52 protein-coding genes and 2 pseudogenes are annotated in these 47,607 nt (G+C 52.5%); 9 read left to right on the top strand and 45 right to left on the bottom strand.

What is annotated here, in order from left to right; genetic code table 11:
* Positions 1-356: 356 nt before the first annotated feature.
* From rfbC to G485_RS0111180, 5 genes are read right to left on the bottom strand one after another with little or no spacing between them, the layout of a single operon-like run.
* Positions 357-893 carry a dTDP-4-dehydrorhamnose 3,5-epimerase gene (gene rfbC, locus G485_RS0111160; protein ID WP_027092627.1) on the bottom strand — a complete coding sequence of 179 codons (537 nt, stop codon included), beginning with the start codon at positions 891-893 and terminating at the stop codon, positions 357-359.
* Between the two features lie 9 nt (positions 894-902).
* Positions 903-1,976, bottom strand: coding sequence for a CDP-glucose 4,6-dehydratase (gene rfbG, locus G485_RS0111165; protein WP_035155782.1), 1,074 nt, complete (start codon positions 1,974-1,976; stop codon positions 903-905).
* Entirely contained in the window at positions 1,969-2,757 is a 789-nt protein-coding gene (gene rfbF / locus G485_RS0111170; RefSeq protein ID WP_027092629.1) for a glucose-1-phosphate cytidylyltransferase, read from the bottom strand. Before rfbF ends, rfbG begins: the two co-directional genes overlap by 8 nt.
* The gene (locus G485_RS28340; RefSeq protein ID WP_051318188.1) at positions 2,754-4,022 is read right to left on the bottom strand and encodes a DUF707 domain-containing protein; all 1,269 of its coding nucleotides are present in this window, start codon (positions 4,020-4,022) and stop codon (positions 2,754-2,756) included. The genes rfbF and G485_RS28340 overlap by 4 nt, the downstream gene beginning before the upstream one ends.
* Before the next feature lie 37 nt (positions 4,023-4,059).
* Entirely contained in the window at positions 4,060-6,591 is a 2,532-nt protein-coding gene (locus tag G485_RS0111180) for a CDP-glycerol glycerophosphotransferase family protein (protein WP_156922277.1), read from the bottom strand.
* Positions 6,592-6,818: 227 nt separating this feature from the next.
* Here G485_RS0111180 and G485_RS28345 point away from each other — a divergent pair, with 227 nt between their 5' ends.
* Genes G485_RS28345 through G485_RS28355 form a run of 6 tightly spaced genes read left to right on the top strand, consistent with a single transcriptional unit; the run spans position 6,819 to position 13,772 of the window.
* Positions 6,819-8,312 (top strand): glycosyltransferase, encoded by a 1,494-nt coding sequence (locus G485_RS28345; RefSeq protein ID WP_169732309.1) that lies wholly within the window; start codon positions 6,819-6,821, stop codon positions 8,310-8,312.
* A 5-nt stretch (positions 8,313-8,317) separates the two neighbouring features.
* Positions 8,318-9,031, top strand: coding sequence for a phosphocholine cytidylyltransferase family protein (locus G485_RS0111190; RefSeq protein ID WP_035155785.1), 714 nt, complete (start codon positions 8,318-8,320; stop codon positions 9,029-9,031).
* Positions 9,022-10,068, top strand: a complete 1,047-nt coding sequence (locus G485_RS0111195; protein ID WP_027092632.1) for a glycosyltransferase family 2 protein — start codon at positions 9,022-9,024, stop codon at positions 10,066-10,068. The genes G485_RS0111190 and G485_RS0111195 overlap by 10 nt, the downstream gene beginning before the upstream one ends.
* Positions 10,065-11,123 carry a glycosyltransferase family 2 protein gene (locus G485_RS28350; RefSeq protein WP_051318190.1) on the top strand — a complete coding sequence of 353 codons (1,059 nt, stop codon included), beginning with the start codon at positions 10,065-10,067 and terminating at the stop codon, positions 11,121-11,123. Before G485_RS0111195 ends, G485_RS28350 begins: the two co-directional genes overlap by 4 nt.
* Positions 11,124-11,125: 2 nt before the next feature.
* Positions 11,126-11,848 (top strand): SDR family NAD(P)-dependent oxidoreductase, encoded by a 723-nt coding sequence (locus tag G485_RS0111205; protein ID WP_027092633.1) that lies wholly within the window; start codon positions 11,126-11,128, stop codon positions 11,846-11,848.
* Between the two features lie 13 nt (positions 11,849-11,861).
* Positions 11,862-13,772, top strand: a complete 1,911-nt coding sequence (locus tag G485_RS28355; RefSeq protein ID WP_169732310.1) for a glycosyltransferase family 2 protein — start codon at positions 11,862-11,864, stop codon at positions 13,770-13,772.
* A 46-nt stretch (positions 13,773-13,818) separates the two neighbouring features.
* Here G485_RS28355 and G485_RS0111215 read toward each other — a convergent pair whose 3' ends face one another.
* The 16 genes from G485_RS0111215 to G485_RS0111290 form a co-directional block, all read right to left on the bottom strand.
* Positions 13,819-16,725, bottom strand: a complete 2,907-nt coding sequence (locus G485_RS0111215; RefSeq protein ID WP_051318194.1) for an IPT/TIG domain-containing protein — start codon at positions 16,723-16,725, stop codon at positions 13,819-13,821.
* A 178-nt stretch (positions 16,726-16,903) separates the two neighbouring features.
* Positions 16,904-17,287 carry a hypothetical protein gene (locus tag G485_RS30410; RefSeq protein WP_027092635.1) on the bottom strand — a complete coding sequence of 128 codons (384 nt, stop codon included), beginning with the start codon at positions 17,285-17,287 and terminating at the stop codon, positions 16,904-16,906.
* Positions 17,284-17,667: a flagellar export chaperone FliS gene (gene fliS, locus G485_RS0111225; protein WP_027092636.1), complete on the bottom strand. Its 384-nt coding sequence runs from the start codon at positions 17,665-17,667 to the stop codon at positions 17,284-17,286. Before fliS ends, G485_RS30410 begins: the two co-directional genes overlap by 4 nt.
* Before the next feature lie 6 nt (positions 17,668-17,673).
* The gene (locus G485_RS0111230; RefSeq protein ID WP_240489127.1) at positions 17,674-18,048 is read right to left on the bottom strand and encodes a flagellar protein FlaG; all 375 of its coding nucleotides are present in this window, start codon (positions 18,046-18,048) and stop codon (positions 17,674-17,676) included.
* 96 nt (positions 18,049-18,144) lie between these two features.
* A complete protein-coding gene (fliD, locus tag G485_RS0111235) occupies positions 18,145-19,977 on the bottom strand; it encodes a flagellar filament capping protein FliD (RefSeq protein ID WP_027092638.1) in 1,833 nt (610 codons plus the stop codon).
* Positions 19,978-20,048: 71 nt separating this feature from the next.
* On the bottom strand, positions 20,049-21,107 hold the full coding sequence (locus G485_RS0111240) for a glycosyltransferase (protein WP_027092639.1): 1,059 nt from the start codon (positions 21,105-21,107) through the stop codon (positions 20,049-20,051).
* 77 nt (positions 21,108-21,184) lie between these two features.
* Positions 21,185-21,997, bottom strand: a complete 813-nt coding sequence (locus tag G485_RS0111245) for a flagellin N-terminal helical domain-containing protein (RefSeq protein ID WP_027092640.1) — start codon at positions 21,995-21,997, stop codon at positions 21,185-21,187.
* A 152-nt stretch (positions 21,998-22,149) separates the two neighbouring features.
* On the bottom strand, positions 22,150-22,392 hold the full coding sequence (locus G485_RS0111250) for a carbon storage regulator (RefSeq protein WP_027092641.1): 243 nt from the start codon (positions 22,390-22,392) through the stop codon (positions 22,150-22,152).
* Positions 22,393-22,396: 4 nt separating this feature from the next.
* On the bottom strand, positions 22,397-22,810 hold the full coding sequence (fliW, locus tag G485_RS0111255) for a flagellar assembly protein FliW (protein ID WP_051318192.1): 414 nt from the start codon (positions 22,808-22,810) through the stop codon (positions 22,397-22,399).
* 53 nt (positions 22,811-22,863) lie between these two features.
* Positions 22,864-23,433 carry a DUF6470 family protein gene (locus G485_RS0111260; RefSeq protein WP_027092643.1) on the bottom strand — a complete coding sequence of 190 codons (570 nt, stop codon included), beginning with the start codon at positions 23,431-23,433 and terminating at the stop codon, positions 22,864-22,866.
* 30 nt (positions 23,434-23,463) lie between these two features.
* On the bottom strand, positions 23,464-24,363 hold the full coding sequence (flgL, locus tag G485_RS0111265) for a flagellar hook-associated protein FlgL (protein ID WP_027092644.1): 900 nt from the start codon (positions 24,361-24,363) through the stop codon (positions 23,464-23,466).
* 42 nt (positions 24,364-24,405) lie between these two features.
* On the bottom strand, positions 24,406-25,926 hold the full coding sequence (gene flgK, locus G485_RS0111270; RefSeq protein ID WP_027092645.1) for a flagellar hook-associated protein FlgK: 1,521 nt from the start codon (positions 25,924-25,926) through the stop codon (positions 24,406-24,408).
* Positions 25,927-25,939: 13 nt separating this feature from the next.
* The gene (locus tag G485_RS0111275; protein ID WP_027092646.1) at positions 25,940-26,440 is read right to left on the bottom strand and encodes a flagellar protein FlgN; all 501 of its coding nucleotides are present in this window, start codon (positions 26,438-26,440) and stop codon (positions 25,940-25,942) included.
* A 55-nt stretch (positions 26,441-26,495) separates the two neighbouring features.
* Positions 26,496-26,750, bottom strand: coding sequence for a flagellar biosynthesis anti-sigma factor FlgM (gene flgM, locus G485_RS0111280; RefSeq protein ID WP_027092647.1), 255 nt, complete (start codon positions 26,748-26,750; stop codon positions 26,496-26,498).
* Between the two features lie 116 nt (positions 26,751-26,866).
* A complete protein-coding gene (locus G485_RS0111285; protein ID WP_027092648.1) occupies positions 26,867-27,274 on the bottom strand; it encodes a TIGR03826 family flagellar region protein in 408 nt (135 codons plus the stop codon).
* Positions 27,275-27,553: 279 nt separating this feature from the next.
* A complete protein-coding gene (locus G485_RS0111290) occupies positions 27,554-28,168 on the bottom strand; it encodes a hypothetical protein (RefSeq protein WP_027092649.1) in 615 nt (204 codons plus the stop codon).
* 269 nt (positions 28,169-28,437) lie between these two features.
* Between G485_RS0111290 and G485_RS0111295 the strand changes: the two genes are divergently transcribed.
* Positions 28,438-28,632: a hypothetical protein gene (locus G485_RS0111295; RefSeq protein WP_156922281.1), complete on the top strand. Its 195-nt coding sequence runs from the start codon at positions 28,438-28,440 to the stop codon at positions 28,630-28,632.
* Between the two features lie 11 nt (positions 28,633-28,643).
* On the opposite strand, the gene G485_RS0111300 is transcribed toward G485_RS0111295, so the two are convergent.
* The 8 genes from G485_RS0111300 to G485_RS26085 form a co-directional block, all read right to left on the bottom strand.
* Positions 28,644-29,117 (bottom strand): YhjD family protein, encoded by a 474-nt coding sequence (locus G485_RS0111300; RefSeq protein WP_027092651.1) that lies wholly within the window; start codon positions 29,115-29,117, stop codon positions 28,644-28,646.
* The gene (locus G485_RS0111305) at positions 29,114-30,376 is read right to left on the bottom strand and encodes a DNA polymerase IV (protein ID WP_027092652.1); all 1,263 of its coding nucleotides are present in this window, start codon (positions 30,374-30,376) and stop codon (positions 29,114-29,116) included. The genes G485_RS0111300 and G485_RS0111305 overlap by 4 nt, the downstream gene beginning before the upstream one ends.
* Positions 30,366-30,563 carry a hypothetical protein gene (locus G485_RS29875; RefSeq protein WP_035155812.1) on the bottom strand — a complete coding sequence of 66 codons (198 nt, stop codon included), beginning with the start codon at positions 30,561-30,563 and terminating at the stop codon, positions 30,366-30,368. Before G485_RS29875 ends, G485_RS0111305 begins: the two co-directional genes overlap by 11 nt.
* Before the next feature lie 336 nt (positions 30,564-30,899).
* Positions 30,900-31,067, bottom strand: coding sequence for a group II intron maturase-specific domain-containing protein (locus G485_RS29020; protein WP_240489128.1), 168 nt, complete (start codon positions 31,065-31,067; stop codon positions 30,900-30,902).
* A gap of 140 nt (positions 31,068-31,207) precedes the next feature.
* On the bottom strand, positions 31,208-31,465 hold the full coding sequence (locus tag G485_RS0111315) for a hypothetical protein (RefSeq protein ID WP_027092654.1): 258 nt from the start codon (positions 31,463-31,465) through the stop codon (positions 31,208-31,210).
* Between the two features lie 28 nt (positions 31,466-31,493).
* A complete protein-coding gene (locus G485_RS31475; protein WP_027092655.1) occupies positions 31,494-31,721 on the bottom strand; it encodes a DUF5348 domain-containing protein in 228 nt (75 codons plus the stop codon).
* Positions 31,714-32,529: an IS21-like element helper ATPase IstB gene (gene istB / locus G485_RS26080; protein ID WP_035155789.1), complete on the bottom strand. Its 816-nt coding sequence runs from the start codon at positions 32,527-32,529 to the stop codon at positions 31,714-31,716. The genes G485_RS31475 and istB overlap by 8 nt, the downstream gene beginning before the upstream one ends.
* Complete coding sequence (locus G485_RS26085) at positions 32,523-33,254, bottom strand: IS21 family transposase (RefSeq protein WP_051318193.1); 732 nt, start codon at positions 33,252-33,254, stop codon at positions 32,523-32,525. The genes istB and G485_RS26085 overlap by 7 nt, the downstream gene beginning before the upstream one ends.
* Positions 33,255-33,322: 68 nt before the next feature.
* Here G485_RS26085 and G485_RS31480 point away from each other — a divergent pair, with 68 nt between their 5' ends.
* Positions 33,323-33,625, top strand: a complete 303-nt coding sequence (locus G485_RS31480) for a transposase (protein WP_027092656.1) — start codon at positions 33,323-33,325, stop codon at positions 33,623-33,625.
* Positions 33,626-33,641: 16 nt separating this feature from the next.
* Positions 33,642-34,481 (top strand): IS3 family transposase, encoded by an 840-nt coding sequence (locus G485_RS0111340; RefSeq protein ID WP_027092657.1) that lies wholly within the window; start codon positions 33,642-33,644, stop codon positions 34,479-34,481.
* A 148-nt stretch (positions 34,482-34,629) separates the two neighbouring features.
* Here G485_RS0111340 and G485_RS26090 read toward each other — a convergent pair whose 3' ends face one another.
* From G485_RS26090 to G485_RS31485, 16 genes and pseudogenes are all read right to left on the bottom strand, one after another.
* On the bottom strand, positions 34,630-35,241 hold the full coding sequence (locus G485_RS26090; protein ID WP_156922285.1) for a phospholipase D-like domain-containing protein: 612 nt from the start codon (positions 35,239-35,241) through the stop codon (positions 34,630-34,632).
* A 226-nt stretch (positions 35,242-35,467) separates the two neighbouring features.
* Positions 35,468-36,556: a hypothetical protein gene (locus G485_RS30920; protein ID WP_240489129.1), complete on the bottom strand. Its 1,089-nt coding sequence runs from the start codon at positions 36,554-36,556 to the stop codon at positions 35,468-35,470.
* Positions 36,557-36,609: 53 nt separating this feature from the next.
* Positions 36,610-37,968, bottom strand: coding sequence for a vWA domain-containing protein (locus G485_RS0111355; protein WP_027092659.1), 1,359 nt, complete (start codon positions 37,966-37,968; stop codon positions 36,610-36,612).
* A gap of 3 nt (positions 37,969-37,971) precedes the next feature.
* Positions 37,972-39,063, bottom strand: a complete 1,092-nt coding sequence (locus G485_RS26100) for an AAA family ATPase (protein WP_035155793.1) — start codon at positions 39,061-39,063, stop codon at positions 37,972-37,974.
* The gene (locus G485_RS29880; RefSeq protein ID WP_156922287.1) at positions 39,032-39,268 is read right to left on the bottom strand and encodes a hypothetical protein; all 237 of its coding nucleotides are present in this window, start codon (positions 39,266-39,268) and stop codon (positions 39,032-39,034) included. Before G485_RS29880 ends, G485_RS26100 begins: the two co-directional genes overlap by 32 nt.
* A gap of 445 nt (positions 39,269-39,713) precedes the next feature.
* The gene (locus G485_RS0111370) at positions 39,714-40,157 is read right to left on the bottom strand and encodes a hypothetical protein (protein WP_027092661.1); all 444 of its coding nucleotides are present in this window, start codon (positions 40,155-40,157) and stop codon (positions 39,714-39,716) included.
* A gap of 61 nt (positions 40,158-40,218) precedes the next feature.
* The gene (locus G485_RS0111375; protein WP_027092662.1) at positions 40,219-40,560 is read right to left on the bottom strand and encodes a DUF4258 domain-containing protein; all 342 of its coding nucleotides are present in this window, start codon (positions 40,558-40,560) and stop codon (positions 40,219-40,221) included.
* 25 nt (positions 40,561-40,585) lie between these two features.
* Entirely contained in the window at positions 40,586-41,485 is a 900-nt protein-coding gene (locus G485_RS0111380; protein WP_027092663.1) for a DUF6744 family protein, read from the bottom strand.
* Between the two features lie 150 nt (positions 41,486-41,635).
* Positions 41,636-41,983 (bottom strand): type II toxin-antitoxin system PemK/MazF family toxin, encoded by a 348-nt coding sequence (locus G485_RS0111385; RefSeq protein ID WP_027092664.1) that lies wholly within the window; start codon positions 41,981-41,983, stop codon positions 41,636-41,638.
* Positions 41,952-42,173 (bottom strand): hypothetical protein, encoded by a 222-nt coding sequence (locus G485_RS0111390; protein WP_027092665.1) that lies wholly within the window; start codon positions 42,171-42,173, stop codon positions 41,952-41,954. The genes G485_RS0111385 and G485_RS0111390 overlap by 32 nt, the downstream gene beginning before the upstream one ends.
* A gap of 533 nt (positions 42,174-42,706) precedes the next feature.
* On the bottom strand, positions 42,707-43,624 hold the full coding sequence (locus G485_RS0111395; protein ID WP_156922289.1) for a hypothetical protein: 918 nt from the start codon (positions 43,622-43,624) through the stop codon (positions 42,707-42,709).
* 123 nt (positions 43,625-43,747) lie between these two features.
* The gene (locus tag G485_RS30925) at positions 43,748-43,975 is read right to left on the bottom strand and encodes a DUF5348 domain-containing protein (protein WP_027092667.1); all 228 of its coding nucleotides are present in this window, start codon (positions 43,973-43,975) and stop codon (positions 43,748-43,750) included.
* Positions 43,972-44,770, bottom strand: a pseudogene (locus tag G485_RS0111405) (ExeA family protein). The gene G485_RS30925 and the pseudogene G485_RS0111405 overlap by 4 nt, the downstream one beginning before the upstream one ends.
* Complete coding sequence (locus G485_RS0111410; protein WP_027092669.1) at positions 44,763-46,118, bottom strand: DDE-type integrase/transposase/recombinase; 1,356 nt, start codon at positions 46,116-46,118, stop codon at positions 44,763-44,765. Before G485_RS0111410 ends, G485_RS0111405 begins: the two are co-directional and overlap by 8 nt.
* Before the next feature lie 36 nt (positions 46,119-46,154).
* Positions 46,155-46,691, bottom strand: coding sequence for a DUF6431 domain-containing protein (locus G485_RS30930; RefSeq protein ID WP_240489130.1), 537 nt, complete (start codon positions 46,689-46,691; stop codon positions 46,155-46,157).
* Between the two features lie 773 nt (positions 46,692-47,464).
* A pseudogene (locus G485_RS31485) lies at positions 47,465-47,607 on the bottom strand (ISAs1 family transposase); the annotation flags it as partial.

Here is a 47,607-nt window from a genome sequence, read left to right on the forward strand (position 1 = left end):
CACGACACTGTATTTGCGAAGTACTTCAGTCTCAAAGCGGCGGAACCGGCCAAGTATGCCGAAAAACGTGCCCTTGCGCTTACAGCTCGTAAATTGGTGCGGTTGGTCGATTATCTGCTGCGAACCAACCGACTTTACGAACCCAGAGAGGTGATCCGACAAAACGCATGACATAGGCCCTTTCATCTAACCGCCTATTTCCTTGATATTTAGGAAATATCTGAAAAATCTAGGTAGGGCGGGTTTAGTTTGGGTTTGCCTTTTTCCGGGTCACCCCCTGAAAAGAGTGCGGTTCATTCAAAATCATTGAATTTAAGGACTTGACATCGTACCGCTGCTCTAATTGTCGCACAGCCTTAGAATGGACTCACGAATTGGTTGAATGCCGGCAAATGCCGGTCTCTCTCCGACACGATTGGATCGGCCAAGGGCCAAGGAATGTCCAAAGAATCCCAGTGGATGCCGCTGTCGTGTTCAGGCGAATGTACGGATGTGACGTTGTAAACCAGCGTCGCCGTATCGCTGAGTACCTGGAAGCCGTGCGCAATGCCGGATGGAAGATAAATCATATTGGCTTCATCCGAGGATAAGCGAAGCATCTGATACCGCCCATACGTCGGCGATTGCCGGCGCAGATCGACGAACACGTCGGCAACTTCGCCGTGCAGGCAATAGACGAGCTTTGCATGATCACAAGGAGGGATCTGAAAATGCAGCCCTCTCAATACGTTCTTGCTCGAACAGGAGTAATACTGTTCTTTGTAATCGACTGCAAGACCGTAATGTTCGAACAGGTCTTTGTGGAACGTTTTGACGAATATTCCCCTGCAGTCCGAGAATCGCTTGGGCACAAGCTCGAAGCATCCCGGCAAGTCAAGCTCGCGAATATCCAATGCCGCACCTCACGAATCTGCTCTGAATCGTTCAATCTGCTGGATGCACAGTTCCCGCGCAGGACGCTTCTCTTCAAACCCTTTGTACCATTCCACGATTCGATCCAGAGCCTGTCCCAGCTGCCAACGGGGACGCCAGCCCAATTCCGCCTTGGCCTTACTGCAATCCAGCTTCAAATAATGAGCTTCGTGCGGATGATCGCCTTCGTCGATCCGATAAGCGGCGTGCCCTCCCCACTTCTCGATCAGCCTGCGCGCGATCCATTCGACCGGCCGGGCATCCCGGTCGTCAGGACCGAAGTTCCAGGCACCGCCGAACGCGGTTCCGCTTTTATACAAGCGCCGCGCCAGCAGAAGATAGCCGCTCAGGGGCTCCAGTACATGCTGCCACGGCCGAATGGCATGAGGGTTGCGAATGCGAATGACGCGATCGTTCATTAACGCTTCGATGCAGTCGGGAACGAGGCGGTCCTTGGCCCAATCGCCGCCCCCGATCACGTTGCCCGCTCTCGCCGTGGCAATCGCCACGCCATGACTCGAGAACCGGTCCGGATGGAAGAAGGAGCTTCGATATGCATTCGTGACGAGCTCCGAACAGGCCTTGCTGCTGGAATACGGATCGTATCCGCCCAAGGTGTCGTTCTCCCGGTAGCCGTAATGCCACTCCCTGTTGTCGTAGCATTTGTCCGTCGTTACATTGACGACCGCCCGGCATCGCGAGCACCCTCTTACGGCTTCAAACAAATTGACCGTTCCCATGACGTTGATCGAATACGTGCCCGCCGGATCGAGATACGATTCTCGAACGAGCGGCTGCGCGGCCATGTGGATGACAATATCGGGGTTGAAGGCCGTCATCGCCTCCTTTAGACGCTCTCCGTCCCTAACGTCGCCGAGCACGGTATCCGTGACTTGGTCCAGCCCGGCCAAATCGAACAAACTTGGAGAGGTTGGCGGCTTCAACGAATAGCCTCTAACTTCAGCTCCCGCCATGTGCAGCCACAGCGTGAGCCAGCTACCTTTAAAGCCTGTATGGCCGGTCAGGAATACGCGCTTCCCTGTCCAGAAATCCGCGTCAATCATGCGAATCGCCCCACGTCTTCCAGGGTGCTTTGCCTTCCGCCCACAGCTGTTCGAGGTAGTTCTTGTCCCGCAACGTATCCATCGGCTGCCAAAACCCGTTATGCTTGAACGCGACGAGTTCTCCGTCCCGCGCCAATCTTTCCAACGGCTCACGCTCCAGCATCGTATGGTCGCCATCGATATAATCGAGAACTTCGGGCTGCATGACGAAAAATCCAGCATTGATCCATGCGCCGTCGCCTTTCGGCTTCTCCTGGAATCCCCGAACGACATTGCTGTCTTCAAAGTCTAACGCTCCGAATCGTCCCGTCGGCTGAATCGCGGTGACCGTAGCCAGCTTGCGGTGCCGCTTGTGATAGTCGATCAATTCCCGAATATTAACGTTGGACACGCCGTCGCCATAGGTCAGCATGAAAGGTTCGTCCCCGATATATGACCGAACTCTCTTCACCCTTCCACCGGTCATCGTGTCCAAACCGGTATTAACGAGCGTAACCTTCCACGGCTCGACCCTATGATTGTGAATGATCTTCTGATTGTGATTGCTAAAATCGTAAGTGACGTCCGATTCGTGAAGGAAATAGTGGTCGAAGTATTCTTTAATATAGTAGCCTTTGTACCCCAAGCAAATAATAAAGTCGTTAAACCCGTATTGAGAGTAAATCTTCATGATGTGCCAGAGAATCGGCCTACCGCCGATCTCGATCATCGGTTTAGGTCTTAAGTGTGACTCTTCACTAATTCGCGTGCCGTATCCGCCGGCCAGGATGATGACCTTCATACGTTAGCTCCTTCGGCCTCAATATCACGCAGAACCTCTTCCGTCAAAGCGGCAACGTGCTCGCTCTTGTTCGCAATTCGCTCCAAGTATTGCAGACTGAGCCGGGATTCCCCGAATTGTCGAAGGACATAGCCCAGGTTGTATAGCGTGTCCTCATGCTTGTCGTCTAGTCGGAATGCGGCCATTAGGTAAGGAAGAACGCGATCGAACGCTTCATTGTAATAGAAGCCCGCAGCGATGCTATTTAACAATTCGACTTGATTGCCGTCGTAGAATTCGACGGCTTGCATGATCTCCTCGTCAGTCAGCGACAAGATACGCCCCGTTAGACTCTGGACATTGTCCGGCGTCAGATCGGCGAAAATCGCCAGCGTCTCAGCCAGCTGCTCATAGTCAGGCAGGCTACAGTCCGCAACGGCAATCCGACTATGATCGCCTTGTTCATAATCCAGAAGATTTTGCAGCGTCGGATAGTAGTATTCCAGAATGCTTCTGCGATCCCGAGGATGGCGGTTGCCCTTCAGAACGAGAGAAGCGACGCTCTCCGCGGTTAGCGGCTCGCTCGACTCTTTGGGGACAAACTTATAGGCCGCGATGCTCCCTCTAGTCACCTGAAACAATTGAAGCAGTCTGGAAGATTCGTTGTGAGCCGTCTGCATTCCCTGCGAATAAATCTCCCCGCCCCCTACGGGTCGAGTATGCTTAACGGGCGTAGCGTCCAGCACCGCAATGCCTTCGCTCGGATACCCAAGCACTTTCGGCCAGATGAAGTCAAGGCCCCATCCGGTCCGTCCAAGGTTGAAGGTGGCGTGGCACTTCATCAAGGCCTCTCGCGAGAAGATCGGCGCCATGACCTCGACGAAATCGACATATCGCAGCGTCGCGTAACGGTTCTGAAGCGTCACATGATGAGAGACATAGGAATCTTCCGTCAACGCCGGCTGCGCCAACATTAAACGGCAACTAGAGAACAGCTCGAACATGTCGTGGATCGTACGGGTGTCCGCCAGAAGGTCGTCGTCCGGGAACCACACCGCCCGATAATGTTCGAACAGTTGCGGATGGTCCCTGATCAATCTGTACATGACGGGCCATTTGTAGCTCTTATGCTGGAAATAGAAGTCGGCATCCTCTCGATACTTGCCTTCTTCATCGCCGTAATAATCGATCAGCAAGTCGAAGTTCTTGAATTCCTTGTCCCGGATCCATTCTCTGTGCAGCGAGGAATCCCCAGCCCTGCAGACTACCAAGTAGAGATTGGCCATGTCTACCCTCCTTTGTCCTGTGCGAAGTCGATGAAGCCTAGTTCAAATGTCCGGCAACATATTCCCATATTTTCCGCCCGCTGGTGCCGTCCGCGTGTACGAAGCATGCGCGCGCTTGTTCGCGCTGACGCTCTGCCCATGCGCCGAGGTCCCCCTTACACACCATGTCGACGAACTGGCTCAACGGAAGAGCCGGATGGCTGAAGGTGCTTCTTAAATCCACGCTGTCTTCGGGCGGATTGGGGAAGCAGTCCGACAGAATCGTCTTCTCGTCCTCAATTCTGGAGATTCGAACCGGCACACGCCGAACCTCCCCGCTTCGGCGGTGGATTCCCAGCAAGTCCGGAGCGGTGACAGGACAGAACCATATCCACTCTCCGTCAAGGATTGCTGCCGAGAACAAGGCATGATCCGCTTCGAGCCCGCGATTGCGCTCCAACGTATCAAATCGATAGCGGTCGTTAATCATCGCCCACTCGGACTTCTCCAGTCTCGTGCAGACGGCCGACACTTCTCCGGTCTCCACGGCAATCTTCACAATCATGTTCGCGTCATGCGGCACCAGCCATACGTATTCGCCGTCGAATGCGGCTCCGCAGAACGGCTGATCTCCCCCCGCGAATCCTTCCGGCCAATCGCAATGCATCCGTGTCTCCTTCGTATACGGATTCCATTGCGCAATGGCGGTATCCAGCACGAGCCATAGCGCCGCGCCATCGGTCACGATGGCCCGAATCGGCTCTCGGAGGAAGTTCGGCTTGTGCGCCTTCATGTCCCCGGTGGCGAGGTTCATCTGAACGATCGTCTGCCTCTCCGGCAAGGCGATCCACAGTTCGTTATGGAAGACGACTCCGTCCGCGCACATCGAATGTCCGCCTTGGCTGAAGTTGGCCAGCTTGAACTTATACGCCTTCATCTCCCCGGTCTCCAAGTCGAGTCGAACGATTCGATCGTATTGGGCGGGAAGCAGCCATGCGTGCCGGCCGTGCTGCACGGCAACGGCAAAGCGCCTCTCCACCTGACTGCGGTTCGAAGGGAGGGGATGCTCGCTTATCTCGCCCGTTTGACGATTGTACTTCATCACAGCGGCAGCCCGGTCGGGAATGAGCCATACGTTGTCGCCATAGACGCACGACAGTGCGAAGAGTCGGGCATATACGTACCGGTCGGCGGGGAATCCGGGCGCTTCCGTTATTTGTTCCGTGCCGAGATCCAGTGCGAATAAGCGTCCCCGGTTCAGAGCCGGGAACAGCAATACGCCGTCATGTATCGTCCCCGGACCTACGGCGAGCGGAATGTACGGCTCGTCACGGTAATCCAGCCATGCTGGACCGGCTCCTAGGTCATTCAGGCAAGCCATGACGTTAGGATATAGCTTCAGTATCGGCTTCCCCGTCACGACGTACGGAATGAGAACCGAACTGTAGTCCCCGATGTAGGCGTCGGAGTGAAGGATCGCCCCGTGCATTTCTTCAGATTCGTCGTAGACCGCATTGGGGATACGCTTAAACTCTTCTACGAGCGACAGATAGGATTCGAGCAGGTGAGGCCGCGTCGACTTCAGCGTCTGGACGCTAAGCGGATGCGGACGCCAGATGACGGCGAGATCCGGCCGTCCGGCAAAGAAGCGGAACACCTCCTGCATATCCTTAACGACATCATCGTCCCCCAGTAAGCGACTTAGCGTCGAATTGTAGAAAAAGACGGTTCTCCCTTGCAACGCTTCTTCCCATTCCGGCGGCATCGAGGCTCCCGCTTGCATCTTGGCGTGCAAGTAATCCAGCTTGGGCGACCCTAGCGCGACGACGCGATTCGGATCCAGCTCCTCGTTCGCCAAATATTCCCGGCGGATAAATTCGGATTCGACAAAGATCCTCCAAGAATTGGAGGCTGAGGGCAGCCGCGGCAGCGAAGGATTGAGTCTGCCCAGCGACATGAAATAAGGGATGTAAACCAACTTGTCCGTATATTGAATCAAGTTGGAACTGAAATAGCGCGGGTGAACCCTCGTCACCCGGTTATAGGCGTCATATGGATTATGGATGAAGATGACATCGGGACGGTGCAGCCCAAGGTCATAGTCGTTATAATGGGTAATCTCAACATAGGACGGGAACCGATCCCCATCGTACTCGTCCGTCAAAGACTCCAGTTGAGGACCGAGGCTTTGATAGGGAATCGGGACCGTTCGGACGACGCATCTGGGGTCGGCCTTGGCAGCCCGCCACACGCTGTCCAATGCGTCCCACATCTCCGCCTTGTAGGGCATAAACACAATCTCGTATTGCACTTGCACATGCTCTTGAATCCACTTGGACAGCAAATCGGCCGTTCGGCAAGCGGCTTCGAATTGTCCGCTTCTGATGTCGTCTTCGCAAGCCTCGCACAATAATTCGGCATAGTGTCTGTTCTCCTCGTCTTTCAACGCCGAAGCGATCTGCGATACGCAAACTAGGCAGTCGTCTTGCAGAAAATTCGCCCCTGCTGCCGCCGGCGTGCCGAGAAATTGAAGGGCTTCCTTTAATGTGTCCGTTAATTCTAATAGTTGCAGCTTTCGTTGAAGTCGCAAAGAAATGCCCCCTTCCCTCTAATCAATGGGTCACTAATTATTTCGACAAATCCCCCGATTTTTTGCATAGCAAATTATGACAAATCTTATTTAAACTAATGATTTGTACAAGCGATTTCGATATAAGAAGTAGAGTGTCGACTTGTGTCAAGTTTGATCAAGGAGGGCTGCGCTTGAACCTGCTACGGCTACATGACTGTGCGCGCTCTGAAGAAGATCAAGCAATAGTGGCCCGATTGCAATCCATGTTCGGTCAATGGAACAGCTTCGCTTTCCCGGAAGTCCTTCAAGCCTATCGCGATTTCGACTTTCTGCTGAAGCGCAGCTTTCTGACGTTTTGCCGGACGATGCCGGCGGAGCAGGCTTACCGCAGTCTCCACGAGATATGGATTGGCGCGACCCAAGACCTGCTTGGCTTCTATGCCGAACGCCGTCTCCTGAACATGGCGCGCGATTTCGAAAGGCTAAGAGACCTGATAGAGCTTAGCTTTTTCTTCGAGAGCCGATTGCTGAATAGAAGTGCCTCGTCCGCTTCCCCTGCTCCGGCCATCAGCGTCATCTTGCCTGTCTATCGCGCGCAACAATTTCTGTGGGAAGCGCTACGCTCCCTCTACGAGCAGACGTTCCAGGACTTTGAGATCATCCTCGTCAACGAATGCGGGAATGACGACCCCTTGGAGGAGATTCTCGCCATCTTCGGCGACACGCGAACCCGGATCGTGCAGAAGACTGCGCGCGCCCGTCTGGGCATGTCTCTGAATCTCGGAATCCGACACGCCCGGGGTGAATTCATCGCGCGCATGGACGCCGACGACATCGCCCTTCCGGGGCGGTTCGCAGCACAAGCGGATTTCCTTCGCGCGCATCCCGACATCACCTTGTGCGGCACGCAATATCGTTCGTTCGGAACGGCCAACAACTGGAGCGATAAGCCGTATCCGTTGACGCATCCGGAAATTCAATGCCGGTCGTTGAAGTATTGCTGTTTTCTCCACCCTACCGTCATGTGGCGTAGAAGAGAACTGATCGAACACGGGCTCTGGTACAACGAAGAAGTATTGGCAGAGGATACCGACCTGTTCGCGCGAACTGTCTATACGCTGCAGACAGCCAACCTGCCGGAGACGTTGCTGCTCTACCGCAGAGAGGGGCATAACCTCTCCATTGCGAATCTCAAACACAAAGACGGCAAGCAACGAAGTCTGGCCGTCGTCCAGAGCATGGAGCTGGAACGAAACAACCTTAAGCGGCTTTATCGAACGCTCAGCGAGGAAGAATTGGACTTGGTTGCGCGCAAAGCCGAAGACGATTTCGCCTACGGAGACGCGCTGCGCATCTATCGGCATCGTCTGGGACGTGAAGATCTGTCCGACTTGCTGCCGCCGGACACCAGCGAAGCCATGGGCGCACTGTCCGTGAACCTGAACGGGCGCATCCCCGTCATTTGGGGATATGGCTGGAACGGACAAGTGTTGGAATACCTGCTGCAGGAGCAAGGCTACCGCGAGTATCGCATCGTCGATCAGCGCCTGCAAGCCCTGAACGGCGCCTTGGATTCCCCTCACGCCATGAAACTGGAACAGTTGGACGGCCGTTCGGACGCCTACTATGTCTTGATCTCCATGGACAAGCACTTCCCGGACGTGACCGAACGGCTGGAAAGCTTCGGTTATCGGGAACATAAAGACTATCTCGAATTTTTCCTTAGAAGGGGGAAGTGACGCCCATGACGAAAGCGATCCTCATGGCGGCGGGACGCGGTACCCGAATCAGCCGGCACATTGACGGCAATTGCAAGTGCACGCTAGATATCGGCGGAACAACCTTGATTCGCCACACCGTGCAAATGTTGCTCAAACACGGAATTGAAGTCCACATCGTGGTAGGATATCAGAAAGAGCGGATTAAGGACGATTTGCAAGGCCTGCCCGTCCATTTCTACGAAAATATGTTCTACTCCGTCACAAACAGCTTATCTTCCCTTTGGTTCGCCCGAGACCAACTGTGCGGCGGCTCCATTATATTGGGCAACGCCGATGTGTTCTGGGAAGAGAACCTGTTGCCGATCTTGCTGGAGGACGAGCGGGATTGCGTTATGCTCTGCGATTCCAGCCGGGTGGAGCAGGGAGATTATTTATTTCGGGTCGAAAACGGCGCCGTGCTAGAATACGGCAAAGGCCTCGACAAGAACAAGGCGAATTGCGAATATGTCGGGCTCGCCAAAATTCAAGGCCCCTTCATTCAGGAGTGCAAAGCGGAGCTGGTTCATATGATCGAGGCTCAGCGTCATAACGCTTGGTGGGAGCAAATTCTGTACAACATGATCCCTGGCCGCAGCATCTGGACAAGCGATATTGCTGGCCGCTTCTGGGCGGAGATCGACTTCATCGAAGACTACCGTCGCATATTGGAATACAGGGAGAGTAAAGCATGCCGATAAGCGATCCCAAGATCAGCATCATCGTTCCGGCCTGGAACGCGGAACCGTATTTGCGGCGCTGCTTGGACTCCATTGCCGCGCAGACGTTCTCCGACTTCGAAGCGATTGTCGTCGACGGCGGATCGACCGATTGCACCGCGGCGATCGTGCAAGCTTATGCCAGGGAAGATGCCCGGTTTCATTACTGCAAGCACGTGTTTGCTCCCCCCGGCGAACAGCGGAACTTCGGAATGGACAGGGCTCGTTCTCCTTATATCGCATTTGCCGACTCGGATGACGTTCTGGAGCCGGAGATGCTGGAGATGATGGCAAACGCGGCCCTGTCGGAGGACGCGGACATCGTCGTCTGTGACTTCAACATGGTTTATCCCGATCGCGTCATCCCCTCCTTCTCCCGGTTGGAAGCGGGAAACTTCGCACTCTCCGACGATCGACTTGCCGAATACTATTACCGGTTCAGCGCAGCTCCTAAACCGAACAACTATGTATGGTCCCGGTTGTACCGCAGAGAGTTTATTCGGCAGTCCGGAGTACGCTTCACGAACACGATGTACAGCGAAGACCACCTGTTCAATCTAATGCTACATTGCGCTATGCCCCGCATTACGCACGTCGGACAGGCGTTGTACAATTATATCCAGAGGGACAATTCCGTCGTCCGTCAAAGCGGCAAACGCCACAATCACGGACAAATCTACTACTCCGTCTTCGACAAGGCCAGACAATATTTGGAGGGCACGGGCGGCAGCTTCGTCACTCCGATTCTGGGCATCTATGCGTTCACCCGGATTCGGAGCATTCTGTTCTACGGACAATTGGCGGGTCTCCCGGACGACAAGCTGCAGAACTCCGTGATGAGCTTCCTCATGGGTGACAAAGTCGAGCATTACTTGACGATGTGCGAGAGACACGGCTACCTGGAGGAGTATGGCTGCCTTCATGCCATTCCCGACGAACAGACGCGGCTCTTCCGGCAGCTTCTGGCCTTGTGTCTTCAGAAGGAACAAATCGCCGTTGGGAAAGGATGGTTTGCATGAACCCGGACGTAAGCGTGATCGTGCCCATTTACAATGCGGAAGACTACATGCCCAGATGCCTCGATTCCCTCAGCCGGCAGACGCTTCGCCGGATGGAGATTCTGCTCGTCGTCGACGGGAAGTCCAGCACGAAGAGCCGCGACATCGCGGCCGAATACTGTCGGGCTAACGATCGGATGCGGCTGCTTGACGAGGGCGCATGCGGAGCGAGCGCCGTCCGGAATGTCGGTCTGCGCCATGCCCGAGGCGAGTACGTCGGATTCGTCGATTCGGACGATTACGTCAGGCCGGAGATGTTCGCGGATCTGTACGCATTCGCTTCCGGGCACGGGCTTGATATTGCCGTCAGCGGCATCTGGAGAGACCATGCCGAGTCCCAGCCGCTGCAATCCTTCCTGATGTATGCGGAAGAAGTCACTCGCCTGCCGGATCTGTCACGGTGCGAGTTCATGTACAAGTGGGTTTTGTCCACGCAGGCGAACCCTGTCTGGAACAAGCTGTACCGCAGGGAGCTTCTGCTTCGGAACGAGATCCGGTTCGACGAGTCGGTCCGGATGGCCGAAGACGCCGTGTTCAACGCACGCTGCTTCTCGGAGGCCGCATCCGCAGGTTCCGTAAACCGTGCGTACTACGTCTACTTTAACCGTCCAGGTTCGCAAATGTATTCGATCGATACGCAGAATACCTTATGCGACTTTCAACAGCGATGGGATGTGTTCCGCAATTGCGCCGGCCGCATTCCCGAAGGAGATCGCTTGCTCGCCGTGACTTCGCTTCGCCTGATCGCCAATGCGGTGTTCTTCTTCAAAGTTCGCAATCGTCCTTTGGATGAAGCCTGCGCATTCGCCGAACAATTAATCGACGCTTTGGGCATGCAGTCTTATCTGGATATCGCGCTGCTTCCCGGCGTCCTGGACGCTTTCGCCGTGGCGTCGCATATGGACGAGACCGCTCTAGCGAACTTCCGTAAATTCGCCGAAGCGGCCGCCGCGGGAAGATCGAAGCTGCTCGAATGGCAGACGTACTATCAATACGTAATCGAAAAGAAGGGCTGACCGTGAAATATGCGCTAGTGACCGGATCGACCGCCGGTATCGGACTCGCCATCGCCAAGAAATTGCTGGAGGAAGGCTGCTTCGTCTTTGCCAACTTCGCCCATAATGAGCAGAATGCGCGGATGGCGGCGGAGTTCTTCGCTTCCGCCAGCGACAACTATCGCATCATCCGGGCTGACATGTCCGCCTTGGAAGGCGTGAACGCGCTGTGCGACAGTGTGATCGCGCAATGCCCGAGATTGGACTTTCTTGTCCTTAATAGCTATGCTACGGACAAAACGGACTTCCGCTTCGTGACGCCCGAGAAGTGGCAGCACGTCATGGACTGCAACGTCAACATGCCTTTTTTCACAATGCAACGCTTGTACGACCATATGAGCGAGGACGGTTCCGTCGCATGCATCGGCGCCATGATGGGCATTCATCCGCATGCCATCTCCATTAGCTACGGCGTGTCCAAAGCCGCGCTGCATATGCTGTGCCAAAGCATGGTCAAGGTGTATGCGCAGAAGCGCGTGAGGATCAACGCGATCTGCCCGGGTTTCGTCGAGACGCCGGCGCAGCTAGACAAAGCTCCCGATCACCGCAAGCGAATCGAAAACAGAATCGCGCTGCGGCGATTCGCGCAACCGGAAGAGATCGCTAATTTCTGTTATAGTGTGTTAACGAACACCTACATGAACGGGGCTGTTATTCCGGTCAGCGGTGGATATGACATGGCCTAATCTGGAGGACGACATGACGAAATTGCTCTCCCTTTGTATGATAGTCAAGAACGAGGAAAAAGTGCTCGACCGATGCCTCACCAGCGTTCAGGGACTGGTGGACGAGATCGTTATCGTCGATACCGGTTCGACCGACCGTACGAGAGAGATTGCGAGGAAGTATACCGATCAGGTGATTGATTATGCATGGAAAAACGATTTTGCAGACGCCCGCAACGTCTCTCTTCGCCACGCCTCCGGCCGCTGGATACTGGTACTGGATGCGGACGAATACGTGCAGCCGCACGGACACGAGGAGCTTCGCCGGTTGCTGAGCGAACGTTCCGCGTCAAGCAATATCTGCTATCTGCTGAAGATCATGAACATGATGGGCAAGGAGTCCAGCGGGCAAGTCCACTTCATGGAGTCGCAGGGCGCGCGCCTGTTCATCAATTCGCTCGGTATCCACTACGAGGAGCCGATTCACGAGCAGCTTCGTTCCAGAGACGGCCCCATCGCCTTCGAAGCGCTGTCGTTCTCCATCTTCCATTCCGGCTACACGAACGAAGTCGTCTCCGAGAAGCAGAAGACCAAGCGCAATCTGGACATCCTGGAGAAACTTAAGACCCCTCAGCGATTGAAGCAGCCCTATTACTGCTATGTCTTGGGCAACGAGTATGCGAACGGCCAGAACGATGCCGAAGCATTGCGCTATTATCGCATGTCCTATGCCCGATCGAAGCCGGGCGACGCTTGGTATGTCCACCTTCTCGACCGGTTTCTGACGGTGTTGATCAAGCTGAACATGCACGGGGAAGCTTATCGGCTCGCTACCGAAGCCCGCAGCCGGCGGCCTGACGTCGTTGATTACCATTGCCTTAGCGGCATTATTCTGGAGCATTACGGATTGTTCCGCGAGGCTGCCGCTTGCTTCGAAGAATGCCTGAACATCGCCGACCGATGCGAAACCGCCAACAAACCCTACTGGCTCGTTCAGACCAATTACGGACGCATCATCCCTCACCAGATGCTGGCCGAGATCGCACGCAAACGGGGAGATCTCCACCAGATGGTGCATCATCTGACCAAGACGATACAAGTTCAGCGCAACCATTACGGTGTCCTCCGCCAGCTCATGCTCTATCTGACCTTGTTCGACAGTCCGCAATCGGTAAGTGCGTTCGTCGAGAAATTATTCCCGCTGAACGAACCGATCCATGCGCTGCTCCTTCTAAAAGTCTCGATGTCCGTGGGCAATCGGGAGTTGGCAATTCGCTACCGCGCAAAATGCGAAGAAGCAGCCGTGCCCTTGTCGAATACGGACCGGTTGATCTACGATCTGTTGCTCCATCAACCGTCCCAAGTCATGCCTTCGGAGGAAGACGGCTTTCCAGCCGATCTGGCCCTTATGGCTACCGTCGTCTATCAAGACGACCGGTACCTTCAATCGTTATCGGCCGAAGCCGAACTTCTGGCTCTCGGCCGCGAGTTGATGCGAATCGTTCGGGACAACGACGATTCGGAAGTCGCCCAGGCTCCGCCACCGGCGCTTCAAGATTTGCTGCTCCGCCTGCTGATGAACGGGTATGACGAACTGTACGATCGAATTCTGCAACGGTGGCTTCAGCCAGACTTCCTCAATTCGTTCGCTGTCAAGCTTGCGGACTCCGGCCGCGGCGATCTGGCGATGAATTATTTCAGCCTGGCGCTCGACAATCAAGTGCTGTCCGGTGAAGGGTATAAGTTTGTCGGCCACTACCTGCTGTTGCAGAACGAGCTGGAGCAAGGAATGCAATTTTTGCGAACAGCGCTCGAACTGGCACCGACCGAGGATTTGATCGGGATCGCCAAGACTTCAACCGGCGTGCTGCTGCCATCTTATCGCGAGTTTCTGGCGGAATATTTGAAGCGCTTCCCCGAGGCCAAATCCCTTCCGTTGTCCTGAACAAAGAAGGTCCCGTAACGATGACGGGACCTTCTTTATCGTCTTCTTATTGGTAAGTAAAGCTCATCGTATTGCTCTCTTGGCCGTTGGGATTGACAATCTTGATGGTCACCGTCGATCCCTTCGTCCCTGCGGGAGTTTGAATGAGAATTCTCTTGTTGCTGTAGAATTTATAGAGCCTGCCTTCGACGTCGCCGAAATAAATTTTCAGACCGTTGACAAAGTTGGCACCGTCGATATAGATGAAATCTCCTCCCGCAGCATTGCCGGAAGTGGCGCTCATCTTCGTTATAACCGGTGCGAGCACGGGGGGCGGAGCATCGTACGTGTACGTTCCGGTCGCGGCATTACCATTGGGTAAAGTGATCACGAACGGAACCGCTCCCGAAGTTGACGATGAAGGCGTCGTGATCAATATTCTCGTAGTCCCGTAATACGTCATAATCGGCACATTCTGCCCGTTAAAGGTGACGGTCATGTCCGGATCGAAGTTAGCGCCGCTCACATATACTTGGGTTCCTCCCGACATCGGACCGTGATCCGGCGACAAACCAGTGATGACGGGCGTAAGAGCGTTATACGTATACCCGCCAACCAGCAAGCCCTCCTGTGCGTCCGGATTGACGATTCTCACGTCTACCGTTCCGGCCTGATTGTTGGCAGGAGCGATGACCAGCAATCTGGAACTCGAATAATAGGTATTCACGACAGCTTCCTGAGTGCCGAAATAGACCTTCAAGCCTCTCATAAATCCGGTTCCGTTAATGTACACTTGCGTTCCGCCGGAAGTCGGTCCGTTATTCGGCGATAACGACGTGACCGTCGGCGCCGGCGGAGGAGGCGGCGTCGTATACGTGAATGCGCCTGTCTTCGTTCCTTCCTTGCCGTCCGGGTTCACAACCCGAACATCAACAACTCCTGGAGAAGCTACCGCCGGACTGACAACAAGCATCCGGCTCGCAGAATAGACCTTCAAGACTTGCGCTTCAGCGGTTCCGAAGTAGAGCTTCAAGCCCGCTTGAAAGCCCGTCCCGTCAATGTAGATCTGGTCACCGCCGGCAATGAGCCCCGACGTAAGGCTTAACTTCGTAATGGTCGGATCGGGCAACACCGGAGGAGCCGAATAGATGAAGGCATCCTGCTTCGTCACCGTCTCACCGTCCGGATTCGTCAGCCTCAAACTTACGGGGCCGGATTGCGACGAGGGCGGAGACATGACGAGAATCCGTGTCTCGTTATAATAGGTGGTGACCGGAACGCTCGTGTTGCCGAAGGTTACTTGTACGTTGCTGTCAATCTTGTCCCCGCTAATGTATACCGCGGTTCCGCCTTGCATCGGCCCTTCCGCAGGGCTTACCGAAGTGATGGTCAGAACTTTCTCGGGCGGCTTGTTGTAAGTGTAGCCTCCCGTGACGGTAGTCGACGTTCCATCCGGATTCGTCAAGACAACGTCTACCGGGCCCGCTTGCGCTCCGGTAGGCACGATTACCGTCGCATAAGTGGCGCCGTTGTTGGTTTTAACCGTCGCGGGCTGATTGCCGATCGTAACCGTCATGCCCTTCATGAAATATTGGCCCCAGAGTTCGACGACATTCCCTCCGGCGAGATCACCGTTGTTAGGCGTAATGGAGGTTACGATCGGATCCGTCATGTACTGGTATTGTCCCGTGGCGAACTGTCCGTCCGGATTCCTCACCGTGACGGTTGCCATACCTTGCGAACCTTTGGGGACTGTTGCCGTTATTTGCGTATCGCTCACGACTTGAATGTTCGTGGCCGGAACATTGATGAATTCAACCGTCGCGTTCGGCCGGAAGTATTGGCCGGTAATGGTCACCGTATTGCCGCCGTTCGGATGCCCGCTCGGTTCGACGATCGACGTGATGACGGGAGCGGGGAACACCACGGACAGGTTTACACTGGGGATCGCCTTCGTGCGGTTCGCTCCGGCATAATCCTTGTAGCTGATGGAAGAATCCACGGTCGACACCGGAAGCGCCCCCGTCTTGTTCTTGTCCTTCGGGCGAATTTTGTAGGTGAACGTCAACGTCTTGTCCTTCAGTTCGTTAAAGGTCCAGGTGAGCGTATTCCCTGTGACCGTCGGCTTCGGAATGTTGTCGTCATAAGAACCCGGCACAATCTCGAAATCCGGCGACACGATATCGTTCACTTGTACGTCGAAAGCGCTCGCCAGTCCGATCTCCTTCACGATAGCCGCATAAATGTCGCTCAAACCTGTTGATCCGAGCACGAAATGGTGGTGGTCGGCCGTCGTCGCCATTTCTTTCAGCAAGATATTAGGTCCGCTAGTATTGGGATCGTCGGTTTGCTTCAAAAGTGCGATTGTGTAAAAGATGATGCCTGCATCCTTCGCTTCCATCGCTTTGGACTTGGCATAGCCGTAAGGGTCGTTCGTCGGATAGGTAGCATCACCATCCGTCAGCAGAATAATGACCGGTTGCGCCTCCGGCCGGTGGTTTGCCAACAGATCCATCGCCTTCTGAATGGCATCCCCTGTCGAAGTCGATCCATTAGCTTGAATGGTGTCAATGTAGTTTTTGGCGGCAGTCTTGTCCGTCGTCAGATCGAAGCTGCCGATTTGGTTGATGCTGGAAAAGTCGACAATGCCGACGCGGTGTTTTGTCATGTCCATCAAATCAATGAAACCCTTGGCCGCTTCTTTCGCGTTGGTCATTTTGTCTTCGCCATTGTTATAGGCCGGGGCCATACTGCCGGACTTATCGATGACCAATATAACGTCATTCGGCACGATTACGTTAACCGGAGGCGTGCCCTTAATAGAGAGAGAGACCGTCGCCTCTTGTTCGGTCGTGATTTTCGTCGGATTAACCGATTTCGTAACACTTACATAATCGCTAGTTGCAGCGGATGCATTCCTCCCCGGGGAGAATAGGCCACTCGCCGCGATGATGAACGCCAAGAAAAACATCATCCAAGACTTGTTCTTTCTCACATATACCCCTCCTGCGACATTATCATAAAAAAAGCAATAGTACGAATGCACTATTGCCTTGTTGCCACAAATGGGCAACCTGGCGATCTTTCTCATACCGCGGTACAATAAAGATTCATGCCTTTTGCAATTCTGTATTTCTAATCTTCTGCCTTTTTTATCTCTGATTGTCGATGAAAAAGCCGGATGGAGAGGATATTTCCCCTGAATATGACGAATGAATCCGACGCGAAACTGCAAACTTCTGAAGTTGGCTGCGAAGTTCGCCGGCTACTCGTTGAAGCTTGCTCTGAATGAGGTTCTCTAGTTCACGGCACTCCGAGCAAAGATCATGAAATTCCTGTGGAAGAGGATTTAAATCATGAACGGATAACGTTCGATCGATAGCTTCACTAAGCTTCAATTTAACTTCTTGCAAACGATGCAACGTTTGATCGACTTCTGTACTCCCTTCACCTTCCAAAGGCAGCGCTATGATGGACAGGCTCGCTTCTTTGAACTCCTTTATGAACTCTAGAGCTTTTACATGGTACTCATTCATGAAGTGGCCTGCCCGCTCTTCACCTGCTTGACCGCTTGTGCCCAAGTATCTCGCAATTCGGTCATCAAACCTATGCATGTACGAATCGACTCCGCGTCCATATGGAGGTTTGCATGAATAAGCTGACTCCGTATGAAATCATATAGACTGAACAAGTTGGCCGATATTTCATAATTCATATTAAGAGTCGATTGAAGTTCTTCCAAAATGTTCTGAGCCTTTATGATGTTCAGATGCTTGTTTGCCGCATCCTTCGCTTCGATGCCTGCAAGAGCCAGCTTTAAAAAGCGGATGCAGCCGTTATACAGCATTAATGTCAATTCGCCCGGTGACGCTGTCTGAACCTGCATCATCAAGTATTGATCTTGAGGAGTAATCATGCTGCCTCACCTCTTCTCGTCAATAAGCGCTCCTGCTGCCAACTGTTGTAATTTCTCAACCAGATCTATGATCTTCTCTGAAGGAATTTCGGTAATAACCTCGTTTGTATCTTTATTAACGACTTGAACGATGATTTGACTGGAGTTTTCATGTTGCTTGTAATGAAATTCTGTAGGGGTACCTTGCACCGATTTGTTCGCCTTCTCGATGGCTTCCAACACAGCCTTCTCCGATACCGTCAGAATGTCATACTTTTCGCGATCTTTCAACTCAAAGAAGGTCCCGGCAACCTTAATGAGGTCATCCGCTTTCGACGAATCGGCCGGAGACGACATAGGCGCGCTAACATTCGACATGGTTCTTACTGTTTGCAATTCCATTGATCCTCAGCTCCCTTCCCCAGATGAGATCTAACCATGTCATGTTGAAGCGACCCTAGTTGCGCTTGGTTGTCTCCTGGGCCTATTAAATTTGGGTTATCCGAATTGGCTAGATAGCCACGATAAGGTGGAGTTGCTCTTGCTGATAGCTTCTTCCATGGCAGAGAACCGCTTATAGTAGTAATCCTCCTTAGCGCTGAGCTTATCGTTCATATCCAGAATGCTCGCCGATAAATCGTAAATTTGCTTGCCGAGCGTTGTTGTCGTGTCTGACTCTGACCCATTCACGCGTCCGGCTTCCTTCACCAAGGATGACAAAATACTGTTAGCCTTATTGTACATTCCTACAAATATGCCTTCCTGGCTGTCGATCCCGGTATTGCTGGTAAACAATTTGTTTACCGCATTCGGGTCAGCGGCTATGGCACTGCGCAGTTTATCCTCATCAAGCTCAATTTTTCCTTGATCTTCAGCGACATACACACCCGTAAAGGCTTTCGTCGTAATGCCGACGCTCATCAAAGAATTAAATTGACTGGATACGCCATCAACCGTTTTATTTAACAGCGAACGCAACGAGTTCTTCGCATCGCGAAGTATAGATGAATTATGAAGCAACCCGATCTTTACCTTCGCTTCCCACAACTTGATGTCATCGTCACTCATTGCCGCTTTTTGATCGTCTGTCAGCGGGCTATAACCTTGTGTTCTCGTTTCGCTTAACCTTTTGTTGATAAGGTCGATGAGATCGTTATACGCGGTTATGAACTTCTTGACATTGTCGACGATGCTGTCCGGATCGCTCGCGACCGTGACTGTAATCGTATCTGTAGCCGACGCTTTGTTCAGGGTGTAAGTGATGCCATCCTTGGCGTAGACATTCGTAGAACTAGAGAATGCTACCAAGTCCAATTCCCCTTGTGCGTCCATGCCATAGACGTTCGTTCCTGAAGCGATTTGAAGCGCGTTCAGCAACCCGCCGCTATCATCAAGCTGCACTTGCTGGCTCGCTCCGGTCTGCTTACTTGTAAAGGTGAACTTATCGTTCACGGAATCGTATGACATCGTAACACCGGCTGCGGAAGCATTGACTTTGCTCATAATGGTCTGAAGCGAATCCGTTCCCGAATAATCGATCGTTACAGAATTTCCGCCATTCGTGACCGTTAGTATTCCGCCAGTGGAAGACAGGCCGGCTGCGAATTTATTCTGTTGTTGCAAGTCGTCCAGACTCAACGTCAGATTCAACCGGTACGATTGTCCGTCTGAAAATCCGAGATTAGCCAATGCTCCGGTCGCAATCTCGTAAGTAGACACTTGAGGTTTAAAGCCGTTAGTACCTGCTTGCGGATCAAACGTCAACTGTCCTTGTCCGTTCAACCCGACGTTCAATTGACCGGTTCCGAAGGCTTTGTCCACTTGCTTCTGAAGCTCGGCTTGCAGGTCGGATGCCGTGTAATTGTCGCCGGGTGTCAGCGTGATGACCTTCACCGTATTATCCAGTTTGATAGCAATTTTGTCGTTTACACCTTGCGTAATCGTTGTTCCTTCTACGTTCTTGGTTCCTGTCAATCCGAAATTGGTAATGCCGCTTGCACTGGAAGCCTTGGCGTAATCAGCCAATTGTGTTACCTTAAGCGTGTGTGTAGAAGGGCTCGTCACCTGCGTCGGTGCCACCGTTACATTGGTAGATGATGATGTAGCCTTCATCCCGGTCATTCGGCTACTATAACGAAGGTCGCTCATGACGTCGCGGAATGCCGATACCTTCGTATTGATTTCCCGATACAACTCCATCTGATAGGAAATCAAGTCCTTCTTCTGTTTCAGCTTGTCGACCGGAATCCTCTCGGCTTTCATCAAGTCGCTTACGAGCTTGTCGATGTCCATGCCCGAGCTTAGTCCGGTAATTCTCATGACCACGGCCATTCTACCTCCTCGTTGCGAAATATGCTCTATCTTTTATATCGTAAAAGTTGCGGAAATTTTTTAATTTATTTTCACTCATGCAGCATTTTTTTTAATCGTTCAGTAGCCGGAGCATAGCTATATTGATTCGCCCGTTCGTAATAATGGATTGCTTTGTCCCGGTCTCCGACAATCTCGTAATAGACACCCATGTTGTAAGCCGCCTTATAGCTCCCTACGCCTTCAACCGTCGAGTAAATTTCCGTCTCCCCGATGTTGAGAGCGCGCTCATAATTCGGAACGATGCCGGACAGATCTCCAATGTCCATCGCCAGAATGGCCAGCAGGAACGGCAAGTCGGGAAAATTCGAATAATATTCGGCAAATGGTTGCAAAAAGGCATATGCCTGCTTACTGCAGCCTAGTTCTTTCAACGTATATCCATATTGAACAAGCATAGGGGGGTAATAATAGTAGGAAAACTGTTCGAGGCGAATTCCCTCTTCAAACGCTTCTTGCGCTTTCGCATACTCCTTTTGGGAGTAATGGAGCTTACCTAGTTGGTACCACATATATCCGTTATCCGGGTTCTCTTTCAAACTCTTCTTATATAGCGATTGATATCGCTCGTATTTGCGAGCAGTTTGGTATATTTCTTTATCGTAACCGTAATGTTGAATGACAACACCGCTATGCAAGATGTCCGCTGGCAGCCCATTTTCATAGACTTGTTCGTGAACGGCTCCAAAGAACCGGAACTCCGGCCGATTGGGCAAAAGTCTTATCATCCGGTGCTGCGTCCAATCGCCGTCCGACCAATTCCGGATTCGCGCAGTGCCCGCTCGGCCCGGATGTTCGAGGTCGAACTTGCGAATTTGATCTTCGGCCCCGTCCTCCAATTTCTCATCAGCGTCGAGAATGAGGATGTAATCCCCCGTCGCATACTTCATCGACTCATTTCTAGCCTCAGCGAAGTCATCGTTCCAAGAGGCAAAGAATACCTTGGCTCCATGCTGACGAGCTTCCTCGACAGTTCGGTCTTCCGAACCGGTATCGACGACTACTTTTTCAAAATGCGCAGGGATGCTGCTCAAAGCTTGTCCGATTCGGCCTTCCTCGTTGCGGGCAATCATACAGACGCTAATTCGCATTCTACGTCCTCGCTTTAAACAAGAAGGAAGCCCACACAAGACTGTGGGCTTCTTCTGAAGAATAATGGAATGTTTTATTAACGAAGCAATTGCAGGACGCCTTGCGGAGCTTGGTTCGCTTGAGCCAACATCGCCGTGGAAGCTTGCTGAAGAATGTTGAACTTCGTGTAGTTCATCATTTCAGAAGCCATGTCGGTGTCGCGGATACGCGATTCTGCAGATTGCAGATTCTCCGCCGTCGTACCGATGTTGTTGTAGGCATGCTCCAGTTGGTTCTGGTACGCACCGAGCGTCGAACGATAGTCGTTAACCTTACCAATGGCAGTGTCAACTTTGGCCATCTCAGCAGCTGCGGACGATTGCGACAGAGAACTGCTGAGGCCCAATACGCTTGCGTCGATGTTGATTCCCGAGAAGTCGACGATGACAGACTCGGAAGCGGTGCCGCCAAGCTGGATCGTCACAGAGGCGAGGCTTCCGTCGAGCAGCGTGATGCCGTTGAACTTCGTGCTGTTGGCGATGTTCGTGATGGCGTTGGCCAGGCTTTGGTATTCCTTCGACATTGCGGCAACGTCGGAAGCGTTGTACGTGCCGTTCCCGGCTTGAACCGTCAGTTCCTTCATGCGGGTCAGCATGTCGGAAACTTCCGTCATGGCACCTTCCGCCGTTTGAACGAGAGAAATGCCGTCTTGCGCATTGCGTGCGCCTTGGTTCAGCGCTTTAATTTGAGCGCGCATCTTCTCGGAGATCGACAGACCCGCCGCATCGTCTGCTGCACGGTTGATCCGATAGCCGGAAGACAGCTTCTCACTGGACTTGCCTTGCTGGGTGTTGTTGAACGCCAAGTTGCGATGAGCATTCATGGCATTCAGATTGTGGTTGATAATCATGATTCATTTCCTCCCTGAATTAAATTATCCACTTCCATGTGGATGCGTAGGCGTCCCGCCTACATTATCTAATATCGGAGGAGGCCCCCTTTTTTTTAATAGCATTTCGTTTTTTTATTCTATAAATCGATGGAAAATTGAACATTTCGCCGCTACTCGCCCGTATTTTTGGTCCTCAATGACCAGGACTTGAGATCCTCCAGATCGACATGGGCATTCAATGACATATTATTGGTCAAGCGAACTTCTTCAAGTACTTCCTTACGGGCAATATTAAACTCCTTCGGCGCAACAATTCCAAGCTTCACTTGCTCCCCTTCAATTGCGGTCACAAAGATCTCGATGTCGTTGTTAATGACGATAGATTGGCCGCGCCTTCGACTCAGAATAAGCATTCTCTTACGCCCCTTCGTTCCGGATCGGGAACAGCCTGGATTGCGCTTGGTACGGCGATCCGTTCAGAATAATTTGCCTGGCCAACCCGTGGATCACATTAATGATGAGAGGAGCGATCATATTTACCGTCGATTCTTCAAACGGTTTTCTCACATTCATTATGGAGAACACCAGAACATCATGGGGCGATTCAATACGCAGTTCCCGAGCCAAGTCCTCCGTTAGTTGAAATTCGTATTTCTGATCAACCTCAAAAGGCGATATGACAACAAATTCAAATTCCTCTCGCTCCTTACTCTTCAGCAAGAAAAAGGGATGGTTCCCTTCGACCTTCTCTAGTGCGAAGTAACGCAACGATTCAAATCCGAAAATGCTTCCGTTGAAGTCAATATTGCTAAGATTGATCTCAGGTTGCACAGCTCAGACCTCCTTCAATAAAAAACAATGCCACGGCGTCCGCCATAGCATTCTTAACGATATAGATCGTATGTAGACACGGAAATCTGGATCGAGTTTTTCTGCCGCAAGTAAATTTCCGTCTTGCCCTGCTGCGTCTGAATATCCGGCTTGTGCGGCGTATATTGAATTTCGGGACGAAAAGCTTGGATGTCGGTATGTACGGCGCCGGGATCGTAATGAACTCTGACATTGTCATAGCCCGGACTCACCGCACGGTAATCGACCTGACTGCGGCGGAACACGTGCTCCCTGGCCAGGTCGGCGAAAGCATTCCGGGGATTCGTGATCTGGGCCATTCTGGCCCCTTCCTCTACCATCCTCCCTAGCTGTTGAAGGAACACTTCCTTCATCTGTCCGTTTACGTAGCTGCTCCATTCCAGATTCGGTCCCATCATCAGCGCATGTTGCGCCTGCGACGAATCAATCCCCAGCTTTGCGGGTTCCTTGGAAAACTCCATGCGGGCGGGAGGCTGCTCGATCTGCAGTTCCCCGGGCGGGGATTGCATCTGCTGGCGCGTCGGAGTTGTCTGGATGCCGATCTCGGCATACGTCTGGCGGATCGACAATCGAAGATCGTTCATACAGCAACCTCTTTTCTCCCTTGGTTTAGATTATCGCAAGTAATCGATCAAAGTAGGTTGGATAATCTTCGCGCCTGTAGACAAAGCGGCCTGATAGACATTCTGATTGACATTAAAATTCATAATCGTCTCGGCAATGTCCGCATCTTCCACATTGCTCTGGAGCTCCGTCAGATTCTGCGTCAAATCCTGATTCCGCTGATCGATCAGATCCACGCGATTTGTACGGGCTCCAACCTCGGAACGAATATTAATAATTTTATCATAGCGTGACTGAAGTTGAGCGGCGGCGGCGCTCAAATTCGAGCTGTTGGACGGAGCCGTCAATGCGCTTTGAATATCTTTGAGAATTTTGAACAGATTGTCCGAATCTTTGGATGAGCCGAACACCTCGTCTCCGGTTATATTAATCGGGATTTCCACGCCTGCGGAAAATTGCATATAAAATTTCTGCGTATCGGTGTCCTGCTTATCGGCGTTCGCCGCGTCATACGGCTGTTTATCGGTCATTTGTCCGTTAAAGATGTACTTTCCGTTCAACTGGTCGTTCCCGATGGCAACCGCCTGGTCATAGATTTGGGACACCTCTTTATTAATAGCGTCAAGTGCGCTCTGTGGATTCGTCCCGTTCAGCGCCTGCGTCGTCAGCTCCTGGACGCGTTGCACGAGATCGTTCAATTGTCCGAGCACGGTATCTGTATGATCCAGTTGCGATTTGGCAGTCGCTATATTCTTGTCATATTGCGCATTCATCGCCAATTCGCTGCGATACCGCAACGAATAAGTAATCCCTGCCGGATCATCGGACGGTTTGTTCAGCTTGCGGCCGGTTGACAGCATGTACTGGTCCTGATCCAATCGAGTCAGGTTGTGGTTAATGTTCCGCATGAGGTTGTTATGCATCATCCCCGGCGTTACCCGAAGTGCCATTGCGCTGATCCCCTTTCAGTTAGTAAATCTGTAAGCCACTAATCACAATCCGACCCTGCCCATGCCGTTGATCACCCTGTCCAACGTCTCGTCGATCGTCGTCATGAAGCGCGCCGCGGCGGAATAAGCGTGTTGGTATTTGATCAAATCCGACATTTCCTCGTCGAGCGAAACACCGCTGACGGACTGACGTTGGCTGTCGACTTGAGACACGATATCCTGTTGATTCGTCGCTTGCCGAGTCGCCTCCTGCGATTGAACGCCTAATTGTCCTAACATGGATGCGTAGAAGTCGTCGATCGTACCGGTCGTGATGCCGTTGCCGGTGGAAGTCGCGGTGAACTTGAAGGAAGTGTTCTTCAGTCCGGCCATTAGATTTGCAAGCGTATTGTTCCCCTTCACCGTCTCGTTCGTGCCGCCGGATGCGTCCGTCCGCATCGAGGTCGCGATCTGCATCGGATCGTCCGCGATCGCCTTGTTGAGTTGGATGCTGGCCGCCGTAATCGGTCCGCTGCTGGAGGTGAAGAAGTCCCCCGCCAAAGTCGGCGGATTCGTGAACAGGTAGCCGAGCTTATGGAGACCGTTGATCCCTTTGACCGTCACCTGCTGGTCCGCGCTTAAGGTCGCCCCTTGGTAGGTGGATCCCGCAGGGATGGTGACGGTGATCTCCCCGTTAACCAACGTATCGGCCAGCGCATTAAGCTGATCCTGATAGTCCTTCACGTACCGGTCCCGGGAAATAATCAACCCGGCGACTTCGCCGCCGTTCAGCCCGCCCGCAGCGAATTCCGACTCCAGCGCCGCGCTGGTTACCGTTCCGGCCTGGTTGCCGTCGACGAGCGTCAAGCCGCCGGTCGAAACGGTGTAGCCTTCCGGATTTTTGACCACGGTCACGTTGACAAGTTGCGAGAGTTGGTCGACCAAATAATCGCGCTGATCGTACAGATCGTTCGGATTGTCGCCAATGGACTCCAGACGGTGGATTTCGTCATTGAGGCTTGCGATGGAGGTGGAGATCGAATTGATCTGGTCGGCCTTGGTGGCGATATTGGACGTCAAGTCGTCGCTTAAATCGCTCAAATGCTTGCTCGTCTGGTTAAAGGCGTCCACCAGCGCAAGCGCGTTCTCGCGTACGATTTTCCGTCCGGTCACGCTCTCCGGATCTTTTGCCAGGTCGGTCCAGGACGTCCAGAAGTTGTCGAACACCGTCCGTATTCCCGAATCCGAAGGCTCGTTAAAAATCGTCTCCAGCTTGGACAGCGTATCGGATTGAATGCTCCAACTGCCCAGGCTTCGATTCGCGTTGCGGTATTGGTCGTCCAAGAACTGCTCCCGGATTCGCGTGATCGAAGTGAATTCGACCCCCATGCCGAGCTGGCCGGGCGTATTGCTTCGCATAAGACCCGGCGCTTCGATCGGACGGCTCTCGATCAGGTTGACCCGTTGACGGGAGTACCCCGGCGTATTGGCGTTCGCAATATTGTGGCCGGTCGTATTCAGCAAGGCCTGCTCGGTAAACAAACTTCGTTTGGCAACTTCTATCGCGTGAAAAGTCGATCTCATCGTTCATGCACCTCTATACTTTTGTGTTGTACAAGCCCCCGCGCATGTAATCCCGCGAGTGAGCCGCCGGGTTGCGATAGATATAATCATCGTCCCGCTGGGGAGACAGAACCTCGATCGAGAAATTCACGTAGTCGATCGACATCTTCAGCAGCTGCTGGTTGAGATCGTTCAATTGCCGAAGCCGTTCCAGCCGTTCTCTCAGCCTCGCCTCCGCCTGTTGCAGCCGAACCCGTTGATCGGGGTTGAAAACGACGCCGTACAACCGATTAAGCGTAACTCCCTCGGACGCGTTAAACCCATGATCGGAGAGCACTTGTACGGACCGTTCATGCCGTTGGCGATCCAGCTCCGCTATCCTTGCGATGAGCTTCGATTCGCTTGCCGTCACGCGGGAAAGGGCGTCAATATCGTTGGCGATGATAGCCGCCTTCTTCGTCTCAGCGCACTCGATCAATTGCTCGTGCACCTCGGCCAACTGCTCCAACACTTCGATGACTCGATCGACGGCCAATGCCCCTCTCCACCTTTGCTCCATGATGTTCCAAGTCGTCTTCTCGTACACGGTCCTACTTCAAGAAAGGAAGCAGCTTCTCGGCAAGCTTGCCCGCATCAACGTGATAAGTGCCGGCCTGAACGGACTTCTTCAGTTCCTCGATCTTCTGGTCGCGTTGGGATTTGCCATTGGACAGCATCTCCAGCGCTTCCGCCGAAAACTCCACCTGGTCGGTCTGCCGCTTGCGCCCGTTCGCATCCGTCCTGTATGCACTTTTCAATGAATAGGGATTGGCGGCGCCGATCCTCTGAGACTCGTTGATCTTCATGGCCATTCACCTCGACAAATAAAAAACCGATAATCTTTAGTGATATTATCGGCCGTTCTATATCAAATTTTTATAGACAAATCAATATCTTTCTATCCATCGCTGGAAGCTTCTGTTTACTCCTTATCCCTAAGACGATCTCCGATCTGGTAAGTTCTTCTCGACAGCGGCCCCTCATGGCGGTCACTGCCCGCAGTCGCGTTTTGAACCTCCGCCCGCAGCCGGTTCAGACAGTTCCCGCACATGTTGCCTTCGCGAATGAGCACGCCGCATACCTCGCATGGGTAGGACAAATTCGGCGCGTTGTAGAGCGAGATGCGTCCTTCCTTGATAAATCTCGTAATTTGCTTGATCGATACCCCCGTCTCTTCGGACAGCACCGTGATGGTCGCACCTTTGTTTTTCCGCAAATATTCGGTGCAAACCTCGTATTCCTTCTCGATTTCGGCATAGCAGTTCTGGCAAATATCGCGAAAATGACGGGCAAACAATCTCCCGCAGCGAGGGCAGTTGGCGAGATCCACGATCGGCTTCCTCCATTCTCGACATCCATAACAGGTTTTAATTGTCTTTGCGATTCATTGTACAAGATTTTGCTAGGATGTGGTAGCGTTTTTCTACGGATGTCAGGACCTCGCCCACAGCGCTCCGTACACTTCGCAACCGGGAAAAGCTTGCCGCAGCGCGAACGCGCACTCGTTCACGGTGCTCCCGGTCGTCACAACATAATCAGTTTCAATACTGACCACATCCGTTTCAATATCTGCTACCATCCATTTTTACCGCACCGACATGATAGATCGTTACGGACACATTTTCAAATCGATCGACGAGGCTGCAACGGAAGTGTTCGAAGACGTACTTCCACCAAAAACCGCAAAACGTAATGGGTAGCCGATTGGTAGATAAATGCATCGTCCCACGTCATATTCTATTTGAAGCTTTGCGGTATAGTACCCGATCGGATCGCCTATTGGCTTCCGCCGGGCGAACGTACCCACGCGTCCAGCCGAGCCAAAAAAATCCGCCAGACGACTCCTCAACTCCGGGTTCGTCCGCTCATCCGCCGCCGCCGAACGGACGGCGTGCCGGTACAACGCCCGTCGATTCGCCAGGCGGATCTGCATTAGATCCTCTGCTGACAGGCCGACGATCGGCGAGCACCCCGTCAGCGGGATGTCCTGATCCGGGTTGTCGATGATCTGCATAAGCGGCATCATCGTGTTGACCTCGGCCGCGGCGAAATAACCGGTCGCCAGATCAGCACAGGCGGGAATGCCCGCAGCCTTCAGTTCGTCCACCACCACGGGAGCCAGTTCGGCCGTCGTCCAGAGCAAAATGGCGATGTCGCGGTATGAAATCGCCCGGTACAGTCCGGTCACGACATCACAGACAGTGGCGTCCCAGCAGCTACGCATCCTTTCCATTTGCTCCAGCCGACTAGATTCCACTAAAGATTTTGTCCATCAGTTAACCTAGTTGTTCGCATGTTTCTCATCATTTCCGATTTCTCGAGCTTCTCTCTCCATAAGCTACAGATGTTCGTAACCGGGCACAGGTTTCCCGGATCGGGTGCAGGTAAACACTCTCGGTTCCCCGTCTGGGCTCACTGGTTTATACGTTAGTACATACAAAATAAAAAAGGATTTTTGTCTTTTTTTGCCGAACCATTTCTTTGGTGAATAAAATGTTCAAATCTGGCTTTATTCTCGACAATGAAGATAAACTGAACGCCGCCATGTACAACAAGACCCCCGTCATTGTTTACATGCACGGCAGGATCTTGGACTATGGCGGCGTTATTGAAGAAAACGGCAAATTTGCCGTCAAGATTAATGGGGATTATTATCTTAAAGAAAATTGTGAGTTTCGGGTTCGATAGCGACCCAATATTTACTTCGCGTAGTCTTTCAAAAGCGCGGCGATTTCGCCGATATATTCCGTCAGTCGCACACTAATCTCCGCCCGCATGACTTCGCGCACCATCCCGAACCGCTCCTCGTACCCGCGGCATAGAACCCGATGGTAGACGATCAGATCCACCTGCTCATCGTTCAGGATTTTAATATTACGCCGGCTCAGTTCACGCCTGATCTTGTACATATCCTTCGTGACCCGGTTCATGAGCAATTGCGTGATCGCGGCGAACACCTTTTTCAGGACGTTCGATGAATGTCGGACCTCTTCCAGGCTGTTCTGCAAGATGGTCAGGAGATGGGGCAACAGAACGCAGTCCCGGATCATCGCCAGCTCTTCCGGCGTCGCCTGGCCTGCGGGCTTCGGATGATTGCGCGACTCATACTGCTCCTGATGTTCGGTCAACAGCATTTTCGATTGCCACCGGATGTTGCCCTCGAGTTTGCTCACCGATAATGACCTCCGATCTGAGCCGCCCTCTCGCGCGCTACGCCCGCTTCAAGCAGGGAGGAAGCGCGTATAAGGGCGGCGTCGCCGAATCGATCCTTGATTGAATCCGCGGCCCGCTCGAGGCTGTAAATCTTCGGTCGGTCCTCAAACAATGTAAGCTGGTACGTGTCGTCGCCGGAAAGTTCGGTCAACGAAATAAAGAGGCGGCTAATCGGCATTCCGCGCCAGTGAGTCACAAATAACCGCCGCGCAGCCTCTGCAACCTCGTGCGTAAGCGATGTCGCATACGGCAACGTCGTCTGCCGCCCGAACGAGAACGTTCGCCGACCGTCAGTTTCCACCGCCCCGACCGAAACGACCCGCCCTTGTTTGCCCAGACGGCGGGCTCGGCGGCAGACTTCGATAACCAGTTCAAGAAGAACCACTTCGATGTCGGGCAATTTGCGATACAGATTCGCACGCAGCGCCTTGCCGTGGCTGATCGATTGCAGCGTGCCGCGCGTCGATGCGACGACCGGGCTCGGATCGATGCCGCGCGCCGTCTGCCAGTAGTACTCGGCTTGAATATCCGACTGCCTGCCCATTTCCCTCCGCATCTTCCGCTTCAGTTCGCCGAGGTCCGTCCGCGCGACGTCGCCGATCGTCGGGAGTCCCATACGGTGGAAATGGTAGGCCATGCGTGAGCCGACCATGAACATTTGCTCGACGGGCAGCGGCCACAGTTCGGTCTCGATATTTCCGCGGCCGAGCTTGAAGATGCCGTCCGGGCGCTTCTTCGCGAAATTGTCGGTTGCCATTTTGGCGAGTATTTTCGAGGGGCCGATGCCCACCCGCGACCATACGCCGGTTGACAGAAGCACTTTCGCCTGAATCCGGCGCGCAAGCGATTCGGCGTTTTCTCCGCCGGACAGCGAGCCCGTCACATCCAGAAACTGTTCGTCGATGGAATACGGCTCCACCAGGTCGGTGAAGGACTCGTAAATTGCCGTAATGAAGAGGGAGATGCTAATGTAAGTTTGCATCCGAGGGCGTATGACCATGAGATTCGGACATTTGGCGATCGCTTCGCCCACGCGTTCCGCGGTTGTGACGCCTCCGGCTTTGGCGATGGGGCATGCCGCGAGAATGATGCCCGATCTGCGCTCGGGATCTCCGACTGCAACCGGCATATCGCGATACGCCGGGTGGGCGGCTTTCTCTACCGAGGCGTAAAACGATTGACCGTCAATTAACAGGATGGTGGGTTCCCTACCCCACATATCGATTCACCAACTGCATCGCAAGAATCCGCCTGGCGTCGAAAACGCGCGGCGCCCGCTTGACCAGATCGTAGCCACGTACACGGCCGTCGGAGACGGCGTGAACGACGATGCGCCGCTGCGTGATCTGTCCACTCTTAGCTTGGTAAATGATTTCAACGACGCAACCAATGTACTTGATCGACAAGGTATTCACTCCCCACACGAACGCTGTCCGCATCCAGGGCAGATCGTGCAGCCGACAGTTGCGGGGGCCGTATAAATGGTCAAGCAGTACGGGCATTCCTTCTTGATGGTTTCCGATGCGCCTTGTTTGTTCATTGGAATCCCTCCAAATCGAACGTTTGTTTGTATTATATACGGGAACGAATGTTCGATTCAAGAGGTAGAGTAAAGGGCTGGGCCACCAGCCCCTCCTCATTAAACCGGACGTGAGGTTTTCCCTCATCCGGCAGTTCTTCTCCCTTCGGCGTTACGGTACTTCCCTAACCGGCAAGTTTCTTGAGCCCCGCAAGTTGCACCGCTATGGCCGCTTTCCGGACTTGCTGTGCTTATTACGACGATTATGCTTCTTGTTCCAGAACAGGGTGAGGCGCTTTCGAATGTACCAGTCGATTTTGTTAAGAAACTTGTCAGCAAAGGAGTCCTGACCGTAGTAGTTCTTCCACCCTTGGATCTTCGGGTTTGTCAACGCCGGATTTATTTTGACCCATTTCGCCGGGTTAATTTTGACCCACCTACCGGCGAATTCGTCCTTTCACTTGCGACCTTATCGTGAAAGTACGAGAAGAATTGGGAGGGGAAAGAGTCGCTGCCTTTCCCCATGTCCGGTTATTCCAGCTCCGTCAGGAGATGCCGAAACCGTTTGTAGGCCGCTAAATGGTCAAACGTCTCGTACAGGTCGCTGTGCACATCCGGGAAAGGCTCGTCCTGCCCCTGCGGTGCCAGTCGATTCACATCGCGGCGCAATTCCACCACCTGCTGTTCCAGGCTCTTGCAGTACTGAGCGAGTGCTGCGATGAGCGCTTCGGCCTCTTGCTGCTCAAGCGCCGCCAGCGATTCCTCATCATACATCGGCTCTCGGATCATGCGAAGTTCCTCCTTTGGTCATGCCGGGTTAAGCGTCTATACCGATCGCATAAACGGTTCGTCGATGGAGGACAAACTTCGTATCCTGCATCAGAACGTACCAATCGGTATCGAGCTCCAAGCGGCATTCGTAAGCTTTGTTGCCCATGTACAAGGTGAAACATTCCCCGCAATGCAGACCGTATCGCCGCCATCCCAAATCGACACACCACTCGTCACGGTCCGGTTCATAGCATATTCGGGCGCGCCTACGCATGGGCGTTCTCCTTGGCGGTTACGCTGCCGGAAGCCGCAGCCGGCTTGTCGGGCGGCACACCGTACACACCGGCTCTCATCTTGTCCTTGAGCCGGTAACTTTGACCACGGATGTTAATAATGTGCGAGTGATGGAGCAGCCGATCCAGAATCGCCGAAGCCAGCACCGAGTCGCCGAACATCTCGCCCCAATCGCCGAAGCTCTTGTTGCTGGTGAGGATCATACTGCCGCGCTCATAACGGGTACTGACGAGCTGAAAGAACAGATTGGCGGCGAGCGCATCCATCGGCAAATAACCGACTTCATCCACGACGAGAATACGCGGGCGCAGATATTGCCTCATCTTCGCATCGAGCCGATTGGCATGATGGGCGCGACGCAATTCCTCTACCAACTGCGTGACGGTCGTGAAGTAAACGGCAATGCCTTTCAGGAGCGCCTCCAGCGCCAACGCCAGAGCCAGGTGCGATTTGCCCACACCCGGCGGGCCCAGTAGGATGACATTGGCGGCCTGACGAACGAAATTCATCGTCGCCAGTTCGTCGATCATTTTCTTGTCGACGCTCGGTTGGAAGGCAAAATCAAACTCCGCAAGCGTTTTTTGGTACGGCAGCCGCGCCATGCGTATTTTCGTTTGAATGGTTCGTTTTAACCGCTGGGCCAGCTCTTCGCCGAGCAGATCGATAAGAAAGGCGACATACGTCGACTGCTTGTCCGTGGCCTGCTGCAGCCGGCTTTCCAACACTTCCGCGGCGAAGGGCATCCGCAGCGTTTCCAATTGCCCTCGCGCCTGATCCAGTTCTAGCATGACGCCACCTCCGCCAATGCGTCATACAGCGCCAGCGGCCGTTGTTCAACTTGTGGCGCAACCGTTTCGCGTGCAAGAGGCATGGGTTTTAACGCGCCTTCCGCTGCCTTCAAGCCTTCGTATTGGCCGGGCAGCTTGACCATCCCGCCCCAGCGGCTCGACTTCTCATGAAGGGCAATACGCTCGCCCTGGTGCCAAATTTCCACGTTCAGGCCGACTTGACGGACGAGAACCTGCTGGCCGCTGTACCGCCAGTGTACACCGTAACGAACCCCGTCGAAACTGACAAAACCGTCCAAACTGACCATACGCTCGACACGAAGGAATTTCATGAGTCGATCCGGAGTTGGCAACGGAAGCAGATTCTCGTCTTTAATCCGGTCGCAGGGACGCTCTCCCGTCGTGCCATGAATGCGTTGGTCGACTTGCCGGCACCAGGCAATCGCTTGCCGGTTCAGATCCGCGATGTCCGTGTACGTGCGGCCGGGCCAGAAATTGTCCTTGACGTATTGCACGCCTCGTTCGACTTTTCCTTTTGTCTGCGGCCGCCGTACTTTGCATAATTTCGGCGTCAGTCCGATGGAGAGCGCAAAATCCGCAAACAACGGATTCCACTGCGGCGTATGGTCGGCGTTCATGCCGAGCACTACGGTTTTCATATGATCCGTCAGCATGATTTTCGGAACGCCGCCGAAATGCTCGATCGCATGGACGAAACAGCGCAAAAAGCTGTGGATATCGCAGTATAATGGCCTTAAGAATTTAGACACGAAAAAAGGATGTGTTAAGTTGTATGTCAGCGATACGAAGGAACCATCCTCCGGAATTCAAGGCCAAGGTTGTACTGGAAATTTTGCGAGAAGAAAAATCGATTTCCGAGCTGGCTTCCGAGCATGGGATTCACCCCAATGTCCTTCAGCGGTGGAAAAATGATGTCGTTCAAAATCTGGCGCAACTTTTTGTCGATGATCGCAAGGGCATTACGAAAATGAAAAACGAATACGAACAGAAAATCAACCAACTCTATGCGGAGGTGGGAAAACTTACGACACAGAACGCATGGCTCAAAAAAAAATCTGGCCTCCCGATTGACTAGACAAGAGCGTTTGGCATTGCTGGATTGGGATTGTACCGAACTGCCGCTCAGTCAACAAGCAGAGCTTCTCAGTCTCAATCGATCCAGTTTGTATTACCAGCCAAGACCGCCGTCGCCGGAAGAAGTGGCCATCAAACATGCCATCGATCGGATCTATACCCAATACCCGATGTTCGGTTCAAGGCGCATCACTGCGATTCTCAGACGGGATGAAGGCTTCCGTGTTCACCGCAGCACGATTCAGCGTTATATGCAGGAGATGGGAATATCCGCCATCTATCCCGGTCCCAATCTCAGCAAGCGTCATTTGCAACATCGCATTTATCCGTATTTGCTCCGCGGTCTGGACATCGTCCGACCGAATCAGGTGTGGGGCATTGATCTGACTTACATCCGATTGCAGCGCGGCTGGATGTATCTGGTCGCCGTCCTGGATTGGTATTCCCGGTATGTCGTCGCCTGGCAGCTGGATCAGAGCCTGGAGATCGATTTCGTCCTGGAAACGGTGAAAACCGCTTTGGCTGTGAACAAGCCTGAAATATGGAACAGCGATCAGGGCAGCCATTTTACCAGTCCACAGTACATCGAACTGTTGAAAGCCGAACAAATCCGCATCAGCATGGATGGGAAAGGACGGGCTGTGGACAACATTTTCACCGAACGGTTTTGGCGCAGTCTCAAATACGAGGAAGTCTATCTTCACGATTACGCCAATCCGCGAGAAGCTCGAAAAGGCATTACCCGGTACATCGAACTCTACAATCATTACCGGCCTCATCAATCCTTGAACAATCATACGCCGGCATCGATCTACTGGGGAAACGTGCAACTGCCCGATCTGGTTATCCACAGGTAAGCCTGAATACAAGGCGGGCTCCCGCGCTTCGCTTGGGCTATGTCCGCCACCAGTGGACAGTCATCACTATCCATCATATTCCAATTATGGAATCCGAGAATGGGGGTAAGATAAACAAAACAAAAGACTTTGTGAAAATATTCACCCCTTAATTTTTTTGAAAATCTGTCTTGACAAATAGGGCCACCTTATTGTCCGGCTGAGCGATCTTGTATTCAGCCGTCACGAACCGCTTCTTGTCGTTCCACATATTTTCGAATTCGGCAGTAAAATTTTGGGCGACTTCTGCATTACGCACCACAACAAGAATCTCGTCGTTGGATTCACTCGCCGCTTTTGAATAGTTGAATGATCCGGTTGTAGCAATCTTTTTGTCTGCGATTGTCATTTTCAGATGCATGAGGCCGCTGTGCGAATTGATTTTGATCGGGATGCCAGCGCTGCCAAGTAATTTGAGGGCTTCAGTTTGCGTCTTTCCTTCAGCTTGCTGCTTGTCCGTGATGATCCGAACATTTACTCCGCGTTTCTTGGCATCCCTTATTGCCCCAACGATATCCGGATCGGTAAGGCTGTAAATGGCAATGTCCAACGTGGACTTTGCTGACTTGATGACGTCGATCAGCAGTTTTTCCTGATCCTTTCCCTCAAACGTCCACTCAATGTCTGCTGATTTAACCCGCGCATTTTGGGCGGCGTAGACCGTTCCAGCAACAAGCGAAAACACCAGAAGCAGAGAGACTATGTATTTCCCGATTTTCATGCCGCGTCCCTCCATTCGACATTCTCATGCAATTATTTTAACATGCTCGGTATATCTTGGAAATAAAAAAGGGGGGCCTCAATCCACCCCGATGATGTCATTCATATCCAATATCCGTTTACCCTGATACGCTCCGACACCGGATCAACTCGCTCAACCCACGGCGCAATTCTCCAATGGATCGTACTTTTTCAAAGTCATCCCGAGGAAGGGGCTGGACGAAGGATCAATTTTCGGATTGTACGATAGCATCTCGACTTTGATAAGGAACGGCGTCGCCTTTTTGCGCGGCGGCCAGCTTTTGAAATTCACCCCGAATCCAGTCGAACCATTCACTGTGAGAACGTTTCAGGCCAAATTCTTTTTCCCCGTTCAACCTGTACTCGTGAATTTCACCGGACAGTTTGGCCCGGAGCAAATAAAACCATTTCGGTTCATACAGAATCGATAGCTTGTCTGCCCAACAGAGCTTGCTTGGGGGCTGGCCGCAGAGCCGGGCATAGTGGCGGCTGTGATATAACACCAGATCGCCATATTCGCCCCCAAACAGTCGTCTGGCGATCCTCGCACCCAATTCCGGGTGCCGCTGGCCTTCCGGACCGTCCATGTTCGGCGCGGACCAATAACCCCAGTCGTGTATAATGATGCAGATGATTTCGCGCCACGTGGGCTTGCCATACAGACGTTTCCAAGAAAGGTATACCGTCCAGGGATGCCAGATGAACTGATGGACGCCAAAAAGCAGACTCCGGCGGCCCAATGGGAACCAATTCAATTTCATAATTTTTGACCTCCGAACTAATGTTCCTGTTTTATTATACGAACGAATATTCGCATTTTCAAACACAACATACCGACGCGGAATTGAGCGATTCACCCGGCGAATCAGGTGCGCGAACTGCCATTCTTTGTCGTTGCGTTTTCTGAAATTGGCCAGATTGCAGAGAATCAGAACGTAGTCTGAAATTCGCCCAGCCAGGTGTTTGAATCCTTTTTGATGTACTTGCTCCCCGGCGTAGCCGTTCCGCTCATAAAACCCCTGTAATGTCATCGTGACAGCGAATAGTGTTGCATCCGGGTGACGCCGCCTGAACCTGCGGATCGCATCTTCCCGTATGGCGAAGAACTTGGCTGGGGTTGCATAGTAAAACCCGAACGCGGGATGGCAATGAAGTTCGTACTCCCCGGATCGCTTCCGGCTGTAAATGTAGTACCGGTTTAGGTAGCAGCCTGAAAGTTTGGCGTAAAATGCAACCAGGAGAGAGATTATTACTGGCGCAATCAAAACCACTATCAAAAGAACAATCCCGATCAATGATATCCCCTCATTTCCGTTAATAAAAAAGGACTGCGTTAAGCAGCCCCGATTCAGATTTCGAACGCCTGATATGCCGCATGATCCAGCAAATTTTTTGCCTTCACGACGCGGTCTGAAAACTGTTTTACCGTATATTCTTTCGCTGTCCCAAGCAGAAGCGTCAGGACCCGAAAGTCTTTCTTTAGTTTCAGCGCGTTCCAGTTTTCAACGAATGAATCAGACACAGTTGATTCACCATCAGTTAAAAAAATGACATCTGCCCGGTTAAATTTGCTCTGTACAATTACCGTAGCTGCGTTGTTTAACGGCCTTTCAAAGTTTGTCCCGCCGTCAAGGAATTGGGCAGCCAGTTGGACCATGTCATTGATTGTAATCCGGCCTTTCCTGTATATCTGAGGGGTCAAGGCTTTGTTACTGAACAGAATCAGTGCAAAATCCCTGCGCTGTTTTCGTGCAATGCTCATGAGCGCAAGCACAAAACCTTTTGAAATGGTGTCCTGATTGCTCATACTTCCGGATTGATCCAGACAGAGGATAATCGGGCCTTTCCCAAGCTGCTCCTTTCCTTTCGTGTCATACTGTAGTGTTTGACCTTCCGCAAAACGTCGAAGGAAATCCTGTTTTGTGATGGGGCTGGCGAAGGCAGCAAGCTCCGACGGAAGCAATTTTTCTACCTGGTTCCCCATCGAGATTCCGTTTCGATCAATGGATTCCCGATGTTTGGAACGCTGTTTCTTGCGGGCAATCAGCTTCAGGCGGCCGGCCCACTGGGCAATTTCCTTTAACTTGGGCTCGGCGGACAGCTTTTCAGCCAAAGCCAGTTGATCACGCAGCGGAATCTTCTTCAGCTCCGCGTCGCCACTACCTGCTTCAATACCCCCAAGTAAGGATTTCAGATTATCTTTTGTTTGAATGGCATCTTTAGCCGCGCGGCTGAGCGACTTGGCCAGAGCTTGACCGTTTTGCTCAAGCGCCTTTGCCAATGCTTTCGCCGCCTGCTGCATCGCATCACCTTCAACGCTCATAACCTGCTGAAGGGCTTGCCGGAAGCTTTGATTTTGCTTTGCCTGCTCATCGATCCACTCCAGCACCGCCTCGGTGTACTTCACAGTACCCAACGCAGATGCCAGATCATCCAGTCGGGTGAACTCCCGGAACTCCTGAAAGCCTTTTTCGCTCATCACGCGCTCCATGAGTTGACGGTTCATCTCCAACGCTGGATCGACTTCTGTAAGCAGCTCCGGTTTCATTTTGAACAGTCCGGCCCAAACGTCGCCCATTAAAGGTCGGAAAGAAGGGAAAGTTTCCTTTCCCTTCCGTTCCAACTGCTGCATTTTTTCAGATATCTCGAACAGTTGCCCGAAACGTCTTAAGTCGAAAGCATCCGTATTCAACACCGAATCGTGCAACGCTCACACCCCCAAAACCTGGGAAGCAATTTTTTCAAGCGACTTTTGAATCACGCGTATCGCCTTGCCAATCTCCTCTCGGCCGGGATAATTCTGGTTCAAGGCTTGCAAGTCGGATACCAACATTTTCAGCTTCTTGGTCGCTTCCACCGCTTGCTCCGGCGTGTTGTTTTGGTTGACCGACTCCAGAATGCTTTTCATTTCTTCCCTTGCTTCATCCAATTTCGTTTTTACCGGATCTTGAGCATGCTTCTTTACAATCCCGGCGACTTTTTTTCGTTGCTCAGGCCGCTCCCACAAGCTGTTTTTAAGGATCAGAATATCCTCGATAATGGCTTGCCCTCTCCCATCCAACACAGCTTTTGCACGAATCACCGAAAGCGATTGTTTGAATCGGCGGTCCGAGGGACAAATACCCTCGTCTTTAAGCGAGCGGCGGATGTTCGCTAGCGTTATATATACTTCGTCGGGTACTGTTACGGTATCACTGAAGAATTGCAGCTCGTACAATTCGTCAATGGTCATGTCCGCCGGAACCGGCTGAGTGTCTTTCAGTATGGATAGAAAAGACTGCTCTTCGCCGACATACCCCACTTCAAATCGAAGCAGGAAACGGTCGAACAGCGCCTCCAGCCCTTCGCCTTCCTCCGGGTATTCATTCGATGCCCCCACCAACGTCATAAGCGGCGTTTGCACGGGCTGGCCGTTGTTGTAAAACAGCCGCTCGTTTATCAACGTGAGCAGGCTGTTCAGAATGGCCGAATTTGATTTGAATACTTCATCCAAAAATGCTATGTGTGCCTCCGGCAACTTTCCAGCTGTATTGCGCTTGTATATGCCTTGCTCCAGTTCTTTCAGGCTCACAGGTCCGAACAGTTCCTCCGGCGTGCTGAAGCGCGTCAGGAGCCATTGAAAGTAGTTCGCCCCGGTAAACCGTTTCGTGAGATCAGCGACCAGAGCCGATTTCCCGGTTCCCGGCGGGCCGATCAGGAGACAATGCTGCCGAGCGATGAGGGCGACGATGAGCCCTTCGATCACTTCATCCCGTTCGGCAAAAAAATGGTTAAGCGCGTTTTGAATGTCTTTGATTTTCATGGCGGCCCTCCAATTCGAAAATGGTCTTCATCATTTCACAAATAGCCAATCTCAGGATGAATTCGCGAATTTCCTCGCTTTTCCATACTCTCATCAGGCGATCAAGATAACGGAGGACATCAAAGATGTCAGCTCCCCGTTTTTTGCGCTTTTGAACTGTTCGATTGATTGCAGCACAGATTTCCGCGGCCAGATCGTAATTCAAAGAAATCCCTCACTTTACAAAGAAAAGCCACGAACGCCCAAAAGGGGTCTCGTGGTTTTTTCAAAATATCACAATTGTGGAGTCAATCGCAGGAATCCCAAGATGCCCACGTCAACTCCACAATGTTTTCATTTCTGACCTGGGCCGACACATCATAGATAAGATACGCAAAAGGGTCGCGCCCCATGGTTCGCTGTATTTTCGCGGCCACGGCTGTAGTGTCGATGCTCGAAACGCCATCCCTCACACGTATCAAAGCTTTGTAACGGTAAGCGTTTTGAACGTGTACTTGGGTCTTCTCAATGATTTCAAAGGCCATTGGATTTCTTTTTTTTCTGCGCGCGCTTCAACGTGCGTATCAGATGGAGTACCATATTCAACCTCCAAAAAATAAAAACCACGAATCCCTCACGGAAACTCGTGGCTTTTAACCGAAATTTTGTTTTTACACCGTGACAGGCAACCCAATCCACTCAAGCAGATCAATGGCTTCAGGCACCGGACGTCGATTCTCGACGCATTCCAAAACCATTTCATTCACTTCTTCTTCGATGCTCGCGCGGAGCATCAAATCTGAAACGGTTTCGCCATCGTCAAAAATGTATTCCGGTATGTTCGTAACTGTCACTGTGTAGATTTCATTCCCGACCTCCACAGTGTATACTTCCGAACCGTACCGGAGATGACCAGTTCGTCCGGCCAGTTCAATCGTTTCCGGGATTTTCTCGCGGTACGCTTCCATGGCCATGCGCGAAAACTTCGCCAGGCTGCCGTTCGCATATATTCCCGCTTTAAGCTTAAACATACGGTTTTCCTCCCTGTTCACCCGAACGGCTGGAAGGGTAAAGTTGCGCGGGTGATCAGCCCTGGGTCGTCCGACTTTGGACATGACGATCACACTCCTTTACCCTTTATTATATCCGTTCAGATTAATTTTTGCATTACAAAAATTATTTTCTTCTTTGATAGTTGTCTCTCCACTCCCCGCTTCGGGGGTCGTATGTCGTCTTCACCGTCCACGTTTCTGGATGGACAACATTAAAAACGCATACGACATGGATCGGACGGTATTGCCCTTTTCCGATTTTAAGAAAATACATCAGGACGATGGTGACATCCGCACCGTCCTGACGCCTCTCAATCGGCCATCCGTTCAAGACGGCGTTTCGTATGTCCATTTCGGAGATGCCGCGCTCAATTTGTCTGCGAAGCGCATGATTTGAAATTACCAGCTTTCCATCTCCCTCTTCAAGCAATTCAACAAACTTTCTATGCTCTGTTTCGGCATTCATTTCTTTGCTTCTCCTTTCTGGAGAATTACACGGCCATATTCACCAACGCTTCACCCACTTTCGTGCGAAGCGCCGACACCAGACGTTCCATTTCCGCCAGATCGCCGGTGACAATTTCGCGATACTGCGTAAAATTGTTTGCCACCGACCGAGCGTTTTCGAGCAACTCTTTCATCTGGCTTTTCGTCAGCTGTCTTTCCGCGCCTTCTTCGCATGTGCGAAGCGTTTCCCTTAGGTGATCAAGCAGTTTTCGCGTGACCAGGTTCCGCATGTCGCCCGTATCAATGAGCGGAACCTTTTCTCCTTCGCCGTGATCCAGAAGCTTCATAAATCTAAGCATCGCTTCCAAACGGTCCGTGTATTGGGCTGGGACAAAATAGATGCCGCCTGTCGGCCTGACCGGAGTCGGAGCCATGCTTTTTAGGATATTCGTAAGAACGGAGCGGATCGTGTGGCTGCCGTAATTGTTCCTGTAGATTTCAAATTTCGTAACGGCATCCCGGGCCAGTTCAGCCGCAAGGGGAGACGTCGCGCTTACGGTTACGTTCGCGCTCGTCTTGTCGAGGACGAGCGTCGCGGCGTTTCCGTCATAGGCAAGACGACGCCCCTTCTGATCGACCGTCTCACAAACAATGTTTCGTTGTATCATGCTGTTGTCAGAGGACACTTCTCGAAACAAGTAATTTTCGATTACCCCTTCCGACACCCGGCGACGGTGTTTATCGCTGGTTGCTCGGCGGAATGCGTCCGGCAACCTGATCTCATGCGGCATAAAGCCTTCGCCAAGACCGGCGCTCAACATCTTTTGCCGCAATTCATCCCGGGTGATGAGCATTTCAGACAACGAGTACCAGGTGAGATGTCCGATGACGTTTACGCTGTTCGGGGACTGAACGGCGACAACATCCTTCAAAACGGTGTTCATTTTCATTCCTCCATTCATTTTTTTAATAAAAAAGCCGGATCGCGCGATCTTTCGCACGAACCGGATCGTTTTCAAAACGGTTTTGAATTTTACTCACTAAATGCAAAAAGCCGATTCCCGCACGAAACGGCCGTGCAAAGAATCGGCTTTTTAACTGCGCAGGAAAATCCCCAGCAGCGAGATCACGTTTTGGTATTCGTCTTCATCCACCCGTCCAATTTTTCCAGCAACGTGAGATACGCGAATATGGTGAAGATTGGCATACCGCACATAGGATTCTTTTTTGAGTCCGGCTTCACGCCATTTTCGGATCTTGTACTGCGGCCTTTCCCGTGATGCTCTCGATGTGATCTGCATCAATAGAACTTCACCCGTCAACTCCACATACGATGCGGGGGAAACGGCAAGTGCCGGGCGCAGCTCCGTTTGCGCAAGATTGGAATAGGGAAACCGGACGACGACGATATCACCGCTGGAAAAGGTCGGAATAATCGTCATCCGGGTCACTCCGTTCCAGGGTCTCCCCGGAAAGAAGTTCCCATTCCCTTTGTTCCAGGTAATCCTGGAACAGTTCGCGAAATCTTGTCAGCTCCCGAGACGGAAGCTGTTTGACGCTCTGCATCAATTCATCCGCTTCCACAGGAATCACCTCAACCTCAGTATATCCCATGGAAAGGAATCTTTCCATTGAGTACCCTCCCTTTTTTAGAAAATTAAAAGCTGATCCTGCGTCTCTGCAAAGAATCAGCTTTTCATGCAACATTCATTTTTTTCAAAGCGCATGCGCATGCGCCAAGCTTTTTCACGGCCCTCTCAGTACCGCGGCCCTCGTCTCCGGCATTGGGAGTGTCGGGTTACACTTTTGCTCCGTGTTGCCCCGCTTTCGCTCCTGTCTCCATCAGGGGAAAACTCACGGATGGGGTAGTGCGCTTGCTGTCCTTTCGGATTCAGCGCCCTTCTTGTATCGGTGCCGTGGAGATCGAAACCACAAGTGAGGGAATCCCTTGTCTCCGGCTTTCGGGAGTGTAGGGCACATCTGTTTCATCATTATTTTATCATACAGGTTGTTGGTATACAAGCATATGTTCGTTTTTTTGAACAAAAAAAACGGCCTCGGAGAAGCCGGGCCGTCGCTGATTGGTTTTTCCGCATCCTGAACAAGGTTCGTTCTCTTGGGCATCCTTTCCGTGCACGACCGCCGGCGCTTCGATGCACAACCGGTTAAGAGGCTTTAACGTAAATGCCTCGAACATGGCGTCGCAAATATCCGTCTGCTTCCAGCTCCTGAAGCGTTCTGCGAACAGTCGCTTCCGGCGTGTTCGTTTTCCGCAGTTTCACAGGGAATAACTTCCTGATTCCTTCGCAAACCGTTGTCGGCGTGATTTCATCCAGCTGACGGATGACTTTTTTAACGGCCGTCTTCCAGGTCACGTACTGGTCAATGTCGATTTTTTTGTATTGTGCCGGTACGAGAACCCACATTTCGCCGCCTGGCTGATAATCCGTCCGGAACAATAGCAAATGTTCCGTGACGATCGGAATAAATTTCCCGTTGTACGTTTTCCTGAAGCTTTCCGCATTGTGCTGAACCTTGATAATGTGCCTGACTGGCATGCCTGGCCAGGCCATTTCCCGCTGAATGGACTTGATTCCGCCCTTTACGGCAATATCTCCGACAAGAACGGCAACGAATCGGCCGTGTGCAGCCGCCTTGTAATTGACGTGGCTGACAGCTTCGATGAATTCCCGCCATTCCATCCGGCTCATGTCCTGTTTCTGCAACTCCGGCGGCAGGTCGGCGGCATAATCAATCATTTTCCAGTACGGATAATGCAACATCACCAGGTCGAAACCGGTGTCGTGAAAATCATCATTTACAACGTCGAAACCGTTATGAATGTCGTCCACGATATACGACAGGCCCAAGGCTTCGGCCACGTCCCGGCTGGTTCCTCCGCCAACCATTGGATCGTAAATGTACGGCCTTTGAATGCCGTTTGCCTGCAGGAAGCGAATAAGCCTAATGAGAACTTCCCCGGCGTAGTTCCCTCGGTACTTTGCATTACCAAACCGTCCGCGCTCCGGAACCGAAATTAAGGTTGTCAGTTCCGCGTTTTCTTCAAAACCTCGAATATACATGCTGTTACTGATATCGTATATTGACCGGAAATTGATGACGTCTGCTGTCCGATGACTGACGGTAATGATGTCCGAGAAGTCATGTTGAAGGGAAAGCCCCCGACTGAGGCTTTCCCGCTACAATTAGATATGAATTTGGTAAGTGTCCTTCTTTCGCAGATAGAATCTGGCTTCATTCGTAATCACATACCAATCACGATCCAGTTCCAGCCTGCACGCAATTCCTCCGTCACCGGCGATCCGGATCTCTAGCCACTCTCCACAATGCATGGGGTACCTTCCTCCATCCAGATGGACCATCCAACATTCTGCGTCTCGATCATAGGTCATGAGAAACCACGGATCGGTCATGACAATTCACCTTGGATGACATGCTTGACCATGGTCGTCGATGATCCGACGCTTGTTCTGCGCGCCATAGATCAGGGAATGTGTACAAACCTTGTTGATGAGTCTCGCAGAGCCGTTGGAGAAGCGGTAAACCTCATCAACGGCCCCGTCGGAAAAGATGTCATGCTCGGTGCCAGCATACGTCAGATGCCGTTTCATGTATTCTCCGGTCTGTGATCGATCATAATGCGGAAGCTTCATCTGCAAATCGATACGCTGACGGATCGCGGAATAAGCTTGCAGGCGAAGCCTGTCCCACAGTTCGCTTTGCCCGACCAGAATGAGCGCCATCGGGCTCTGCGCATCCATCTTGAAGTTCAGCAAAAACCGCACTTCCTCCAGCATTTCCCGGTCCAACAGATGAGCCTCGTCCACAACGACAACCGGCTGCAGACGGTGAATTCCGCGCATCAGCTCGATCTCCCGGTGCAGTTGCCGCTTGGCGTCTCCGCGATAAAATTTCGATTCGCACCCGAGCTGCTCCAACATTCCTTTGTAGAAGTGACGGGGCGTAAGCTTGGAATCCGACAAGTACAGAACCTTGTATTTCGCCGCGTTGAGAGTGGCCGTAAAGCGACGGATCGTTGTTGTTTTGCCCGTACCGCAATCGCCGGTGATCACAGCAAAAAGTTGGCGTTCAGCGGCGTATTCGAGCCGGCCCAGCATCTCTTCCAGCATCACAGACGGGTACAGTTCCTCTGTGGGAATATCCCGCGAGAATGGTGTGCGGCTCATCCCGTAAAACGATTCAAACATCGCCGCCACCCTCTTTCCGGACGTTCCGATACGTAACGGCGGGGGTCTGCTGTTCTCTTCGCTCGGTGTGCTTCTGCTCGGCTCCGCGAAGCAGACGGGAAGCATCTGCCGGCTCTGGCTGAAGATGATTCGGCAGCGCCGGTCGCTTGCCGGATCGCTCTCCGATCGCCAGTTCACGGGCCTTCCAGGGTGCATGTCCTTCGCACTCAATGGTTACTTCCGTAATGTCCATCGGGTCATAAACGACTTGCACCGTTCGCCCGATGAACAAAATCCCGACCTCGTATTTCTTGCCCATGAAGCTGATGCATCCGGCCTTGTCGACTTTGCGGTCCTCGCAGTGGAGGAACGCGTCTGCCAGCAGTTCCGGTTGTACAAAGCGCAAAGCTTTCGTATCGCTTCGAAATGCCGTCTCCGGGGTTTGGTTCTCTCCCAGCGCCGAATGCGGTTTGTTCTGGTGGCATTCCGAAAGCCATACCTGAAACCAGGTGTTAAGCTGGTCGAGCGTCTTCACGTTCTCTAGCGCGACCTCGCTTAAGAAGCTTTGAACGATGCCGTTCAGCCTCTCGACCTTGCCCTTTGATTCCGGGGAGTACGGTTTCGCAAAAAGCAGGCGAATCCCCAGCTTGGCGCAAGTTCTGTTCATCCACTTCGTTTTATACTGCTTGCCGTTGTCGAAGTAGACGGCTTCCGGAACGCCATATTTTTCGATGGCTTTGCGGAAGCAATCCTCGACGATGCCTTTTTCAAGCGAATCGTAAAAGGCGCCATGAACGACAAAACGCGTGGCGTCATCGATGAACAAAACAAGGTAGACCGGCTTTTTCTCTCCTCCAGATCCGATGGGCAGATGCGGGCCGTACTTGATATCCGATTGCCAGAGTGCATTGCGATATCGCTTTTGAAAGCGCCGCGCGGCGACGCCCTGGCTTGCATACATCCGCATCTGTCTGGAACTGTATCCGCTCTGCGCCAGTTTCTCCTGCAGCGTACTGCGCTTGATTTCGCCCGGCTTCGCCTTGCCTTCCCACACCAGAATCTGAATGATCTGGCTTACACTTCGGCGAGGAACTTCCCGCCGCAGCAGAATGGCTTCCTCCAGCAGATGAGCGGGAATGGAGCTCTCTCCAGGCTTTCTTCCTCTTGTTTTGGGCTTCAGACCACGGAATCCATTTTCCCGGTATTCTGCAAGATACCGCCGTAATGTTCGCTCGGACAACCCGTATTGCGCACAGATCGCCGCCTTGAGCTCGCTGATTTTGGCCGCATCTAATCCGGCCGCCAAGAGTGGCGACAACAGTGTAAACCTCTGCTCGGCGATTTCTTCCGCCTTCTTTTGATCTTTCATCCTCATGCCTCCCATTCTTTTGGAATTGGCATGAGTCTAACTCACCTCGGCGCGGACAAAAAGGCAGAACGGGTCTGTAACCCAAAGATGCGAATTGGCGATAGGCCGGACAACTCTGCTCAGCCATCCGGCGGCGTCTCCTACAAACCGTCCGAGCAATTGGAGTGCGGACTGTGGCCGAACGGACGGACTGGCCACAGGCAGACCGAAACGAGTCGCGACGGATTGCAGGCATCCTGCAGCATATACAGCCCAAGCGAGGAACCAACACTTCCAGCGGCGGAGCGTCGATTCATCTGCGGCGATGTCGGTACGAGGCGGGTCCGAAACCGCTCCTTCGATGCTCTCTGCATCGTAACGCTTGTAGGGAACAAGCAGATCCGGCAGCTCATGATGAATTCTCTCGCAAGGCTCGCAACGAAGGCGACGGATGATAAGCTTTACCCGATCCCCACTACTCTTATACCATACCCGCCTTCGGCTTCCTACGACTTCTAATTGTCCGTCGCAACACGGGCACGGTACGTTTTCCGCACTCCTGACGAAAAACGCCGGAATCCGGCTCCTTCTCATCCAGCGTATATTTTGATATAATGACCATAGGTAATTGGAGAGACGTCCTGGGTGAGGGCACTGTTGGCGCGGTACCTCCTCCACATAGGGACGTCTTTTTCCTTTCCGGAGAATAACTTCATGGTCACTATATCGGTCAATATTTGGACAGGCATTAACGTCAACTTTCGGGCATTATGCGTTAGCGGAAACACATGCGCTGTGCCTCCTTCTGTTTTGCCCGAAACACAGTAGCAGCCCTTCCGGGCGTTTCGACTCGCGGCCATCAAGTCAGACAGGGTTGTTGCCGGCAATGCTTATGCGACCAGTTATCAAGTCTAACTCTGCCTCCACAATCTGCGAGCCGATCACGTTTGCCGATTTGTCCTTTGACAAGTCGGATTTGCAGTGCGGACATTCTTCCAGAAGGAAGTCGTCCCACTCATAAAAGATGTTCCCGCAGCTTGCGCATTCACTTTTGTTGATTTTGAGGTGCATGTCGTTGCTCCTTTCAAATGTTTAAAAGGGACAGGCGTAGCTCCCCTGTCAAATCAATATTCTTCCGGCAACAAGATCGTGACTACCAGTCCCCAGGGATTCGTCAAAGTCAGGTTGATAAATGCTCAGACATGTCCTTTGTCGTCTTTAAGCTCCGATCAGTTCCAAAGCCCTTTCTGGTTTTCTGGCACAACGGCGGGTCGCTTTCGCAATGTTGGATTGATTTCCTAAGCGGAACAAGCTAATTGCGAGATTGCGCAAGGTGGCCATGACTCGCGGCCCTTCTTTGGTTCGAATCTGAGAACGGTCTTCGTCAAACGTGACGTCGCGTACCCAATGGAGCCGATTTTCAATCGACCAATGTCCGCGATTCAAATTCAACAATCGAGCGGGATCGGCCCGTTCGACCGATAGGCTGGTGATGCCAAAGACAGTTTCT

This window comes from Cohnella thermotolerans DSM 17683 (assembly GCF_000429825.1).
GTDB lineage: Bacteria > Bacillota > Bacilli > Paenibacillales > Paenibacillaceae > Cohnella > Cohnella thermotolerans.

Bases quoted from the DNA above. Each gene is read 5' to 3' on its own strand.
- rfbG (WP_035155782.1), bottom strand. From the start codon at position 1,976: ATGATTGACGCGGATTTCTGGACAGGGAAGCGCGTATTCCTGACCGGC.
- rfbF (WP_027092629.1), bottom strand. From the start codon at position 2,757: ATGAAGGTCATCATCCTGGCCGGCGGATACGGCACGCGAATTAGTGAA.
- G485_RS28340 (WP_051318188.1), bottom strand. From the start codon at position 4,022: ATGGCCAATCTCTACTTGGTAGTCTGCAGGGCTGGGGATTCCTCGCTG.
- G485_RS0111190 (WP_035155785.1), top strand. From the start codon at position 8,318: ATGACGAAAGCGATCCTCATGGCGGCGGGACGCGGTACCCGAATCAGC.
- G485_RS0111195 (WP_027092632.1), top strand. From the start codon at position 9,022: ATGCCGATAAGCGATCCCAAGATCAGCATCATCGTTCCGGCCTGGAAC.
- G485_RS28350 (WP_051318190.1), top strand. From the start codon at position 10,065: ATGAACCCGGACGTAAGCGTGATCGTGCCCATTTACAATGCGGAAGAC.
- G485_RS28355 (WP_169732310.1), top strand. From the start codon at position 11,862: ATGACGAAATTGCTCTCCCTTTGTATGATAGTCAAGAACGAGGAAAAA.
- G485_RS0111215 (WP_051318194.1), bottom strand. From the start codon at position 16,725: ATGATGTTTTTCTTGGCGTTCATCATCGCGGCGAGTGGCCTATTCTCC.
- G485_RS30410 (WP_027092635.1), bottom strand. From the start codon at position 17,287: ATGAATGAGTACCATGTAAAAGCTCTAGAGTTCATAAAGGAGTTCAAA.
- fliS (WP_027092636.1), bottom strand. From the start codon at position 17,667: ATGATTACTCCTCAAGATCAATACTTGATGATGCAGGTTCAGACAGCG.
- G485_RS0111230 (WP_240489127.1), bottom strand. From the start codon at position 18,048: ATGGAATTGCAAACAGTAAGAACCATGTCGAATGTTAGCGCGCCTATG.
- fliD (WP_027092638.1), bottom strand. From the start codon at position 19,977: ATGGCCGTGGTCATGAGAATTACCGGACTAAGCTCGGGCATGGACATC.
- G485_RS0111240 (WP_027092639.1), bottom strand. From the start codon at position 21,107: ATGCGAATTAGCGTCTGTATGATTGCCCGCAACGAGGAAGGCCGAATC.
- G485_RS0111245 (WP_027092640.1), bottom strand. From the start codon at position 21,997: ATGATTATCAACCACAATCTGAATGCCATGAATGCTCATCGCAACTTG.
- G485_RS0111250 (WP_027092641.1), bottom strand. From the start codon at position 22,392: ATGCTTATTCTGAGTCGAAGGCGCGGCCAATCTATCGTCATTAACAAC.
- G485_RS0111260 (WP_027092643.1), bottom strand. From the start codon at position 23,433: ATGAACGATCTTCGATTGTCGATCCGCCAGACGTATGCCGAGATCGGC.
- flgL (WP_027092644.1), bottom strand. From the start codon at position 24,363: ATGGCACTTCGGGTAACGCCGGGGATGATGCATAACAACCTCATGCGG.
- flgK (WP_027092645.1), bottom strand. From the start codon at position 25,926: ATGAGATCGACTTTTCACGCGATAGAAGTTGCCAAACGAAGTTTGTTT.
- flgM (WP_027092647.1), bottom strand. From the start codon at position 26,750: ATGAAGATCAACGAGTCTCAGAGGATCGGCGCCGCCAATCCCTATTCA.
- G485_RS0111290 (WP_027092649.1), bottom strand. From the start codon at position 28,168: ATGCGTAGCTGCTGGGACGCCACTGTCTGTGATGTCGTGACCGGACTG.
- G485_RS0111295 (WP_156922281.1), top strand. From the start codon at position 28,438: ATGTTCAAATCTGGCTTTATTCTCGACAATGAAGATAAACTGAACGCC.
- G485_RS0111305 (WP_027092652.1), bottom strand. From the start codon at position 30,376: ATGTGGGGTAGGGAACCCACCATCCTGTTAATTGACGGTCAATCGTTT.
- G485_RS0111315 (WP_027092654.1), bottom strand. From the start codon at position 31,465: ATGATCCGAGAGCCGATGTATGATGAGGAATCGCTGGCGGCGCTTGAG.
- G485_RS31475 (WP_027092655.1), bottom strand. From the start codon at position 31,721: ATGCGTAGGCGCGCCCGAATATGCTATGAACCGGACCGTGACGAGTGG.
- istB (WP_035155789.1), bottom strand. From the start codon at position 32,529: ATGCTAGAACTGGATCAGGCGCGAGGGCAATTGGAAACGCTGCGGATG.
- G485_RS31480 (WP_027092656.1), top strand. From the start codon at position 33,323: ATGTCAGCGATACGAAGGAACCATCCTCCGGAATTCAAGGCCAAGGTT.
- G485_RS26090 (WP_156922285.1), bottom strand. From the start codon at position 35,241: ATGAAAATCGGGAAATACATAGTCTCTCTGCTTCTGGTGTTTTCGCTT.
- G485_RS26100 (WP_035155793.1), bottom strand. From the start codon at position 39,063: ATGAAAATCAAAGACATTCAAAACGCGCTTAACCATTTTTTTGCCGAA.
- G485_RS0111370 (WP_027092661.1), bottom strand. From the start codon at position 40,157: ATGTCCAAAGTCGGACGACCCAGGGCTGATCACCCGCGCAACTTTACC.
- G485_RS0111375 (WP_027092662.1), bottom strand. From the start codon at position 40,560: ATGAATGCCGAAACAGAGCATAGAAAGTTTGTTGAATTGCTTGAAGAG.
- G485_RS0111380 (WP_027092663.1), bottom strand. From the start codon at position 41,485: ATGAACACCGTTTTGAAGGATGTTGTCGCCGTTCAGTCCCCGAACAGC.
- G485_RS0111385 (WP_027092664.1), bottom strand. From the start codon at position 41,983: ATGACGATTATTCCGACCTTTTCCAGCGGTGATATCGTCGTCGTCCGG.
- G485_RS0111390 (WP_027092665.1), bottom strand. From the start codon at position 42,173: ATGGAAAGATTCCTTTCCATGGGATATACTGAGGTTGAGGTGATTCCT.
- G485_RS0111395 (WP_156922289.1), bottom strand. From the start codon at position 43,624: ATGTATATTCGAGGTTTTGAAGAAAACGCGGAACTGACAACCTTAATT.
- G485_RS30925 (WP_027092667.1), bottom strand. From the start codon at position 43,975: ATGACCGATCCGTGGTTTCTCATGACCTATGATCGAGACGCAGAATGT.
- G485_RS0111410 (WP_027092669.1), bottom strand. From the start codon at position 46,118: ATGAAAGATCAAAAGAAGGCGGAAGAAATCGCCGAGCAGAGGTTTACA.
- G485_RS30930 (WP_240489130.1), bottom strand. From the start codon at position 46,691: ATGAGAAGGAGCCGGATTCCGGCGTTTTTCGTCAGGAGTGCGGAAAAC.